Genomic DNA, 56,188 nt, shown 5'->3' on the forward strand with positions numbered 1-56,188 from the left:
CGGCGGATGATCGAGATCCGGAAGCAGAACCCCGCCTTCGGCCTCGGGACCTACACCGAACTGCAGTCCTCCAACCCGGCCGTCCTCGCCTTCCTGCGGGAGGCTCCCCTGTCCAAGGACGGAGGGGACGACCTGGTGCTGTGCGTGCACAACTTCTCGCGCTTCGCCCAGCCCACCGAACTGGACCTGAGCCGGTTCAAGGGGCGGTACCCGGTTGAGTTGTTCGGCGGGGTGCGCTTCCCGCCGGTCGGTGAACTGCCGTACCTGCTCACCCTCGCGGGGCACGGCTTCTACTGGTTCCGGCTGCGTCGCGACGCGGCCTAGAAGCCCGCGGCGGGGCGGTTCCTCCGGGTTTCCCCCGCCCCGCCCGGGGCACGCATCAGTAACACCCCGACCCCCCGGGGAAAGGAAATGTGACGCCATGGCGGAAACGGTCACACTCTCCGGCAAGACGACCCCCGGGCTCCTCGCGTCACTGGACCCTCTGCTGCGGGAGTGGCTGCCCCGCCAGCGCTGGTTCGCCGGCAAGGGGCGTCCGGTCACCGGGTTCTCGCTGGTGGCGGCCACCGAGCTGCTTCCGGTCGGCACCCGGCTGGGCCTCTACCACCTACTGGTGCGCGCCGAGCAGGGCGCCGGCCCCGGCGACTGCTACCAGCTGCTCATCGGCGTACGCGAGGCGCTGCCGCCCCGGCTGGCGCCCGCGCTGATCGGACACGTGACGCAGGGGCCGCTGGCCGGACGGACCGTGTTCGACGCCCTGTACGACACCCGGCCCGCCGAGGTGCTCCTGGAGGCCTTGCGCACCCGGGCGCGGATCGGTGCGCTGCGCTGCGAGCGGGAAGCCGGGCAGGAGATCCGGTCGGGGCTGGTCCCGCGCCGATTGACGGGCGAGCAGTCGAATTCGTCGATCGTCTATGGAGATACGTTCATCCTGAAGCTTTTGCGCCGGGTGGTGCCGGGCGTCAACCCGGACCTGGAACTGCCGCTGGCGCTGGCCCGCGAGGGCTGCCCCCGAGTGCCCGCGCCGACGGCCTGGATGGAGGCGCACCTCGACGACGAGCCCTATGTGCTGGCCGTGCTCCAGCCGTATGTGCAGGGCGCGGCGGACGGCTGGGAGCTGGCGCTGCGGGAGCTGGCCAAGGGCGAGGACTTCGCCGCGGAGGCGCGGGCGCTGGGGCGGGCCACCGCCGAGGTGCACGGGGCGCTGGCCCGGGCCCTGCCCACGGCGACGCTCGGCCACGCACAGATACAGCCGATGGCCGACGGCATGGCCGTCCGCCTCGACGCGGCCGCGCAGGCCGTGCCCGCTCTGCGCCCGTACGCGCCCGCGCTGCGCACCGCCTTCACGGCGCTGGCCGGTCTCGCGGCCGAGGGTCACACCTGGACCGCCCAGCGCGTCCACGGCGACCTGCACCTCGGGCAGTGCCTGCGCGCGGGCTCCGGGGAGTGGACGCTGATCGACTTCGAGGGGGAGCCGGCCCGGCCGCTGGCCGAGCGGCGCATGCCGCAGCCGGCGGTGCGGGACGTGGCGGGCATGCTGCGCTCCTTCGACTACGCGGCCCACTCGGCCGACCCGCCCACCCCGGGCTGGGCGCACGCCTGCCGGGCGGCCTACTGCTCCGGATACGCCGAGGTGGCGGACGCCGACCCGCGCACCGACCCCGTGCTGCTGCGGGCCTACGAGACGGACAAGGCCGTCTACGAGGTCGTCTACGAGGCCCGGCACCGGCCCGACTGGCTGCCCGTACCGCTGTCCGCGATACACCGCCTCGCCGCCCCCGACCTGCCTTGAGGAGGCTCCGTACGTGACTCCCCCGAAGAAGAAGTCCGCCGCGCAGAAAGCAGTGACCAAGAAGGCGGTGGCGAAGAAGGCGGCGAACAAGAAGGCCCAGGGGAAGGACAAGGGGAAGGAGAAGGCGGCGCCGGCGGTGAAAGCCGCCGCGACGACGCCGAAGACGCCGAAGACGCCTCCCGTGGCGCCGCCGGTCGCGCCCTTCTCCCCGGCCCTGGACGCCGTCGACCGCGAGCGTCTGCTGCACGGCGCCCATCACGCCCCGCACTCGGTGCTGGGCGCGCATCCGGCGCCCGGCGGGATCGTCTTTCGGGCGCTACGCCCGTACGCGCGGTCCGTCACGGTGCTCGCGGGTGACCTGCGCGCCGAGCTCCACGACGACGGCGACGGCTTCTTCTCCGGGCTGCTGCCCCTCACCGAGGTCCCGGCCTACCGGCTCCTCGTGGCGTACGAGGGCACGACCGTGGAGACCGAGGACGCCTACCGTTTCCAGCCCACGCTGGGCGAGCTGGACCTGCACCTGATCGGCGAGGGTCGGCACGAGCAGCTGTGGACGGTGCTCGGCGCGCACCCGAGGACCCACCAGGGCGTGCGCGGCACGAGCTTCTCGGTGTGGGCGCCGAACGCGCGCGGCGTGCGGCTGGCCGGCACCTTCAACTTCTGGGACGGCACCGGGTACCCGATGCGTTCGCTCGGTGGAACCGGGGTCTGGGAGTTGTTCGTGCCCGGGATCGGCGAGGGCGAGCTGTACAAGTTCGACATCACCCGCCCGGACGGCTCGCACACCCTGCGCGCCGACCCGCTGGCCCGGCGCACCGAGGTCCCGCCTGCGACGTCGTCGATCGTGCACGCCTCGGCGTACGAGTGGGGCGACGAGGAGTGGCTGGCGCGCCGGGCCGAGATACCCGTGCACAAGGCGCCCTTCTCCGTCTACGAGATCCATCTCCCGTCCTGGCGACCGGGTCTGACGTACCGTCAACTCGCCGACCAGCTCCCCGCCTACGTCAAGGACCTCGGTTTCACGCATGTCGAGCTGATGCCGGTCGCCGAGCATCCCTTCGGCGGCTCCTGGGGCTACCAGGTCACCGGTTTCTACGCGCCCACGGCCCGGCTCGGCACGCCGGACGACTTCAAGCACCTGGTGGACGCGCTGCACCGGGCCGGCATCGGCGTCCTGATGGACTGGGTCCCGGCGCACTTCCCGCGCGACGACTGGGCGCTGGCCGAGTTCGACGGCCGTCCGCTCTACGAGCACGAGGACCCGCTGCGTGCCGCCCACCCCGACTGGGGGACGCTGGAGTTCGACTTCGGCCGGCGTGAGGTGCGCAACTTCCTGGTGGCCAACGCCAGTTACTGGTGCGAGGAGTTCCACATCGACGGGCTTCGGGTGGACGCCGTCGCCTCGATGCTCTACCTCGACTACTCGCGCGAGCCCGGCCAGTGGACGCCGAACGAGCACGGCGGGCGGGAGAACCTGGACGCGGTGGCGTTCCTGCAGGAGATGAACGCGACCGTTTACCGCCGCAGCCCCGGGGTCGTCACGATCGCGGAGGAGTCCACGGCCTGGGACGGCGTCACGCGGGCCACGCACCACCCGGGCCCGAGCGGCTTCGGCGGGCTCGGCTTCGGCCTGAAGTGGAACATGGGCTGGATGCACGACTCGCTGGAGTACATGACCCACGAGCCGGTGCACCGCCGCTACCACCACCACGAGATGACCTTCTCGATGGTGTACGCCTACAGCGAGAACTACGTGCTGCCCATCTCCCACGACGAGGTGGTGCACGGCAAGCGCTCGCTGGTGTCGAAGATGCCCGGCGACTGGTGGCAGCAGCGCGCGAACCTGCGGGCGTACCTGGCGTTCATGTGGGCCCACCCGGGCAAGCAACTCCTCTTCATGGGGCAGGAGTTCGCCCAGGGAGCGGAGTGGTCCGAGGCGCACGGCCCCGACTGGTGGCTGCTGGACCCGGCCTACGGCGCCGAAGCCGACCACCGGGGTGTCCGGGACCTGGTCCGCGACCTGAACGGCGTCTACCGGACGACCCCGGCCCTGTGGCAGCAGGACACCGACCCCGCCGGTTTCCAGTGGATCGTCGGGGACGCCGCCGAGGACAACGTCTTCGCCTTCCTGCGCTACGACGCCGACGGCTCCCCGCTCCTGTCCGTCTCCAACCTCTCCCCCGTCGTCCGCCACGACTACCGCCTCGGCGTCCCCGACGACATCCCGGCCTGGCACGAGACCCTCAACACCGACGCGGCGGCCTACGGCGGCAGCGGCGTCGCCCACCCCCACCCGATCAAACCGGAACCCCACGCCCGCCACGGCCGCCCGGCCGCCGTCCGCCTGACGCTGCCACCCCTGTCGACGGTGTGGCTGCGACCGGCGTGACCGGACGGCCATAGAGGTTACGAGATGGCCCGGAGCCGGCCGTGCGACCGGCTCCGGAGTTCCTCGACGGCCCCAGCCGTGCTCTCGTCCGCGGGCAGGAAAACGACCAACTGCTGGGCATCGGCAGGGAGTTCGAGCGTCTCGCGGAGCAGGTTGAGCTCGTTCCCGCAGGGGTGGGCAAGCCGCAGGACTCCGCGAGGCGGGACCAGGGGGCTATTCAGCCGACGGGTGAACTCGGAGCCCGCCACGGGCGCGAGCTCGGCGGAGAACCACTCCGAGTTCTCCACGGACGGTCCGAGCCACAGGTCGAAGGCCTGCTCGTCCGCGACCTCGTCCCAGTCGGCGAAGAACGTCCGGGCGCGTGGATCGGTGAAGACGTAGCGCGTGAGGTTCGGGGCGTCGGTGTCGAGCAGCCCGGTCCCGCTCGTCACCGAGGCGAACGCGTCGGTGTGGGCGAGGACGTCGCCGAGCCGGTTGGTCACCAGGGCGATGCCCGGTTCGAGCAGGCGGAGCGTCCGCAGGACGGACGGGCGCACATGCCGGGTCGGTGCGGTGGGCCGGGGGTGTGTGACGCACTCGCCGCCGGTGATCTTCGCAAGGTAGCGCAGGTGACCGCGCTCGGCGGAGTCGAGGCTGAGCCCGTCCGCGAGGGCGTTGACCACGGCCACCGAGGGGTTGCGGTCGCGGCCCTGCTCGATGCGGGTCAGGTACTCGACGCTGATGCCGGCCCGCGTCGCGAGATCCGAGCGCCGCAGCCCCGGTGACCGGCGCCGGCCGCGCTCCGGCAGCCCCAGCGCCTGAGGCTGGATGCTGTCGCGCTTGGCCCGGATGAAATCCCCCAGCGGCGTCCCCATGTGCCCAGCGTAGGACGCCGGTCGCCGAATGCGGAGGGCTCAGCATGGCCCTGCGGGGGCCAGCCTGAGCCCGGCCTGGCTATCACCGCGCCGCGATCCGATGGTGGTGGGCATGGACATCAACAACAAGCCCAAGCTCGTGGTCGTCGTAGGAAGCGTGCGGCAGGGGCGGTTCGGCCCGGTCGTGGCCTCGTGGGTCGCCGAACAGGCCGAAGCCCACGGTGGTTTCGACGTGGAGGTCGTCGATCTGGCCGAGTTCGACGTGCCGTTGGCGCTGCCCGCGAGTTCACCGAAGTACGCCGGCGACGACTACCCCCGTCCGGCCGGGATGGCGGCCCTGACATCCGTGCTGGAGAGCGCGGACGCGTTCGTCATCGTCACCCCGGAGTACAACCACAGCTACCCGGCCTCCCTCAAGGCGGCCATCGACTGGCACTTCACCCAGTGGACGGCCAAGCCCGTCGCCTTCGTCAGCTACGGCGGCGCGGCGGGCGGCCGGCAGGCGGTGCTGCACCTGGAGAACGTGCTCACCGAGCTGCACTCGGTGACCATCCGAGACGGTCTCGCCTTCCCCAACTACTTCACCGCCTGGCAGGACGGCCGCCCGAACGACCCCCAGGCCCCTGGTTACGCCAAGACCCTGCTGGAGCAGCTGTCCTGGTGGGCGAGGGCGCTGCGCTCGGCCCGCGAGACGGTCCCCTACCCAGCCTGACCGGCGTTCCTCCCGCCGAACATCAGCCTGCGCAGCGCCGACAGCAGACCCCGCGCCTGAGGATCGGCGCCGCGGTCGGCGTCCGACGGGGCCAGGTCGGTGCGCGGTGCCGGTACGGGCCTGCGAGGGCCGTTCCCGCTCAGTTCGTACCGCACCGGCAGCAGCCGCAACCCCCGCACCACGGGCCCGGACCGCCACGGCAACTGGTCGGGCGGGAGGGTCAGTGCGGCCTGGGCGAAGTGGTCGAAGACGCGGCCCACCGCCGTCGTCACGATCAGCCCGCCCAGCTCGCGCGCGGCGCTCGGGCACTGGTGGGGGCCCGCGCCCCAGCCGAGGTGGGCGCGGGTGGAGACGGTGGGGCCGACCATGTGGGAGGAGCCGATGGCCAGGAGGTCCTGGTGGGCGGCGGCCGAGGACGGGGAGACGATGTCGCCCGCGCGGATCCAGAACCGCCCGAGCCGTACGTCCCGCGCGGCGAACCGGAAGCACATGTTGGCGACGGGCGGGTTGGCGAGGGCGGCGCGGTTGACGGTCTCGCCGAGCTGCCCCGCCGACAGGCTGCGGCGCACCGTCGCGTTGCCGCGCAGCACCTCCAGCAGGGTGTTGAGGACCATGTTGCCCGTGATGTCGTTGAGGTAGACGGCGTTCATGAACAGCTCCCGGCCGAGCTGTTCGTCGGTGAGGTCGGGGTCGGCGAGCATCAGGTACGAGGTGAGGTCGTCGCCGGGTCTGGCTCTGCGGTGGGCGGCGAGGCGGGTGAAGGCGGACAGTGCGCGGCCGGTGGCGGGGCCCGCGTCGGGGCCGCCGTCGAGCATCCGCCACAGGTCCATGACCAGTTCGTCGCCCAGCTCGACCGGGCAGCCGAACAGCTTGGCGGTGACCATCAGCAGCAGCGGCCGGGTGTACTGCGCGCCCAGGTCGGCGAAGCCGGTCCGGCCCGACTCGGCGGCCAGCAGCGCGACCAGCTCGTCGGCGTAACGGGCGACGGCCGCCCGCAGTTCCCAGCCCTCGGGGCTCCTGGCGTCCTGGAAGGGGCGCAGGGCGGCGTGGTGGGTGCGGCGGGCGGCCCGGTGCTCCTCGTCGTCCATGAACATCATCTGCCGCACCTCGTAGCCCGCGAGCAGCGGCCAGCCGGGAGGCAGTTCGCCCTGGGCGCGGGCCCGCCAGTGCCGTACGTCGCGCCGCCACCGGTTCTCGTTCCTGAGGACCTCCAGGACCTCCAGGTAGTCCAGTACGAGCCACACCGGCACGCCCATGAGGCCGACGGGCGCCACGGGACCGTACGTGCTGCGCAGTCGTCGGTACACCACGCCGGGGTCGGCGTCGAACTCCGACGTGAGCAGCGGCTCGACGGGCAGCGACCCGAGTGCGGGGCTGTCGGCCGGTGCGAGGGCGTGGGGCTGGGCTTCCATACCGCCACGCTTACCGCACCGGCCGTGCACACGCAGTGATCACTGCACGAACTGTTACGTCTTGGTGATCCCGCGTTACGTCAAGGCGTCGGCCAGCGCCTTCGGCAGCGGCCGGCTGTGCAGCACCCCCAGCCGCTGCGTCGCCCGCGTCAGGGCCACGTACAGGTCGCTGGTGCCGTACCGCCCGGGTTCCACCACCAGGACGGAGTCGAACTCCAGCCCCTTCGACTGGCGCGGGTCGAGCAGGACGACGGACCGCGTCAGGTCGGGCTCCGCGCCCGCCGTCACGCCGTCGAGCCGTGCCGCCAGTGTTCGGTGCAGCTCCCGCGGGGCGATCACCGCGAGTCGGCCCTCGGCGGGGGTCAGCTCGTCCACCGCCTTGGCCACCGCGCCCGGCAGGTCGTCGGTGGTGCGCACCCAGGGCCGCGCACCCGTCGACCGGACCGAGCTCGGCGGTTCGAAGCCGGGGTTCTCCGCGCGGACGACGGCCGCCGCGACCTCCATGATCTCGGCCGGGGTGCGGTAGTTGACGCCGAGGCGGGCGTGCTCCCAGCGGTCCTGGACATACGGATCCAGGATCCCCGCCCAGGAGCCGACGCCGGCCGGCTCCGCGGTCTGCGCCGGGTCGCCGACGAGGGTCATCGAGCGGGTCGGACTGCGCCGCATCAGCAGCCGCCACGCCATCGGCGACAGCTCCTGCGCCTCGTCGACGATGATGTGCCCGAACGCCCAGGTCCGGTCGGCCGCCGCGCGCTCGGCGGCGCTGCGGTGGTCGTCCTCCTCGTGCCGCTCGGCGAACCGCTCGGCGTCGATGATGTCGTGCGCGGAGAGGACTTCGGCGTCCTCCTCGTCCTTGTCCTCGAACTCGTAGGTGCGCGAGGCGTAGGAGACGTCGAGGACGCCCTGCGCGTAGGCGACCTGCGTCTCGCGCTCCCGCTCGGCCAGCGCCCGCCGCACCCGGTCGTCCTCGCCGAGCAGTTCGGCCGCCTCGTCGAGCAGCGGGACGTCCGCCACCGTCCACGCCCGCGTCACCGGGCGGCGGATGACGGCCGCGTCGTCGTCGGAGACGTACCCGACGGGGTCGGCGAGGAAGTCCGCGACCAGGCGCTGCGGGGTCAGGCGCGGCCACAACTGGTCGATGGCGGCCCAGACTTCGGGGTTCTCGGCGAGCTCGTCGCGGATCTGCGTGATGTCGCTCGGGTCCAGCAGATTCGAGCCGTCGAACGGGTCCGTGCCGATGCGTTCGGCGACCATGTCGGTGAGCGTGTTGAGGATGTGGCCCTCGAAGTGCTCGCGCGCCGCGTTGTGCGGGAGGCCCGCGGCGCGGGTGCGCTCGCGGGCCATCTTCACCAGGCCGTCGTCGAGCATCAGGATCTCGCGGTCGTGCTCGATCGCGATCACCGGATCGGGCAGCGCCTGCCAGTCGCGTACGACTTCGGCGAGGACGTCCGCCATGCCCGCGCGGCCCTTCACCGCGGCCGCCTCCCGGGTGTCGCTCGCCGTGCCCTTCACGCCCGGGAACAGCTCGCCGACCGTCGCCAGCAGTACGCCGGTCTCGCCGAGCGAGGGCAGCACCTCGCCGATGTAGCCGAGGAAGGCAGGGTTGGGGCCGACGATCAGGACGGCCCGCTTGGCGAGCAGTTCGCGGTGCTCGTAGAGGAGGTAGGCGGCGCGGTGCAGGGCGACGGCCGTCTTGCCGGTGCCGGGGCCACCCTCGACGACCAGGACCCCTCGGTGGGGAGCCCGGATGATCTCGTCCTGCTCGGCCTGGATGGTCTGCACGATGTCGTTCATGCGGCCGGTGCGGGCGGAGCTCAGCGCGGCGAGCAGCACGGCGTCGCCGGTCGGGTCCTCGTGGCCGGTCCGCTCCTGGTCCCCCAGGTCGAGGATCTCGTCGTGCAGGGCGGTGACCCGGCGGCCCTCGGAGGTGAGGTGCCGGCGCCTGCGCAGACCCAGCGGGGTGTGGCCGGTGGCCAGGTAGAAGGGGCGGGCGACGTCGGCCCGCCAGTCGATGAGGATCGGCGTGCGCTCGGCGTCGCCGGTGCGCAGGCCGATGCGGCCGATGTGGTGGCTGGTGCCGGAGGTGAGGTCGATGCGGCCGAAGCAGAGGGAGCCGTCCACCGCGTTCAGGGCGGCCAGCAGACCCGAGCGCTCGGCGACGAGGATGTCCCGCTCCAGCCGGGCCTGCATGGGCGTGTTGCCCTGGGCGAGCGCGTCGGTGACGGAGGACTCGGTGTCGTCACGCAGGGCGTCCACCCGTGCGTACACCCCGTCGATGAATTCCTGCTCGCGCCGCAATTCACTATCCGGAAAGTCGGTGTTTGACAATTCCACTCCCGCCCGCATATACTGTGCTCACTGAGCTTCTTTGCGACCAAATTCTATTGAAGTCGCGAACCATTGAATATACGCAAAGAAATCCCCCGGGCGCAATTGCCCGGGGGATTTCTTCGTATCCGGCGAGGTGTCCGGTGGGGTGTCAGAGCACCTCGGACAGCTCCTCCAGCAGCCGCCGCTTGGGCCGGGCCCCCACCATCGCCTTCACGGGCTCACCGTCGCGGAACACCATGAACGTCGGCATCGACAGCACCTTGTAGGCGTTGGTCGTCTCGGGGTTCAGGTCCACGTTCAACTGCACCACCTTCAGCCGCTCGCCCTCGTCCGCGGCGATCGCGCTCAGCACCGGCCCCATCTGCCGGCACGGCGGGCACCAGTCGGCGGTGAACTCCACCAGCACCGGCAACTCCGACCCGAGCACCTCCCACCCGAAATCCCCGTCCGTCACTTCCGCCACACCATCGGCTTTGATCACCGTGACTGCCCTCCCAGTTCGCACCCGGGTTCCGGACCCCCCGGAACCAGCGCCTCGGCGGCCAGTTCGTCGCGGGCCTGCTCGGCCCTGACCAATTGCCCCGCGACCGTCTCCCGCACCGCCCGCAGCTCCCCGATGAGCTCGTCCAGCTCCGCCAGCTTGCGGCGGTAGACCGCGAGCGACGCCGGGCAGGAGTCGCCCTCCGGGTGCCCGGCCCGCAGACACTCCACGAAGGGCCGTGTCTCCTCCAGGTCGAACCCGAAGTCCTGGAGCGTCCTGATCTGCCGCAGCAGCTTCAGGTCGTCCTCGTCGTACGTGCGGTATCCGTTGTCGTTCCGCCGGGCGGGCAGCAGCCCCCGGGACTCGTAGTACCGCAGCGTCCGGGTCGTGGTCCCGGCCCGCGCGGCCAGCTCGCCGATGCGCATGCCTACGAACGTACGGCTTGACGCCGACGTCAAGGCAAGAGCGGTTTACGTTCCACGGGCGAGGTCAGCACGATCGACGTCGTCGTACGGCCCAGGGCGGAGACGGCGTCGAGGACCTCCTCCAGGTGGACGGTGTCCCGGACAGCGACCTTCAGGATCCAGCAGTCCTCGCCGACCACGTGATGGACCTCGGTGATCTCGGGGCGCTCGATCAGCTCCAGGGTCCTCGGGTGCCGCAGGTTGTAGCCGCCGTGCGGGTCGACCCGGATGAACGCCTGGATGCCGTAGCCGAGCCGGGCGGGGCTGACGTGCGCGCCGTAGCCGGTGACGACGCCCGCGCCCTCCAGCCGCCGCACCCGCTCGGTGACGGCCGCCGGGCTCAGCCGGACCCGGCGCCCCAGCTCGCTGAGCCTGATCCGCCCGTCGGTCTGCAGCAGCTCCAGGATCTGCCGGTCCACCGCGTCGAATGCCACCGAGGTTTCGTCGGCGGCGGCGCGCAGATGCCGTGGTTCTTTCGGTGCACCGACCGGAACTCCCATGGTTCCCCCTTCAGGACAGGCGAATCCGTCGGGAGAATTATGGTCATGGAAAAGGAACGAGGGGTATCTCCGGCAGGCGTACGTCCACGCGAGGTCCTGGTCATCGGCGGGAACCGCTACTTCGGCAAGCGGCTGATCGCACGGCTGCTGGCCGCCGGAGACCGGGTGACGGTGCTGAACCGCGGATCGTCGGCCCCGCCCGCGGGCGCAACGCACCTGATCGCCGACCGCGACGACGAGAACTCCCTCGACTCCGCGCTCGGCTCACGCACCTTCGACGTCGTCGTCGACCAGGTCTGCTACACCCCGCGCCAGGCGGCCACCGCCCGCCGCGTGTTCGCCGACCGCACCCGCCGGTACGTGATGACGTCGACGGTCGAGGTGTACGAGTACGAGGACACGATCGCGCGGGTGCGGGAGACCGACGTCGATCCACTGAGCGTGCCGGTGGACCTCGAACTCCCCTGGAACGAGCCGGAGTTCCTCGACGCCCACTACGGCGAGGGCAAGCGGCAGGCGGAGGCCGTGTTCGCGGCGGAGCCGGCGTTTTTCTGGACGACCGTCCGGGTCGCCCATGTCCTGGGCGGGGACGACGACTTCACGGGACGGCTCACCCACTACGCCGACCGCATCCGCACCGGCGAGCCGATCACCGTCCCCACGGTGAACCACCCGGCGACGTACATCCACGTGGAGGAGATCGCCGCCTTCCTCTTCTGGGCGGTGGGCCAGGACTTCACCGGCCCGGTCAACGCGGCCTCGCACGGCACGCTGACGACATGGGAGCTGTGCGAGGCGGTGGCGGCGCACGCCCCCGGCGGCACGACGGTGTTCCAGGAGGCCGAGGTCGGCACGGTCTCCCCGTTCTCCTTCCGCCGCTTCCACGGCATGGACAACTCCCGTGCCACGCGGCTCGGGTTCACGTTCACCGCCGCGCGGGACTGGCTGGGGCGGGCGGTCGCCGAGACCCTGGGGACGGTGACCTGACATGCGCCGACGCAGCCTTGGGATGATGCGCGTGAGCGCGATCGGACTGGGCGCGATGCCGCTGTCCATCGAGGGCCGCCCCGACGAGGCCCGCGCCCTGGCGACGGTCCACGCGGCACTGGACGCCGGCGTGACCCTGCTGGACACGGCCGACTCCTACCATCTGCCGGGCGGCGACCCCGGCCACAACGAACGCCTCCTGGCCCGCGCCCTGGCCGCCTACGGCAGCATCCCGGACGACGTGCTGGTGGCGACGAAGGGCGGCCGGGGCAGACCGGGCGGAGCAACGGACTGGACGGTCGACGGCGACCCTCGTCACCTGAAGTCGGCCGCCAAGGCCTCCCTGCGCCGACTGGGCGTCGAGGCGATCGGCCTGTACCAGCTCCACAAGCCCGACCCGAGGGTCCCCTTCGAGGAGTCGGTGGGAGCGCTGCGGGACCTCCTCGACGCGGGCGTCATCCGGCTGGCAGGCGTGTCCAACACGGACGCGGACCAGATCTGCCGCGCCCACGCGATCCTCGGCGACCGGCTCGTGTCGGTCCAGAACCGCTACTCGCCCGCCGTCGGAGACAGCGAGCCCGAGCTGCGCCTGGCGGCCGAACTGGGCCTGGCGTTCCTCCCCTGGAGCCCTCTGGGCGGCATCTCCCGCAGCTCCCTGGAGCGGCCGGCCGGGGCGAGGGGCGGCGAACCTCGATTCGGCGCGTTCCACGACATCGCCCGCGAGCGGGACGTGAGCCCGCAGCGGATCTGCCTCGCCTGGCTGCTGTCCCGCTCCCCCACGGTTGTCCCCATCCCGGGCGCGACCCGCCCGGAGACCGTACGGGACTCGGCGGCGGCAGCCGATCTGTTCCTGGAGCCGGAGGAGGTGGCGCGCCTGGAGGCGACGGTGGAACAGGGCCGGGCACCCGAGCGGTGAGACGGACAGACGAAAAAAACCGGGCGACCGAGCCACGGGGGAGTGCTCGGCCGCCCGGAGACGGTGGGGTGGAGACGGTGGGGACGGGGGTGGTGCGGGTGGAGAAGGTGGGGACGGGGATGGGGGTGGGGTGGTGCCCGGGTGTCCGGCCCCGGTTCAGGCGGGGCCGGGCACCCGGAGTCGGGGGCCCGTGAAGCGGATCAGGCCTTGGCGAGTTCCTTCTCGCCGCCCTCGCGCTGCTCGGGCAGGTCCGCGGAGTCGTCCTCGGCCTCGTCCTCGTGGTCGAGCAGGGTCTTCTCGTCGAAGGGCAGACCCCCGGCGAGCACCAGCTGGACGCGCTCCTTGTCGATCTCCTTGGTCCAGGTGCCGACCAGGACGGTGGCGACGGCGTTGCCCGCGAAGTTGGTGAGGGCGCGGGCCTCGCTCATGAAGCGGTCGATACCGACGATGAGACCCATGCCGTCCACCAGGGCGGGCTTGTGCGACTGCAGACCGCCGGCCAGGGTCGCCATGCCGGCGCCGGTGACACCGGCCGCGCCCTTGGAGGCGACGAACAGGAAGAGCAGCAGCGGGATCTGCTCGCCGATCGACATCGGCGTGCCCATGGCGTCGGCGATGAAGAGGGACGCCATGGTCATGTAGATCATGGTGCCGTCGAGGTTGAAGGAGTAGCCGGTCGGGACGGTGATGCCGACGACGGGCTTGCTGACGCCCAGGTGCTCCATCTTCGCGATGAGCCGCGGCAGCGCCGACTCGGAGGAGGAGGTGGACAGGATCAGCAGGAACTCACGGGCGAGGTACTTGAAGAACGTCAGGATGTTCAGGCCCGCGACGATCCGCAGCAGCGCGCCGAGCACGATGAAGACGAACAGGAAGCACGTGGTGTAGAAGCCGAGCATCAGAACGGCGAGGCTCTTGAGCGCGTCCACGCCCGCCGAGCCGACGACCGCGGCCATCGCGCCGAACGCGCCGATCGGGGCGGCCCACATGACCATCGACAGGACACGGAAGACGAGCCGCTGGATGTGCTCGACGCCGCGCAGCACCGGCTGGCCGGACTTGCCCATGGCCTGCAGGGCGAAACCGCACAGCAGCGCGATGAGCAGGGTCTGCAGGACGTCCGGCTGGGTGAACGCGGAGACCATCGTGGTGGGGATGATGCCGAGCAGGAACTCGGTGGTGTCCTTGGCCTCCGCGGAGACCTGGGCCTGACCGGTCTCCTTCACCGCGTTGGTGATGTGGAGCCCGGTGCCCGGCTCCAGGATGTTGCCGACGACCAGACCGATGCTGAGCGCCACGAGCGACATGACCACGAAGTAGCCGAGCGCGATACCGCCGACCTTGCCGACCTTGGCGGCCTTGCGCACGGATCCGATGCCGAGAACGATCGTGCAGAAGATGATCGGCGGGATCATCATCTTGATCAGGTTCACGAAACCGGTGCCGATGGGCTTCAGCTCGACGGCGAAGTCGGGGGCGATCAGACCCACGGCGATGCCGATGGCGACCGCGACGATCACCGCGATGTAGAGATAGTGGGTGCGGTCCCGCTTGATCGCGGGTGCGGCAGGTGCCGTATCGGGGGTGCTGCTGGCGGCCACGGCTGCCCTCCTTGACGTCTTCGTCGGCATCACCGGCGTGCGGCTCACGTCCGGGGAGTTATGGGGGAATGCGGCGACTATCCCCCGCCCCTGTGAGGGCGGTCACCCTTCCGTTCATTTAGTTCACACTTAACCTCGGAGGCACACTGACGACATGCGCATCCCCGACCTCCCGAGACCACGCAGTCTCGCCGGCCAGCTCTTCGCCATGCAGGCCGTGCTGATAGCGGTGCTCGTCGCGGGATACGCGCTGTTCACGTACGTCAGCGATCGCAGCCAGGCCGAGGACGCGGCGGGCCGCCAGGCCAAGGCCGTGGCCCGGTCGGTCGCCGACTCCCCCTCGGTACGGTCGGCCATCAGCACCCCGAACCCCACCGCCGAGCTCCAGCCCTACGCCGTGCGCGTCATGAAGGACGCGGAGGTCGACTTCGTCACGATCATGAATCCGCAGGGCATCCGCTGGACCCACCCGGACGTGAGTCAGATCGGCCAGCGCTTCCGCGGCAACACCGCCAAGGCGCTGAAGGGCGAGACGTTCACCGAGACCTACACCGGCACCCTCGGCACGTCCGTCCGCGCCGTCACCCCGATCAAGGACGGCAACGAGCGGATCATCGGACTGGTCAGCGCGGGCATCAAGGTCGAGTCGATCAGCAAGCGGGTGCAGGACCAGGTGACGGCCCTGTTCGGGGTGGCCGTCGGTGCGCTCGCCCTCGGCGCGATCGGCACGTACGTCATCAACGCGTCCCTGCGCCGGCACACCCATGGCATGAACGCGGCGGAGCTGAGCCGGATGCACGACTACCACCAGGCCGCGTTGCACGCGGTGCGCGAGGGGTTGCTGATGCTGGACGGGCAGTACAGGGTGGCGCTGATCAACGACGGCGGCCAGGAGCTGCTGGGCGTCTCCGGAGAGGTGGTGGGCACGTCGGTGGCGGACCTCGGCCTGCCGGCCCCGCTGACGGGCGCGCTGCTCGCCTCGGAACCCCGGGTGGACGAGGTCCATCTGGCGGCGGACCGGGTGCTGGTGGTGAACACCTCCCCGGTGTCGGGCGGCGAGCGCAGGGGCACCGTCGTCACCCTGCGCGATGTGACCGAACTCCAGTCCCTGATGGGTGAGTTGGACTCCGAGCGGGGCTTCACTCAGGCGCTGCGCTCACAGGCGCACGAGGCGGCGAACCGCCTGCACACGGTGGTCTCGCTGATCGAGCTGGGCCGCGCGGAGGAGGCCGTGGACTTCGCGACGGCGGAACTGGAACTGGCCCAGGCGCTGACCGACCAGGTGGTCGCGGCGGTCAGCGAGCCGGTCCTGGCGGCCCTGCTGCTGGGCAAGACGGCCCAGGCCAACGAGCGGGGCGTGGAGCTGGTGGTCTCACCGGACAGCGACCTGGACGACGGGCTGCTCCCCGAGTCGCTGCCGGCCCGGGACCTGGTGACGATCCTGGGCAACCTCATCGACAACGCCGTCGACGCGGCGCAGGGCAGCGTGCCGGCGCGGGTGACCGTGACCGCGTACACGCAGGGCGACGAGCTGCTGCTCCGGGTGACGGACACCGGAACGGGCGTGGACCCCGCGCACGCCTCCCTGGTCTTCGAACGCGGCTTCTCCACGAAACCGGCCGGGCCGGGCGGCCGGGGCCTCGGACTGGCCCTGGTCCGGCAGGCCGTGCACCGGCACGACGGGACGCTGTCGGTGGCGGAGGCGGAGGGCGGCGGAGCCGAGTTCACGGTCAGTCTGCCGTTGCGGGCGAGCTCCGCGTCCGGTACATCCGGTTCCGCGTCGGCGTCCGGGTCGGCGCCTACGTCTGGAGGCAGGGGATGACGGCCGAGGAGCCGATCAGAGTACTGGTCGTCGAGGACGATCCGGTCGCCGCGGACGCCCATGTCATGTACGTCGGGAGGGTGCCGGGCTTCGTCGCGGTCGGGAAGGCTCACACGGGTGCGGAAGCCCGCCGCCTGCTCGACCGCACACCGGTGGACCTGCTCCTGCTCGACCTCCACCTCCCCGACGCGCACGGGCTGCAACTGGCCCGCTCGCTCCGCGCGGCCGGCTACCACGCCGACGTGATCGCGGTGACGTCGGCGCGGGACCTGACGGTGGTGCGCGAGGGCGTCTCCCTGGGGGTCGTCCAGTACGTACTGAAACCGTTCACGTTCGCAACCCTGCGGGACCGGCTGGTCCGGTACGCCGAGTTCCGGGGTGCCGCGGGCGAGGCGAGCGGCCAGGACGAGGTCGACCGCGCCCTGGCCGCCCTGCGCGCACCCGGGCCCGCCGCGCTCCCGAAGGGCCTGAGTGCACCGACCCTGGAGCGGGTGACGGAGACGGTACGGGAGGCTCAGGAGGGGCTCACCGCGGCGGGCGTCGCCGAGGCGGTGGGAATCTCCCGGATCACCGCCCGGCGGTACCTGGAACACCTGGTCGAGGCCGGACGAGCGGAACGCAAGCCGCTGTACGGGCAGGTCGGGAGGCCGGAACTGGTGTACCGATGGGTACGGGGTGCCGGAAAGGGACGGTGAGACGGGGTCACCCCCCGGCTCCGTCACCACTGCCGACTCCTCCACCACCCCCGGCTCCGTCACCACTGCCGACTCCGTCACCGCCCCCGACGCCGTCACCACTGCCGACTCCGCCACCACCCCCGACGCCGTCACCACTGCCCGTTCCGCCCCCGCCGCCGGCTCCGCCCCCGCTCCCGAACGGCATCGCGTACAGCACCACGAACACCCCCAGCCCGACCACGCCCGCCGCCTCAGCCAGGGACAGCACCAGCAGCCCCGCCGAGACCTGTCCCCCGCTCCAGTACACGACCAGCGCGGCCAACGGCACGACGCAGAACGCCAGCAGGTCGACGGCGCACTGCACGACTTTCCGGGACACCCGCCGGGCATCGCCCCGGTGATAGGTCTCCCACCGGAAAGCCGCCTCGGCACCGGTCAGTCGCGCCAGCCGTGGCCCCAACTCCCCCCGCACATACCGTCCGATGGCCGAGATCTTCTCGTCGTTGACCAGGTAGGTCCATCCCAGCACCACACACACCGGCGGCAGCGCCAGCAGCATGGACGTCTGTTTGGCCTGGGCGGCCGCGGCGACGACGGCGGCCACCACGGCCAGGGTCACGTACAGCAGGTTGTCCCGGAACCCGATCCGGGCCTTCTGCTCGTCCTTGACGCTCTGGTACTCGGCCAGCAGCAACTGCCCCGCCCCGACGTCCTGTTCGGCCACTGCAACCACCCTCTCCCCCGATGAACCTGGCAGTACCTTAAAGGTGTGTCAGAGACAAAACCCACTGTCGTGGTCCTTACCGCACTCGCGCTCGAATACGCGGCCATGCGTGCCCACATCGCCGACCGGCGGGAGGACGTCCATCCCGACGGCACCCGCGTCGAGATCGGCCGCCTGGACGGCACGTCCTGGCAGGTGGCGCTCGCCGAGCTGGGCGAGGGCGTGAGCAACGCCTCCGCGATGACCACCCAGCTCATCAACTGGCTCCGCCCGCAGGCCGTGCTGTTCGTCGGCATCGCGGGCAGCCTGAAGGAGGACATCGGCATCGGGGACGTCCTCGTCGGCACCAAGGTCTACGGCATCCAGGGCGGCAAGTGGACCCCCCAGGGCTTCCACTCCCGCCCCGAGGCCTGGCACGCGTCCAACGCCCTGGTCCAGGCGGCCCGTTCGGCCGTGCGGGACATGACGGACGTACGGCCGCACTTCAAGCCGATCGCCTCGGGGGACGTCGTCCTGGCCGACGCCGAGTCCGAAATCGTCACGTTCCTTCGCGAGCACTACAACGACGCCGCCGCGATCGAGATGGAGGGCTCGGGCGCAGCCCATGCGGCCCATCTGAACGGCCAGGTGAGCGCGCTGGTCATCCGCGGGATCAGCGACCGCGCCGACGCGAGGAAGGGCAGGGCCGACGCCACCGGGTCACAACGACTGGCCGCCGCACAGGCGGCGGAGGTGGCGGTGGCGGTCCTGCGCAAGCACGAACCACAGGACACGTCCGACACCCCCGGCACCACGGAAGGACCCCGACGCGACTCCGGCTCCGGCTCCGGGGGCGACCACATCACCTTCCAGGGCGGGACCTACTACGGACCGGTCATCGGGAAGATCGCGGGGAACACGGGACACCCGGGACACACGGGTCACACGGGTCACACGGGACGCGCAGGACGCCCGTAGCGCTTTCTACGATCCGTCACTCCGACCCAACCCCCTGTAGCCACCCCGCCTCCCACCCCCTACGTTGTCCCCCGTGCCCAGACCCCCGTCCCACACCCGCCAGGCAGGTCCCCCCTTCAACGCCCCCGCCGCCCGCAGGCTCCGCGTCGCCCTCGGGATGACCCCGGCCCACGTCGCCCACGGGCTCCGCGCGTCCTACGCCCTCGCGCATGCCACGCCCGACCTCGTCCACGCCTGGGAACGGGGGACACTCACCCCCGCCTACCCCGAACTCACCGCCCTGGCAGGGGTGTTGTGGTGTTCGCCCGCCGAGCTGATCGGACGGCCCCGCACCCTGCGCGAGCACCGCATCGCCCGAGGTCTCGCTCCGGAGGACGTCGCGCGGGCCGTCGGGCACGAGTTCCCGGCGTACACGCGGATGGAGGAGAGCGGGCAGTGGCACGGCACGGACCGGCAGTCCGCCGCGCTGGCCGAGCTGCTCGACCTCTCACTGCCCGACCTGATCACCGTCACCGGCCACGAGCCCAGGCTCGCCGAGCTGCTGCGCACCGCCGTCAGCACCCGCTGGCAGGCGTACGTGAAACCGGTGGGAAGGATCGTGCCCCTGGACCGGCGGCTCCTGGAGGACGCCCTCCAGGGGCTGCACCGGGACTACCAGGGGCAGCCGACCGCCACGCCGGACTGGAGCGACGGCGGCGCGGCAGGCGAGGCGGGCGACGCCGGCCGGGCTTTCCTCGACCGGATCGTCGACGCCTTCTGGACGAGCCTGGAAGGCCGGACCGCCCAGTAACGTCCACAACGCCGCGAAACGCCCAGAAACGTATAGAAGCGTATAGAAACGTCTAGAAACTTCTAGAAAACGGACTCCGCCTCGACGATCCGGTCCCTCGGTACCGTCTTCAGCTCGGTCACCGCCTCCGCCAGCGGCACCATCACCACGTCCGTCCCGCGCAGCGCCGTCATCCGTCCGAACTGGCCGCGGTGCGCGGCCTCCACCGCGTGCCAGCCGAAGCGGGTCGCGAGAACGCGGTCGTAGGCCGTCGGCACGCCGCCGCGCTGGACATGGCCGAGGATGACCGGGCGGGCCTCCTTGCCGAGCCGCTTCTCCAGCTCGTACGCCAGTGCCGTGCCGATGCCCTGGAAGCGCTCGTGGCCGAACTGGTCGATCGCGCCCTTGCTGTAGTCCATGGTGCCGTCGGCCGGGTGCGCGCCCTCCGCGACGCAGATCACCGCGAACTTCTTGCCGCGCGCGAACCGCTCCTCGACCATCTTCACCAGGTCGGCGGGGTCGAAGGGGCGCTCCGGCAGACAGATGCCGTGCGCGCCCGCCGCCATGCCGGACTCCAGCGCGATCCAGCCCGCGTGGCGGCCCATCACCTCGACGACCATCACCCGCTGGTGCGACTCGGCCGTCGTCTTCAGGCGGTCCATCGCCTCGGTGGCGACGCCGACCGCCGTGTCGAAGCCGAACGTGCGGTCCGTGGAGGAGATGTCGTTGTCGATCGTCTTGGGGACGCCGACCACCGGCAGCCCGGCGTCCGACAGCATCCGCGCCGCCGTCAGCGTGCCCTCGCCGCCGATCGGGATCAGCGCGTCGATGCCGAAGTCGTGGATCATGTCGGAGGCGCTCTCGCAGGCCTCGCGCAGCCGGTCGCGCTCCAGGCGGGAGGAGCCGAGGATGGTGCCGCCGCGAGCCAGGATGCCGCTCACCGCGTTGAGGTCGAGGGCGCGGTAGCGGCCGTCCAGGAGACCCGCGTAGCCGTCCTCGAAGCCGATGACCTCGTCGCCGTAGTTGTCGACGGCACGGTGCACGACCGACCGGATCACTGCGTTCAGGCCGGGGCAGTCGCCGCCTGCGGTGAGAACTCCGATGCGCATCGTGCTGTGTCTCCTGCTCGCTGTGGGTACCGGGGAGCCAGGTCCGATTGTTTCACGCCCGCCGAGCGGACTGTCGCTTGACGGGCGTCTTATCTACGCCCAGGGGTATTGTCAAGAGGGATCTGCTCACCTAGGTGGGCGATTTTTGTGTCCCTGAAACTGCAAGGAAACGGAGAGCTCGCGTGACCCGCAGCGTGTACGTCACCGGTATCGACCGCGGCGACGGCCGCCAGGTCGTCGAGCTGGGGGTCATGGAACTCCTGACCCGGCAGGTCGACCGGGTGGGCGTGTTCCGGCCTCTCGTCCACGACGGACCCGACCGACTGTTCGAGTTGCTGCGCGCCCGCTACCGGCTGACGCAGGACCCGACGAGCGTCTACGGCATGGACTATCACGAGGCGTCCGCGCTGCAGGCCGAGCAGGGGGCCGACGAGCTGGTCTCGACCCTCGTCGACCGGTTCCACCGGGTCGCCCGCGACTACGACGTCGTCCTCGTCCTGGGCACCGACTACGCCGACACCCAGTTCCCCGACGAACTCGCCCTCAACGCCCGCCTCGCCAACGAGTTCGGCGCGTCCGTGCTGCCGGTCGTCGGCGGCCGGGGGCAGACCACGGAGTCCGTGCTCGCCGAGACCCGCAACGCCTACCGGGCGTACGAGGGCCTCGGGTGCGACATCCTCGCCATGGTCGCCAACCGGGTCGACCGCGAGGACCGCGACGAGATCGCCTCCCACCTCACCAATCGGCTGCCTGTCCCCTGCTATGTGCTGCCCGACGAGCCGGCCCTGTCCGCGCCGACCGTCGCGCAGATCAGTCACGCCCTGGGCGCGAGGGTGCTGCTGGGCGACGACTCGGGGCTGGCCCGCGACGCCCTCGGCTTCGTCTTCGGCGGGGCCATGCTGCCGAAGTTCCTGGCCGCTCTCACGCCGGGCGCGCTGGTCGTCACCCCCGGCGACCGGGCCGACCTGGTGATCGGCTCGCTCGCCGCGCACAGCGCCGGCACCCCGCCGATAGCCGGGGTGGTGCTCACCCTGGGCGAGGTCCCGACGGACGAGATCCTGACCCTGGCCGCCCGTCTGGCCCCCGGCACCCCCGTCGTCTCGGTGCCCGGCAACAGCTTCCCCACGGCCGAGCAGCTGTTCTCGATGGAGGGCAAGCTGAACGCGGCCACCCCGCGCAAGGCCGAGACCGCGCTCGGTCTCTTCGAGCGGCACGTCGACACCGGTGAGCTGCTCAAGCGGGTCTCCGCGCCCAGCACCGACCGGCTCACCCCGATGATGTTCGAGCACAAGCTCCTCGAGCAGGCCCGCTCCGACAAACGCCGGGTCGTGCTGCCGGAGGGCACGGAGGAGCGGGTGCTGCACGCCGCCGAGGTGCTGCTGCGTCGCGGCGTCTGCGATCTCACGCTCCTCGGGCCCGTGGACCAGATCCGCAAGAAGGCCGCCGACCTGGGCATCGACCTCGGCGACTGCCAGCTGATCGACCCGGCCACCAGCGAGCTGCGCGACTCCTTCGCCGAGCTGTACGCCGGTTTCCGCGCCCACAAGGGCGCCACGGTGGAGCTGGCGTACGACGTCGTCTCGGACGTGAACTACTTCGGCACGCTGATGGTGCAGGAGGGCCTCGCCGACGGCATGGTCTCGGGCTCGGTGCACTCCACGGCCGCGACCATCCGCCCGGCCTTCGAGATCATCAAGACCAAGCCGGACGCCGACATCGTCTCGTCGGTCTTCTTCATGTGCCTGGCCGACAAGGTCCTCGTCTACGGCGACTGCGCCGTGAACCCCGACCCGAACGCCGAGCAGCTCGCCGACATCGCCATCCAGTCGGCGGCGACCGCCGCGCAGTTCGGTGTGGAGCCGCGGATCGCGATGCTGTCGTACTCGACGGGTACGTCGGGTTCGGGCGCCGACGTCGACAAGGTGCGGGAGGCGACGGAGCAGGTCCGCGCCCGGCGCTCCGACCTGAAGATCGAGGGACCGATCCAGTACGACGCGGCCGTGGAGCCGACCGTCGCGGCGACCAAGCTGCCGGGGTCCGAAGTCGCCGGGCAGGCCAGCGTGTTGATCTTCCCGGACCTCAACACCGGCAACAACACCTACAAGGCCGTGCAGCGTTCGGCCGGCGCGATCGCGGTCGGGCCGGTGCTGCAGGGGCTGCGCAAGCCCGTCAACGACCTGTCGCGGGGCGCCCTCGTACAGGACATCGTCAACACCGTCGCCATCACGGCGATCCAGGCCCAGACATCGAGCGAGAAGGCAACCTCCCAGTGAGCTCCACGCGCGTCCTCGTCCTCAACTCCGGCTCCTCGTCGGTGAAGTACCAGCTGCTCGACATGCGCGACAGCAGCCGGCTGGCGAGCGGGCTCGTCGAGCGCATCGGCGAGCAGTCCTCCCGGCTGAAGCACACGCCGCTGGCGGCCGGCGGCGAGAGCCGTGAGTGGAGTGGGCCGATCGCCGACCACGACGCCGCCCTGAAGGCCGTCGCGGAGGAGCTGGCCAAGGACGGGCTGGGGCTGGACTCCCCCGAGCTCGCCGCCATCGGCCACCGCGTGGTGCACGGCGGCAAGCACTTCACCGAGCCGACGGTGATCGACGACGCCGTCCTCGCCGAGATCGAGCGGCTGATCCCCGTCGCGCCGCTGCACAACCCGGCCAACCTCACCGGCATCCGCACCGCGAAGGCCCTGCGGCCCGACCTGCCCCAGGTCGCCGTCTTCGACACCGCCTTCCACACGACGATGCCGGAGGCCGCGGCCCGCTACGCGATCGACGTCGAGACCGCCGACGCGCACCGCGTGCGCCGCTACGGCTTCCATGGGACGTCGCACGCGTACGTCTCCCGGGCGACGGCGAAGCTGCTGGGGAAGACCCCCGAAGAGGTGAACGTCATCGTGCTGCACCTGGGCAACGGGGCGTCAGCGTCGGCGGTCGAGCGGGGCCGGTGCGTGGACACCTCGATGGGGCTCACCCCGCTCGAGGGCCTCGTCATGGGGACCCGCTCCGGGGACGTCGATCCGGCCGTCATCTTCCATTTGGCGCGAGTTGGGGGAATGTCCATCGACGATATCGACACTCTTCTCAACAAGAAGAGCGGTCTGATCGGGCTGTGCGGCGACAACGACATGCGGGAGATCCGGCGTCGGGTCGACGAGGGCGACGAGCGGGCGAAGCTCGCCTTCGACATCTACATTCACCGCTTGAAGAAGTACATCGGCGCCTATTACGCCGTACTCGGCACCGTGGACGCCGTCGCGTTCACCGCCGGGGTCGGGGAGAACGCGGCGCCGGTGCGGGAGGCGGCCGTCGCGGGCCTTCAGTCGCTGGGGCTGGCGGTGGACGGCGAGAAGAACGCCGTACGCGGCGACGAGCCGCGGCTGATCTCGCCCGCCGGCGCGCGGGTGGCGGTCGCCGTGGTGCCGACGGACGAGGAACTGGAGATCGCCACACAGACCTACGCACTGGTGGAACGGTATTGATATGCGGCTCCGCCGCGTGGCGACCGAGCAGCCGCGTTGAAATGCGGCTCCACCGCGTGGCAACTGAGCACATCCCTTCTCATTTGTATCTTCCGCCAGACGGAATATTCCATTGCGAAACAAACCGATAGGATCGCCCCATGCGCCGTTCGAAAATCGTCTGTACTCTCGGCCCCGCGGTCGACTCCCATGAAATGCTCGTGTCGCTGATCGAGGCCGGCATGAACGTGGCCCGCTTCAACTTCAGCCACGGCACGCACGCCGAGCACCAGAGCCGTTACGAACGGGTCCGGGCCGCCGCCAAGGAGACCGGCCGGGCCATCGGGGTCCTCGCCGACCTGCAGGGCCCGAAGATCCGTCTCGAGACCTTCGCCGAAGGTCCCGTCGAGCTGGTGCGCGGTGACGAGTTCACCATCACCACCGAGGACGTCCCCGGCGACAGGACGATCTGCGGCACGACCTACAAGGGCCTGACCGGTGACGTCTCGCGCGGCGACCAGATCCTGATCAACGACGGCAACGTCGAGCTGAAGGTTCTCGACGTCGAGGGCGCGCGGGTGAAGACGATCGTCATCGAGGGCGGTGTCATCTCCGACCACAAGGGCATCAACCTGCCCGGCGCGGCCGTCAACGTGCCCGCGCTGAGCGAGAAGGACATCGAAGACCTGCGGTTCGCGCTGCGGATGGGCGCCGACCTGGTCGCGCTGTCCTTCGTCCGGGACGCCAAGGACGTCAACGACGTCCACCGCGTCATGGACGAGGAGGGCCGCCGGGTCCCCGTCATCGCCAAGGTGGAGAAGCCGCAGGCGGTGGAGAACATGGAGGACGTCGTGATGGCGTTCGACGGTGTGATGGTCGCGCGTGGCGACCTCGCCGTCGAGTACCCGCTGGAGCTGGTCCCCATGGTGCAGAAGCGCCTCATCGAGCTGTGCCGGCGCAACGCCAAGCCGGTGATCGTGGCGACCCAGATGATGGAGTCGATGATCACCAACTCCCGTCCGACCCGCGCCGAGGCCTCCGACGTGGCCAACGCGATCCTGGACGGCGCGGACGCGGTGATGCTGTCCGCCGAGTCGAGCGTGGGCGCGTACCCGATCGAGACCGTGAAGACGATGTCGAAGATCGTCACCGCGGCCGAGCAGGAGCTGCTCAGCAAGGGTCTGCAGCCGCTCGTGCCGGGCAAGAAGCCGCGGACGCAGGGTGGTTCGATCGCCCGTGCCGCCTGCGAGATCTCCGACTTCCTCGGCGGCCGCGGTCTGGTGGCCTTCACGCAGTCCGGCGACACCGCCCGCCGGCTGTCCCGCTACCGGGCGTCCCAGCCGATCATCGCCTTCACCACCGACGAGAACACCCGCAACCAGCTGGCGCTGAGCTGGGGCGTCGAGTCGCATGTCGTGCCGTTCGTGAACACCACGGACGAGATGGTCGACATGGTCGACATGGAGATCGCCAAGATCAACCGCTTCAATCCGGGCGAGATCGTCATCATCACGGCCGGTTCGCCCCCCGGCGTCCCCGGCACCACCAACATGCTGCGCGTCCACCACCTCGGCGGCGGCTCCCGCGACTGATCCCGGCAGCCCCGTGAAGGGGCGTGAACGACTCCCCCAGTGCCTTAAGGGCCTGGGAGGGACCCCCAGAGGGCGCCCCCTGCAACAAGGGGCGCCCTCAGCGCTTGTGCGGCTCCCGGACGGGTCTGGGGGGCGCTCAGCCGGTGGTGCTCGTCTCGTCCGTCAGCCGGCGGTCGTGTACTGGTGCAGTCCCGGCACGGTCAGCGTGCCGCCGAACTGGCCGGCCTGCTGCACCTTCACGTTGGTGAAGTAGATCAGCGGGATGTTCAGGGGCGGCGGACTCTTCGGGCTGAACGTGATCGGGATCAGGCCGAACAGGTTCCCGGAGATGCTCTCCGTGTACATGATCGTGTCGCCGTCGCGGATGGTCGACGTGGTGCCCTTGCCGGCCTGCACGTGGTAGGTCCGGCCGGACTGCTTGTCGTTCACCGTCTGGTGCAGGTCGCCGATGTCCGTCCCGTCAGAGATGACGTACTTCAGCACCTCCTTGACGGTGCCGTTGGCGGTCTTCACCTTGACGACGCCCTGGTAGTCGGCGCCCTTGAGGAGCAGCGAACTCGCGTTCAGATACCAGGGGTCGTCGGGCAGCCTGATCTTGTTGTCGATGCCGCCCTCGTCGTCGGTGGCGACGGGGCAGTCGTCGACGTTCGTGGTGGCGCTCTCCGAGGGGCTCGGCGAGGCCGTGGCGTCGCCGGTGGCCTTCCCGGCGTCCTTCGCCGTCTCCTCGGCCGTTTCGGCGGTGTCCTTGACGGTGTCCTTCACCTTGTCGGTGACGGCGTCCTTGGTGCCCTTGGACGTGCCGGAGGAGTTCTTGCCCGATGTACCGGAACCCGAGGAGCCGGACGTGCCCGAGGAGCCGGAGCCCGAACCCGACGACGAGTCGCCGGACGAGGCCGGTCCGGAGGCCGACGGGGACGGGCTCGCCGTGGGCGTCGAGCCGGCGTCCTTGCCGTCGAAGAGGTCCGTGATGGCGTCGCCGACGGTCTCCAGGACGCCCTTGCTCGTCTCGGTGGCCGAGGGGCTCGCCGTCGCGGTGTCACCGGACGTCGCCGACTTCGCGGGCGAGGAGGACGCCGAAGGGGAGGGCTCCGTCGCATCGCCGGAACCTGAATCCGACGAGGAGGAGCCGCCCTTGTCGCCCGAGTCGCCCGACGTGTCCTTAGAGCCGTCCTTGGAACCGTCAGTGGAGTCGTTCTTGGAGTCGCCCTTCGAGCCGCCTGTGTCCTCGCTCGCGCTGTCCGAGGCGGACGGCGACGGCGAGGCCGAAGCGGACGCGTCCGCGCCCTCCAGGGCCGCCACACAGTCCTTGTACTCGTCGATCGTGAGGCTCTTGGACACCGGCTGGTCCTCGGCGTTGGCGAGGGTCGGCGTGAAGCCCATCCCCATGAGAACCGCCGTCGGCATGGCCGCCAGGGCTATCGCCTTGCCCGCCGGCATGTGGAATCTCGTGAACAGCGGCTTCTTGGGTGCCGCATGGCGCGGCCCGGTGGTTCTCACGCGGGCAGCGTCCACATCGCTCCCGGTGGAAACCTGGTCAGCCGGCACTGTGCCTCCCGTTCGCCCCGTTCGCCGGGCTCGTTCGTGACAGTTCGTGCAGATCGTGCGGCTCGCCCGTCGCCTCGTCGTCCTTGGTGAAGGACGGCCCCGCGGTGGGGGCCGGGCCCGTGCTGTACGGGTTCACGGTGAGATCGCCCGCCGGGGCCGAACTCTCGGGAAACGCGCCCTCGGGGGCGTCTCCGGCGTTCGCGACGGCTTCCGGCGACTGGGCCGGGGCGGGCGGCGCACCCGGCGCCCAGGACACGGCCATCGCCCCGCCGATCAGCGCGAACAGGAAGCCGATGAGGAACCCGCCGAGGTTGGACACCGGGATGGAGACCAGGCCGAGCAGGATCGCCGCGACGCCCGCGAAGACCTGTACGTGCTTCTGAAACCACAGACTGATGCCCAGGACGCCCAGCAGCACACCGATGATCAGCGACCCGGCGCCCGCGGTGGTCGCCATCGCCAGCGTCAGATGGCCCACCTGAAGGTGCGCGTAAGGAAAGTAGGCGATGGGGAAGCCGGCGAGAAGGACGAACAGGCCCGCCCAGAAAGGCCTGGTGCCCCGCCAGGCGCGGAACTGCTGCCTCCGGCGGGTGAACTGACCGGGGTCGGCAGGGGTCTCGGCGCTCATGGAAAACAGCTCCCTGGTGCGGCGGTTCTGTGGTGGTGAGTTGTACAGCGCGTGAAGACCCGGCCTTCACGATGGACGGGCGGGGGCGCCACCGGCTCCCCCGCCCGTCACAGAGTGCTTAGTAGCACTCCTTGACACCCGTCGACAGCGACATCTTCAGTCCGCTGAGCTTGAAGGTTCCGGCGGTGGTGGCCCACGCCGTCTGCTTCACGTCGGTCAGCGTGACGGAGTCGGCCTGCTGGGCGAACCCGAACGGGTTCGCCGTGTCACCGCTCTTGAGACCAGGACCCTTGCTCGCGTCCTTGGCCGCGACGCCGATGTCGAGACCCCGGAACACGGCGTCGGCCGAAAGGTCCTCGACGTCGATGTACAGGTTCTCGGCCTCGACCGGCTTACCGCCGCCGCCCGCCTTCAGCGTGAGGCTGACGGAACCGATCAGCGGGATGTTCGGGGTGACCACGGACTGGCACATGTTCGTGATCGTGGCGCTCTTGAACCCGGAGACGGCGACGGGGTGAGCCGTCTTCTTGCCGTCGAGGGTGTAACCCGAGTCGATCGCGCCGTACTGCGCGAAGCCCGTGCCGTCGAGCTGGTCGGCCGTGACCTTGAACGACTGGCCGGACACGCTGAACGACGCGGCCAGTGCACCCTGCGCGAGGGCGACACCTATACATGCCGTGGCGGCGACGCTGGGCACCATGACCACAGCGAACCGCTTCCATCTGGTCCCGCCACGCACCTGGGACTCCATATTTCCTCCTTCTCGGACGTACATCTCCTGGCCCTGACTAGCCTCCTGAAACGGCGGCTCAGCCGGGCAGGGATGGGAGAAGTGCTACGTCCTCGGGAAGGGGAGCGCCCGCAACTCGGAGGCGCGAACCGCGCACCGATCACCGGCGATCACCCCCGAGCGACAACCACTGGTCGCGCCTGACACGCATCACGCACAACCTTGCTGGGCAGGCTTCGCGCAGCGAAGACCCCCCTGCCCAAGGACCGGCGCCACTGCCGCCTGCCCTGCTCGGTGGGGACCCAGGAAAACCCGTTGACCCAACCGGCTGTCGGGGTACGGGATTGGACCGAGCGTGGCCGATCGTGGTGCATTCTCGCCGCCCGCACAAGGGGGTTCGTTACTGGCTAGTAACGGCCGGATAACCGAACAACGACCCACAGGTCTCGACCGGCAACGCAGGGTGCCATCCATGCCCAGGACAAAGCTGTTGATCGATGGACAGAATCCGACAGATCAACGCCATTGTCTTACTGGCAGTAACAGCGGCCGCGATTACCAAGATTTGGTAAAACGCGGCCGCGGAAGAACCATCTCGGCAGAACTTTCACTCCGGCGACACGGGCTCTGACGTTTAGCGACTGGTCAGAACCCGCGCTCCGCCCGGATCAGAACAGCGCACGCGCCAGCGCCCGCCGGGCCGCCGCCACCCGGGGGTCGTCCGGCCCGACCACCTCGAACAGTTCGAGCAGTCGCATCCGTGCGGCGTCCCGGTCGTCGCCCGCCGTGCGCTGCACGGTGTCGATGAGCCGCCCGAAGGCGTCCTCGACATGACCGCCCACCAGATCCAGGTCGGCCACAGCGATCTGCGCCTCGACGTCCATGGGCCGGTCGGCCGCCTCCTTGCGCACCTGCTGCGGATCCATACCGCCCACCCGCTGGAGCAACTCGGCCTGCGCGAGCCCGAGTTTGGCCTCGCTGTTGCCCGGGTCGTCGGCGAGCACGTTCGTGTACGCCTGCACCGCGCCGCCGAAGTCACCGGCGTCCAGCGCCTGCACGGCGGCTTCGAGCAGTCCGTCGTACGGCCCGACCGGCTCGGCCGCGGCGGCCTCCGGACGGCCGCCCGGCTCGGCGTCGGGATCGACGCTCAGACCGGTGAGCCCGAACCGCTGCTCGGCGACCTGCACCAACTGATCGAGGGTCTGCCGGATCTGGGCCTCGCCGGCCGCCCCCTGGAAGAGCGGCAGCGCCTGCCCGGCGACGACCGCGAACACCGCCGGGATGCCCTGCACCCCGAACTGCTGCATCAGCATCTGGTTGGCGTCGACGTCGATCTTGGCGAGCAGGAAGCGGCCGTTGTACTCGACGGCGAGCCGCTCCAGGACCGGGCTCAGCTGCTTGCAGGGCTGACACCACTCGGCCCAGAAATCGATGACGACCGGCACCTCGGCGGACCGCTGCAGGACCTCCCGCTCGAACCCCGCCTCATCGACGTCGATGACGAGATCGGCCGGGGAGACGGCCCCCGCGCCGCCCTGCCGCGCCGTTTCGGCGCGCGTCTGCTCCGCCTTCGCCTTGGCCTCCTGGGCCGCCTTCACCGCGGCGAGGTCGACGACTCCGCTCATGGACATGTTCCGTGGCTGCATGCGTCCTATCCTCCCCCGTCAGCGCGCCTGCGTGAAAAGCGTTCCGTGTACGTCCCCGACGACACAAGCTTACGCTACGAGTCGTAGCGTAAAGGCACTGAGTGCCTACACAACACCGCCCTCCCCCTGGATCGCCCTCCGGTGATCTGCCTCACCGAAGCCCGGAACAAACCGCCGGTTATGGTCGGGGGATGCAGAGCCGCACCCCCGTATGCCGTACCGGCCGTCCGCGCAGCGCCGCCGCGGACACCGCGATCCTGGCTGCGACACGGGAGGCGCTGGTCGAACTGGGCTGGTCGAAGCTGACCCTGGGCGATGTGGCCGCGCGCGCGGGCGTGGCGAAGACGACCCTTTACCGCCGCTGGTCCGGCAAGAGCGAACTGGTCGTCGACGCGGTCGCGGAACTCTTCGGCGAACTCGAACTCCCCGACCGCGGCAGCCTGGCCGCCGACATCGAGGGCGTGGTCCTGCAGTTCGCGGCGATCCTGGCCCGCCCGGAGGCCAAGAGCGGTCTGATGGCGGCCGTCGCCGAGTCCACCCGCGACGACGCTCTGCGCGAGCGCATCCGCGCCTCCATCGTCGACCCTCAGAAGGACCTCGTCCTGGAGGGCCGGGCCCGCGCCCGCGCCCGCGGCGAACTCCCCCCGGAGTCCGACCCCGAGGAGGCGGCCCGCACCGTCGACCTCATCTTCGACGTCGTCGCCGGCGCGGTCGTCCACCGCACCCTGGTCAGCGCGGAACCGGCGGACGAGGAGTGGGTTCGCCGCTTCACCACAGTCCTGCTGGGCGGCCTCACGGGCCTGCCCGGTTCGTAGCCGCCGGGTTTCCGCCCTGGATCACCGCTCCCTGGGCCGTTCAGAAACCCGCCGGTTCAGAAACCCGCCGGCTCCGTGTACACCCCCCACTCGTCCCGCAGCACGTCACAGATCTCGCCCAGCGTCGCCTCGGCGCGTACCGCGTCCAGCATCGGCCCGATCATGTTGGAGCCGTCGCGCGCGGCGGTCAGCATGGCGTCGAGGGCGGTGCGTACGGCCCGCTCGTCCCGCGCCGCCTTCCGCGCCGCCAGCGCCCGGACCTGCTCCCGCTCCACCTCGTGGCTGACCCGCAGTATCTCCAGCTCCCCGGTCACCGACCCGGTGTGCGCGTTGACGCCGACGACCTTCTTCTCCCCCTTCTCCAGGGCCTGCTGGTAGCGGAAGGCGGACTCGGCGATCTCGCCGGTGAACCAGCCGTCCTCGATGCCGCGCAGGATGCCGGAGGTGATGGGCCCGATGGGGTGCCGCCCGTCGGGGTGGGCCCGGGTGCCGCGCTCCTTTATCTGCTCGAAGATCTTCTCGGCGTCCGCCTCGATCCGGTCCGTCAGCTGTTCGACGAACCACGAACCGCCCAGCGGGTCGGCCACGCTCGCGACGCCGGTCTCCTCCATCAGCACCTGCTGTGTGCGCAGCGCGATCTCCGCCGCCTGCTCGCTCGGCAGCGCGAGGGTCTCGTCGAGGGCGTTGGTGTGCAGCGAGTTGGTCCCGCCGAGCACGGCCGCGAGCGCCTCCACGGCCGTACGCACCACGTTGTTGTACGGCTGCTGGGCGGTCAGCGAGACGCCGGCGGTCTGGGTGTGGAAGCGCAGCCACTGTGCCTTCTCGGAGCGCGCCCCGTAGACGTCGCGCATCCACCGCGCCCAGATCCGGCGCGCCGCACGGAACTTGGCGATCTCCTCGAAGAAGTCGAGGTGCGCGTCGAAGAAGAAGGACAGGCCGGGCGCGAACACGTCCACGTCCAGGCCGCGGCTGAGCCCCAGTTCGACGTACCCGAAGCCGTCCGCCAGCGTGTACGCCAGCTCCTGCGCGGCCGTCGAGCCCGCCTCCCGGATGTGGTAGCCGGAGACGGACAGCGGCTTGTAGGCGGGGATGCCGGCCGCGCAGTACTCCATCAGGTCGCCGACCAGGCGCAGATGCGGCTCGGGCTGGAAGAGCCACTCCTTCTGGGCGATGTACTCCTTGAAGATGTCCGTCTGGAGCGTGCCGTTGAGGACGCCCGGGTCCACGCCCTGCCGTTCGGCGGCCACGAGGTACATGCAGAAGACGGGGACGGCCGGACCGCTGATGGTCATGGAGGTCGTGACGTCACCGAGGGGGATGTCCTTGAAGAGGACCTCCATGTCGGCGGCCGAGTCAATGGCGACCCCGCAGTGCCCGACCTCGCCCAGCGAGCGCGCGTCGTCGGAGTCGCGCCCCATCAGGGTCGGCATGTCGAAGGCGACGGACAGGCCCCCGCCGCCGTTGGCGAGGATCATCTTGTAGCGCTCGTTGGTCTGCTCGGCGTTGCCGAACCCCGCGAACTGCCGGATCGTCCAGGTGCGCCCTCGGTAACCGGTCGGGTACAGCCCGCGCGTGAAGGGGTACTCGCCGGGCCAGCCGATCCGCTCGAAGCCGTCGTAGGCATCACCGGGCCGCGGCCCGTAGACCGGCTCCACGGGGTCCCCGGAGAGCGTGGTGAAGTCCGCTTCACGCTTGCGCGAAGCGTCGTACCGGGCCTGCCAGCGGCGGCGGCCCTCCTCGATGGCGTCAGCGTCCATGCCCCAAATTTACTAGGACGTCCGAATAAATGTCGATGGAGTCGATGAATTTTAGTAGGACGTCCTAGTAAAACTTCGCGAACAACCGCCGCACGCGCGTGTGGCGTACGGCGGCGGGGTCAGGCCTTGACGGGCGTCGGAGCCGCGTCCGCGAACTTGCCCTCCAGCTCGTGGCTGATCTTCCGCTCCACGATGAACGCGGCCGTCGGGATCGTGCCCGCCAGCAGCACCCACAGCTGCTTGCCGACCGGCCACTTCGCCTTCGAGCCCAGGTCGAAGGCGAAGACCAGGTAGACGACGTAGAGCCAGCCGTGCGCGATGGCCACCACGCGGGTGAAGTCCGCGGCGCCGTCGACGTCCAGGCCGTACTTGGCGATCATGCTCAGGCACAGCAGGACCAGCAGGACACCGGTGACGTAGGCCAGGACGCGGTAGCGGGTCAGCACGCTCTTTTTCATGAGGACGAGCGTAACCGTCGGTTATCGGGCGATCTTGCGCGGGGTTACTGGTCCTCGAAGTCGTTCGCCGCCACCCGCAGCGGGCGCAGCATCGCGAAGATCTCGCCGCACTCCTCCGCGTCGTACACCCCGAGCCCGAAGTCCATCGCCATCAGGTCCCGGGTGGCCGCCTCGACGACCTCGCGGCCCTTGTCGGTGATGACGGCGAGGGTCCCGCGCCCGTCGTTGGGGTTGGGGCGCTTGTCCACCAGTCCCGACCTGACCAGACGGTCGACGGTGTTCGTCACCGAGGTGGGATGCACCTGGAGCCGTTCGCCGATCTTCGACATGGTCAGCTCGCCCTCCTTGGAGAAGGTGAGCAGTACCAGCGCCTCGTAGCGTGCGAACGTCAGGCCGTACGGTTTGACCACGGCGTCCACCTCGGCGAGCAGGATCTGGTGCGCGCGCATGATCGAGGTGATCGCGGCCATGGACGGCGCGTTTCCCCAGCGCTGCTTCCAGAGCTCGTCGGCGCGGGCGATGGGGTCGAAGGGGAGACTGAGCGGTTTCGGCACGTCTCCAGACCTTACCGGCCGGTCATATCGCGGTCAGCCCCGTCTCGGCCTTCGGTCCGCCGGATCTCCCCGGCCACCACCACACAGCACACGGTCCCCAACACCCCGGCCCCCGTGACCGCGCCCGCCACGCCCACGAGCTCCGCGGCCACCCCCGCCAGCGCCATGCCGACGCCCTGGAACGTCATGAGCCCCGCGGTGAGCAGCGTCATGGCCCGTCCGCGCAGCTCCTCGGGCACGTCCCGGACGATCCACTGGTCGAGGCCAAGGGTGTACGCCGAGCCGGCCCCCGACACCAGCAGCAGGACGAGGGAGGCGGCGAGACCGGGGTGGAGGACGTAGCCGAGGTAGGGCAGCAGCGTCACACAGACGAGCGGGAGGGCGATGCGCTCGCGGGTGACGGGACGCAGCCGGGCCCCCGCGTACAGCTCGCCGGCGATGGCGCCGACCGGCAGCGCGCACATCAGCAGGCCGAGGCCGACGGAGCCTGCGCCGAGGTCGTCGGCGTACGGCGCGGCCAGCGCCTCCGGGGCGACCGCGAACGTCGGCGCCACCCAGAAGAGCAGCAGCAGCGCCCTGGTACGGCGGTCGGCGAGGACCTGCCGGGCGCCCTTGAGGGAGTCCGTGACCAGCGCGCCGCCGGTGCGAGCCCGGGCGGGTCGGCTGCGGGTGCCCAGGCGCAGCAGGGCGGCGGAGGCGAGGAAGGTGGCGACGGTGACGAGGAGGGCCCGGCGCGGGGAGACGACGGCGAGCAGCAGTCCGCCGAACCCGAAGCCGACGAGCAGTGCGCTCTGCGAGGTGATGCGCAGCAGGGAGCGGCCGAGGACGAACAGGTCGCCGTCGCCGAGGATGTCCGCGAGGGTGGCCATCCGGGTGCCCGCGAAGATCGGCGAGACGACGGCGAGGCAGCAGCGCAAGACCAGCAGGACGGCGAGGGGAGCGCCCAGCGCCGTCATCGGCGCCACACACACCGCGCACACCAGGTCGCAGCCCACGAGCACGCGCCGGGCCGGGAAGCGGTCGGCGACCCCGGCGAGCAGCGTGCCGCCGACGACGTACGGCAGGAAGCCGAGCGCCCAGGCCAGGGCGCTCATCAGGGGCGAGCCGGTCAGGTCGTAGACGAGGACGGACAGCGCGACCTCGGCGACGATCACGCCGAGCATGGACAGCAGATGGGCGGCGAAGACGGCCCGGAACTCACGGACGGCGAGGACACGGAGGTAGCCGGCCGGCGGTGTCTTCCCCGCGGTTACCGGGTTCGTGGTGGCCGTGGTGGCCGTCGTGGCCCTCGTGACTTCTGACATGGGCAGCAGCGTGCTCGGGCGGGGGTGCGGGGCCTAGAGTTTCGGGCACAGCCGAATGTTCGAGGGGCCGGGGGCCCAGGGGGGGTGGAAGCGTGCCGTCGCATCTGCACTTCGGGGAGGACGACTTCCTGCGCTGCCGGTTCGCCGTGTCCCCGCTGTGGGAGACGCAGGAGGTCGCGCGCACGCTCAAGCGGCCCGACCGGCACGGCTATCACGCGCCCTGGCTGCGCCGGATCCGTACGGCGGCCGAGGCGCTGGACCTGACCGGGCTGTGGCTGCTGATGCCGCGCCGGGGCCACTCCCCCGACTGGCTGTGCCCGCCGCCGGTGGGGCCCGTGGCCGGGTTCGAGGAGGAGCTCGCCGCCGTGCGGGCCGCCGATCCGCGGGCCGCCCGCGCGGACACCGCGCGCTCGCTCGCGAACAGCCCGGGCGCGCTGGACTCGCCGCAAGGACGGGCGTGGCTCGCGGATCCGCAGCGGATGATCCGGGAACTGGCCGAGGTGCTGGAGGAGATCTGGCACACCCTCCTCGCGCCGGACTGGCCACGGCTGCGCGCCCTGCTGGAGGCCGACGTCGCCTTTCACTCGCGGCGGCTCGCCGAGGTGGGCCTGGGCGGGCTGCTGCCGGAGATCGACCGGCGGTGCGGCTGGCGGGCGGGGACCCTGACCGTCGCCTCGAAGGGCGAGCACGAGCGCCATCTGGGCGGACAGGGGCTGGTGCTGATGCCGAGCGTGTTCTCGTGGCCCGACGTCGTCAGCGCGTTCGATCCGCCCTGGCAGCCGACCCTCGTCTACCCGGCGCGGGGCATAGGCGGTCTGTGGTCGGACCCTGCCGACCGCTCCCCCGAGGCGTTGGTCCGGCTGCTCGGCCGGGGCCGGGCCGCCGTGCTCACCGCGCTCGACGAGCCGGCGTCCACCTCCGCCCTCGCCCACCGCCTGGGCCTCGCGCCGTCCTCGGTCTCCGGGCATCTGGGCGTGCTGCGCGACTCCGGGCTGCTGGTATCCCGGCGCTACGGCCATCAGGTGCTGTACGAGCGGACGCCGCTGGGAATGGCGCTGGTGTCGGGCGGCGCCTGAACACGCTCTCCCCGCGCGGCCGTTCAGCTGTTCAGCTGTTCAGCTGTTCAGCCGTTCAGCCGTTCAGCCGTTCAGTCATCGAGTCGTTCAGTACAGACTGCGCAGGCCGAGGACGTCGCCCTTGCCGAGGCTGCGGGCTCCGGTGGAGCAGGCGAAGGAGTTCGCGTACATGGTGAGGTTCTCGTGTCCGGCGCCGGAGTGGCCGAGGCCGAAGACATGGCCGGCCTCGTGCGTGGCGACGCTGCGGATGTCGTACGCGCGCGTGCAGCCGCCGGACGGCTTGTCGGTGAACGTGTAGTCGCGGGTGTTGAAGCGGACGTCGGCCTCGAGGAGTTCGTCCGGGCCGCCGGGGACCGGACGGCTCCATGAGCAGGTCGTGGCGACGGCGTCGGTGCCGAGGTCGCCCCCGTCCCAGACGCTCAGGCCGTCCCGGCGGACGCAGCGGGCCGCGCGGTCGATGCCGGCCGCGTGGCCGGTGGTCGACAGGTAGCGGGCCTTCGCCGTGACGGCGTCGTCGTACCCGCAGTCGTTGCGGCTGGTGGTGATGGTGGCGATGGCGTCCTCGAAGGCCCGCCGGGCCTCGGCGCGGGACAGCCCGCCGGGCAGGGGGCTGTCGCCGACGAACCACTTGTACGTGCCGTACTCCTTGCGGCCGGCCGTAGAGTAGGCGCCGTCGGCGCAAGGGGCGGGCGCGTCGGCGCGACTGCCCGCGGCGGCCTCGGTGCGGGCCTCCTCGTGAGGGTAGGAGACCGTGCCGTCGGCGGCGACGGCCAGGGTGAAGTCGCCTGCCGAGCCGTTCGTGGTGAGCGCGTCGACGCTGACCGTCGTGCCGGGTTCGGGCACCGTCACGGCGGCCCCGCCGTGGGTGACCACCCGGCCGACGGCCAGGCAGTCGAGCACGGACGAGCCGGCGGGCAGGTCGTCGACGGTCAGCTCGCCCAGGGCGCGGGCGCACGCGGGCGTCGCGCGGTGCGCCTCCCCCACGCAGACCACCGCCAGCGATGCCGTCAGTACGAACGCCGTGATCGCCCTGCCGAATCGCCCCGGCCCGCGCCGCCCTGCCACCGCACACTCCCCTTCAATGCCACCCCACTGGGCGCAACTTGATCGACCCCGGGAGACATTAGCCACGCGGCACACGCCAAAACCCCGCCCACCCTCACCCGTTCGAGCGACCGCCCAAACGGGTGTACCCAGCCACTGGCGGGGCGGGCTTCACTGGCCGAGGTGGCGCTCCACGGTCTCCACCTTCGAGGTGAGGCCGTCCGTCACGCCGGGGCGGATGTCCGCCTTGAGGACCAGGGAGACCCGGGGGGCGCGTGCCTCGACGGCGGCCACGGCGCGCTTGACGACGTCCATGACCTCGTCCCACTCGCCCTCGATGGACGTGAACATGGCGTCGGTGCGGTTCGGGAGGCCGGACTCGCGGACGACCCGGACGGCGTCGGCGACGTATTCGCCGACGTCCTCTCCGACGCCCAGCGGGGTGACCGAGAAGGCGACGATCATGCGTTCACGATGCCTTCCTGGCGGGCGCGGGAGGCGATGACCGCATCCTCGGCCTCACGGCGCAGCTTGCGCTCGGCGAAGAAACCGCCGGTCGGCAGGACCGAGAGGACGAAGTAGAGGGCGGCGGTCTTCGGGGACCACTTGGTGCGGTTCCAGGCGTCCGCCCAGAACAGCAGGTACAGGATGAACAGCACGCCGTGGACCATGCCCATCACCGGCACCGCGTTGAAGTCCGTGGTCCGCTTCAGCACCGAGCAGACCAGCAGCAGGAGGAAGGACACGGCCTCCGGCGCGGAGACCAGGCGCAGGCGGCGGATGGCGGAAGCTGTCTTCAGGTCCACGAGTCACCTTCGGGGGGAGGTACGACGATGGGCGGGCGGTTTGCGCGAGCTTGCGAGAGTCAGGTTTGTGAACGCGCGCACAAGCGTTCGTCCATTGTGGCAAACGATCCCCCTAAGGGTGCGTTCAGGGTCGCTCTCCACCCCCGGGTGCTGTTCGGCGCACCCGCGCGGCGGCTACCTTCGCTGCGTGGCGATGTTTCGACTTCAAGGCAGCAAGGTGCTTGCCGTAGACATGACCGGGGACGCCGTGAAGGCGAAGAACGGCTCGATGGTCGCGTACGACGGGCAGATGGCCTTCAAGAAGCTCAGCGGGGGCGGCGAGGGGATCCGGGGGATGGTGACCCGGCGGCTCACCGGCGAGCAGATGACCGTGATGGAGGTGAGGGGGCAGGGCACGTGCTGGTTCGCCGACCGGGCCTGCGAGATCAACCTCGTCCAACTCCAGGGGGACAAGCTGTACGTCGAGTCGAGCAACCTGCTCGCGACCGACGCGGGCCTCAGGACGGGGACGAGTTTCACCGGGCTGCGCGGCGCGACCCAGGGCAACGGGCTGTTCACGACGACCGTCGAGGGGCACGGCCAGGCCGCGATCACCTCGGACGGGCCGGCGGTGGTGCTGCGCGTCAGCCCGCAGTATCCGCTGACCGTGGACCCCGGCGCGTATGTCGCGCACCAGGGCAACGTCCGGCAGTCCTTCCAGTCGGGTGTGACGTTCCGCACGTTCATGGGCGAGGGCGGCGGCGAGGCCTTCCAGATCCGGTTCGAGGGGGACGGCCTGGTGTACGTCCAGCCGAGCGAGCGCAACACGATCGCGGGGGACGTGTGAGATGACCTTCCGTGAGATCAACTCCAAGATGATCGAGGCGACCGTCGTCCCCGGGCAACGGCTCTTCAGCCAGCGCGGCGCGATGCTGGCCTACCGCGGCGAGGTGGCGTTCACGCCCAACGTCCAGGGCGGGCAGGGCGGCGTGATGTCCATGATCGGGCGGCGGCTCGCCAACGAGGACACGCCCCTGATGACCGTCGAGGGCAGCGGCACGGTCCTGTTCGGGCACGGTGGCCACCACGTCCAGGTCATCCGGCTCACCGGCGACACGCTGTACGTGGAGGCGGACCGGCTGCTCGCCTTCGAGGGCACGCTCCAGCAGGGCACGATGTTCCTCGGCTCGCAGGGCGGGGTCATGGGCATGGTGCGCGGCCAGGTCAGCGGCCAGGGGCTGTTCACCACCACCCTGAAGGGACACGGAGCCGTCGCCGTGATGGCCCACGGCGGAGTCTTCGAGGTCCCGATCACCCCGCAGCGTCCGGTCCATGTCGACCCCCAGGCGTACGTCGCGCACCACGGCGACGTACGCAACAAGCTGTCGACCGCGCTGGGCTGGCGGGACATGGTGGGCCGCGGCTCGGGCGAGGCGTTCCAGCTGGAACTCAGCGGCAGCGGTGCGGTGTTCGTCCAGGCGTCGGAGGAGAAGCTGTGAGCATGTACGGGGCTCCGGGCGGCGGCCCGACGGTGTACGACCCCATGACCCTGCCGGTCGACGACAACGTGAACAACTACACCTTCTGCGTGGAACTCAAGGGGAGCCAGTGGTTCCTGCAGAAGGGGAAGATGATCTCCTACTACGGCTCGATCGACTTCAACGGCGTCGGACACGGCCGGCTGGACCGTCTCGTGCGCACCTCGTTCCATTCGCCTCTGCACGCGAGCGACTGGGTCGTGGCGGAGGGCTCGGGCAAGATGCTCCTCGCCGACCGGGCCTTCGATGTGAATTCGTACGACCTGGACGACGGCAATCTGACCATTCGCTCGGGCAATCTGCTCGCATTTCAGCCAAGTCTGTCGCTGAAGCAGTCGATCGTCCCCGGATTTCTGACGCTGATCGGAACCGGAAAGTTCGTCGCCGCGTCCAACGGTCCGGTGGTGTTCATGGAGCCGCCGATCCGGGTGGACCCGCAAGCGCTTGTCGGCTGGGCCGACTGCCCGTCCCCGTGCCATCACTACGACCACGGGTACATGACCGGCGTAATGGGCGGTCTACGTGCGCTGACAGGCCTCGGAGGGGCCTCCGGGGAGGAGCATCAGTTCGAGTTCGTGGGCGCCGGCACGGTGCTTCTGCAGTCGACCGAGACCCTTATGGCCGAGCAGGCCACGGGGGCCGTCCCGCACGAGCCGGGAGTGCCCGGCGGCGGCGCGGGAGCAGGCGGTCACGGCGGCCACGGAGCGCAATCCGGCGCACCGCGCCTTCCCGGACAGCTGGGAGACCTCCAGCGTCGCTTCGGGCTGTGAGCGGTAGTCTGCGGAGTGTGACATCGAACGCGTGCGCACCGTCACGCCACCCTCACTAGTTCGCCTTTCAACATTTTAGGTAGACTTCATTTATGGAGACCGAAACGGCCACGCGCTGGCTGACCGATGCGGAGCAGTGCGCCTGGCGCACCCACCTGGAGGTCAACAGGCTGTTGACGTATCAGCTCGAAAAGGACCTGCAGCCGTTCGGACTGACCATGAACGACTACGAGATCCTGGTGAACCTCTCCGAGTCGGAGGGCGTCCGGATGCGGATGAGCGACCTCGCGTCCGCCACCCTCCAGTCCAAGAGCCGCCTCTCGCACCAGATCACCCGCATGGAGAACGCCAACCTGGTGCGCCGTGAGAACTGCGAGTCCGACCGCCGCGGTCTGTACGCCGTCCTCACCGACCACGGCCTGGAGACGATGCAGAAGGTCGCGCCCCACCATGTGGACTCCGTACGGCGCCACTTCATCGACCTCCTCTCCCCCGAGGCCACGACGGAGCTCTCCAAGGCCCTGAAGCCCGTCGCGGAACACCTCCGCACCCACCGGGGACGCCCGTAGGAGTCACGGGGCGCCCCTTGGGCGCCCGTCAGGCGAGGGGTGCGGGTTCGCTCGTGCCCCTCCCCCTGGAGGTGCTGGTGAGCGCTGCCGTCAGCAGCACCGCCGCCCCCGTCACCGCGAAGCACACCCCCACCGGCAGCCGCCCGGCCAGCGCGCCCGCGACCGCTGTGCCGGCGGTGCTCCCCGCGTTGACGGCCGTGTTGATCCACGCCCCGGCCCGCACCCGGGCTTCGGGTGCGGCGCACTCGTCGGCGATGAGATAGGCGGTGGTGAGCGCCGGCGACACGAAGAACCCGGCGACCGCGACGGCCACGGCGAGCGTGCCGAGCCCCGGCGCCAGTCCCGCGCCGCACAGGGTCACGCCGAGCCCCGCCGTGAGCAGCGGCAGCCGCGTCCCGGGCGCGGTCCGCCAGGCGACGGCCCCGTTGAGCAGCCCGCCGACGGCGCTGCCTGCGGACAACGCGGCCAGCACCCACGCCACGCCCGCCCCGCCGGTCCCGTGCCCGTGCCGCTCGGCGAACGCCACGACCAGCAGGTCGACCACGCCGAGCGCGAGCCCGACGCCCGCGACGGCGACGACGGGCCGCCCGAGCCCGCGCAGGCCGCCTCCGCCCCGTCGCACGGCGGCCTTCCCCGGCCGCACGTCCCGCACCGCGGGCGACGACACGAACCCCGCCGTGCCGCCGGCCATCAGGGCCGCCCCGAAGAGGATCCCGGCGGCCGGCGGCGCGAAGCCGACGAGGACGCCGACCAGTAACGGGCCCGCGACGAAGAGCAGTTCCTCGGCGACCCCGTCGAGGCTGTAGGCACGCTGCAACAGCGCGCGGTCCGGGGCGAGCATGCCCCACACGGCCCGCATGGTCGGCCCCAGCGGCGGCACACAGGCGCCGGCCGCGGTGGCGAGCGCGCCCAGCACGGGGGCGGGGGCGGCGTCGGGGCGCGAGACGGCCGTGGTCAGCAGTCCGAGCAGCGCGAGGTACGCGGCGGTCATCGGCACGAGCGCCCGGCGCGGCCCGTACCGGTCGACGAGGGCCGCCCGGGCGGGCGACAGGAAGACGACGGTGGCCCCGAACAGGGCCATCACGGTGCCCGCCACCGTGTACGAGCCCGAGGACCGGGTCACGGCGAGCATCACGGACAGCGGGACGATCCCGTACGACAAGCGGCCGGTCAGAGCGGCGACGAAGGTACGGCGGGCGTGCGGAACGCGCAGCACGACGGCATACGAAGGCCGCACGGCGGGTGAAGCGGACATGAGGAGTTCCTCGACTCATGGCAGGGCGGGAAAGGGGTCGCCGAAACGCCGCGACCGGCGCGGCCGACTGCCGCTCGCCGGTCACGGGCCGAGGCGGGCCCTATGCCAAGAGGAGAAACACGCGGGTGAACGTATCAGCGCGCCCCCGCGCCGCACAGCGCCTTTTCCGGGCACCGGGGCCGGACTCACAAGGGCGGGCCGACACCAACTCACCACCGGTACAACGTAGTTGGACGCCACCTGACCAACTCCCCGACCACGGCGTGCGGCGCAGTGGCCGCCGGCGTCCGGGTCGCCCCGCCGCACACGGCCGGCGACCCTGCGGCAAGGCACCGCCGGCCAGAGCTGAGGGCGACCTCGATGGCAACGGGGCCGGTGAACGACACGGCCCCACCGACGTCGTAGCCGAGACGGTGCATACCGCACCCCGACGGCCGGCGCCCCCGGGGAGCACGGAACCGGCAGGACGCCAGCCCCGGCCGAGCCCGGCGCACACGTCGGCGCCGCGGTTCACGGTGGGCTACGAGCAGCACCGCTGCCGGGACCCGCACCGGCGAGGCTCCGCCCCTGGCGAGCCCCGCTACCGGTTCCACCCCCGGCAGCCGGCGCCCCCGAGGGGCGCGGAACCGGTGGGACGCCAGAGTCGGCCGAGCACGGCGCGCACGTCGGTGTCGCCGTTCTCGGGGGGCTATGGGCAGGACCGGTGGCGGGGCTCAGCGCTCGGTCAGTCCCGCCACCAGTTCGTCGGCCGCGCGGTAGGGGTCGAGGTCGCCGGCGACGATGCGTTCGGCGAGGGTGCTCAGGCGGCGGTCGCCGTGCAGGTCGCCGATGCGTTCGCGCAGGGCGGTGACGGCGATCGTCTCGACCTCGCGGGCGGCGCGGACGCGGCGCCGCTCGGTGAGGACGCCGTGCTCCTCCATCCACGCGCGGTGCTTCTCCAGCGCCTCGACGACCTCGTCGATGCCCTCGGCGCGGGCGGCGACCGTCTTCACGATCGGCGGACGCCAGTCGCCGGGGCCGCGGGCCTCGCCGAGGCCGAGCATGTGGTTCAGTTCGCGGGCGGTGGCGTCGGCGCCGTCCCGGTCGGCCTTGTTGACGACGTAGACATCGCCGATCTCCAGGATGCCCGCCTTCGCGGCCTGGATGCCGTCGCCCATGCCCGGGGCCAGCAGCACCACGCTGGTGTCGGCCTGGGAGGCGATCTCGACCTCCGACTGGCCGACGCCGACCGTCTCCACCAGGATCACGTCGCAGCCCGCCGCGTCCAGCACCCGGATCGCCTGCGGGGCCGCCCAGGCGAGCCCGCCCAGGTGGCCGCGGGTGGCCATGGAGCGGATGTAGACGCCGGGGTCGGAGGCGTGCTCCGACATGCGCACGCGGTCGCCGAGCAGGGCGCCGCCGGAGAACGGCGACGACGGGTCGACCGCCAGGACGCCGACCCGCCTGCCCTGCCTGCGGTAGGCGGTGACGAGCGCCGACGTGGACGTCGACTTGCCGACGCCCGGCGAGCCGGTCAGACCGACCACGTACGCGTTGCCCGTGAGCGGGGCCAGGGCCGCCATGACCTCCCTGAGCTGCGGGGACGCCCCCTCCACCAGGGAGATCAGCCGGGCCACCGCCCGGGGCCGGCCTTCCCTGGCCTGGGCGACCAGCGAGGAGACGTCCTGCATCACAGCTCCGTTCAGATCCATTCAGAGAGACCAGGCAGGTCAGGGAGATCAGGCAGGTCAGACAGAATCAGAGAGACGTACGGCGGCTCTCAGGCCTTCGGTACCCGCACGATCAGCGCGTCACCCTGACCGCCGCCGCCGCACAGCGCCGCCGCGCCGACGCCGCCGCCCCGCCGCTTGAGCTCCAGGGCCAGGTGCAGCACCAGGCGCGCGCCGGACATGCCGATCGGGTGGCCCAGGGCGATGGCCCCACCGTTCACGTTCACCTTTTCCGTGGACACGCCGAGGTCCTTCATTGACTGCACGGTGACCGCGGCGAAGGCCTCGTTGATCTCGATCAGATCCAGGTCGGAGACCTCCAGGCCGTCCTTCTTCAGGGCGTGCACGATGGCGTTGGAGGGCTGCGACTGCAGCGAGTTGTCCGGCCCGGCCACGTTGCCGTGGGCGCCGATCTCGGCGATCCAGGCAAGGCCCAGCTCCTCGGCCTTGGCCTTGCTCATCACGACCACGGCGGCCGCGCCGTCGGAGATCTGCGAGGACGAGCCCGCGGTGATCGTGCCGTCCTTGGTGAACGCCGGGCGCAGCTTGCCAAGGGACTCCGCCGTGGTGTCGGCGCGGATGCCCTCGTCCTTGCTGAAGACGACCGGCTCGCCCTTGCGCTGCGGGATCTCCACCGGGGTGATCTCGGCCTCGAAGACGCCGTTCTTCTGGGCGGCGGCCGCGCGCTGGTGGGAGAGGGCGGCGATCTCGTCCTGCTCCGGACGGGCGATGCCCAGACGGGTGTTGTGCTTCTCCGTGGACTCGCCCATGGCGATGTTCTCGAAGGCGTCGGTCAGACCGTCGTACGCCATCGCGTCGAGCATCTCGATCGCGCCGTACTTGAAGCCCTCGCGGGACTTCGGCAGCAGGTGCGGGGCGTTGGTCATGGACTCCTGGCCGCCGGCCACCACGATGTCGAACTCACCCGCGCGGATCAACTGGTCCGCGAGCGCGATCGCGTCGAGGCCCGACAGACACACCTTGTTGATGGTGAGCGCCGGGACGTTCATCGGAACGCCGGCCTTGACCGCGGCCTGCCGGGCCGGGATCTGGCCCGCGCCGGCCTGCAGCACCTGGCCCATGATCACGTACTGCACCTGGTCGCCGCCGATCCCCGCACGGTCGAGGGCGGCCTTGATCGCGAAGCCGCCGAGGTCGGCTCCGGAGAAGGACTTCAGGGAGCCCAGCAGCCGTCCCATGGGCGTACGTGCGCCCGCGACGATCACCGAGGTCGTGCCGTTGGAACCAGTCGATCCAGTCATGAGCTGCGATTCCCCTTACCGGCCTGCACAGGCCGAGGAGTGAACGAGGGTTTACTTCGAATGTACTGAGCGGTAGTCCGCCCCGTCACCGTGCCTTCAGTGTGATCGCGCGCACGTTGCGTAACCACCTCCCAAGCGGTGCACTGACTCCATGCTGACGCGAATCGACCACATCGGTATCGCCTGCCACGACCTCGACGCGACCGTCGAGTTCTATCGGGCCACCTACGGCTTCGAGGTGTTCCACTCCGAGGTCAACGAGGAGCAGGGCGTCCGCGAGGCCATGCTCAAGATCAACGATACGTCCGACGGCGGCGCCTCCTACCTGCAGCTTCTGGAGCCGACACGGCCCGACTCGACCGTCGCCAAGTGGCTCGACAAGAACGGCGAAGGGGTCCACCACATCGCTTTCGGCACGGCGGATGTGGACGGCGAGGCCGCGGACATCCGCTCCAAGGGCGTACGCGTTCTGTACGAAGAGCCGCGGCGCGGCTCCATGGGGTCACGAATCACTTTCCTGCACCCAAAGGATTGCCACGGAGTACTGACAGAACTGGTCACATCGGCCCCTGTTGAGTCACCTGAGCACTGACCCCCGTACATATGGGCCGGTAGGGTTGGGGGCGGTCGCCGCTCACACCGGGGCGACCCGGTCCTGCCGTAGGGCGGCAGGGCGCAGCCGGGGTCCGGGTTTCGGGGGACGAGCGTCGGGGCAGCAGCCCATGCTCCGCCGTTGATCTGACACCATTCCCCGGGAGCCCCGTTCGGCGGATGGACGGAGCTCGTTCGGGAAGCTTGCGACCAGGGACGGATGGGACCGCGCAGTGCGGGGCTACGAGAGCCAGGAGCGGGAGCCGGCGGCTGACGTCGACCACCTGACTCGGTTCGAAGCCGAGATGAAGCGGCTGAAGACCGAGCGGGAAAAGGCGATCCAGCACGCCGAGGACCTCGGCTACCAGGTCGAGGTGCTGCGCGCCAAGTTGCACGAGGCGCGTCGCACCATCATGTCCCGGCCCGCCTTCGACGGCGGCGACATCGGGTACCAGGCCGAGCAGATGCTGCGCAATGCGCAGATGCAGGCCGACCAGTTGCGGCAGGACGCCGAGCGGGAGCTGAGCCAGGCCCGGGCGCAGACGCAGCGGATCCTCCAGGAGCATGCCGAGCAGGCGGCCCGGCTGCAGGCGGAGCTGCACCAGGAGGCGGTCACCCGTCGTCAGCAGCTCGACCAGGAGCTGGCGGAGCGCCGACAGAACGTCGAGTCGCACGTCAACGAGAACGTGGCGTGGGCCGAGCAGTTGCGGGCCCGCACCGAGGCGCAGGCCCGTCGGCTGCTCGACGAGTCGCGCGCCGAGGCCGAGCAGTCCCTGGCGGCAGCGCGCGCCGAGGCCGAGCGGGTCGCCGCGGAGGCCCGCCAGCGGCTCCAGGCCGACGCCGAGGCGACCCGCGCGGAGGCCGAGCAGCTCCTGCTGCGCGCCCGCACCGACGCCGAGCGGATGCTGAACGCCGCCTCCACGCAGGCGCAGGAGGCCAGCGACCACGCCGAGCAGCTGCGCACCTCCACCGTCACGGAGTCCGACGCGGCCCGCCGCCAGGCCGGTGAGCTCAGCCGGGCCGCCGAGCAGCGCATGTCCGAGGCCGAGGAGGCGCTGCGCAAGGCGCAGGCCGAGGCCGAGAAGGTGCTCGCCGAGGCCAAGGAGGCCGCGTCGAAGGCCCTCTCCAGCGCGGAGTCGGCCAACGAGCAGCGCACCCGCACGGCGAAGGAGCAGGTCGCCCGGCTGGTCAGCGAGGCCACCAAGGAGGCCGAGACCACCAAGGCGGACGCCGAGCAGGTCGTCGCCGACGCCCGCGCCGAGGCCGAGAAGATCGTCGCGGAGGCCTCCGAGAAGGCCCGCACGCTCACCGCCGAGGAGAGCGCCACCCAGCTGTCGAAGGCGGCGAAGACCGCCGAGGACGTCCTCAACAAGGCGCAGGAGGACGCGCAGAACACCACCAAGGCCGCCGCCGAGGAGGCCGAGCGGATCCGCCGCGAGGCGGAGACCGAGGCGGACCGGCTGCGCGCCGAGGCGCACGACATCGCCGAACAGCTCAAGGGCTCGGCGAAGGACGACACCAAGGAGTACCGCGCCAAGACGGTCGAGCTGCAGGAGGAGGCCCGCCGGCTGCGCGGCGAGGCCGAGCAGTTGCGCGCCGACGCGGTCGCCGAGGGTGAGAAGATCCGCGCGGAGGCCCGCAGGGAGGCCGTCCAGCAGATCGAGGAGGCGGCCAGGACCGCCGAGGAGCTGCTGTCCAAGGCGAAGGCCGACGCGGACGAGCTGCGCCAGAAGGCCACCTCGGACAGCGAGAAGGTGCGCACCGAGGCCATCGAGCGCGCCACCACGCTGCGCCGGCAGGCCGAGGAGACCCTGGAGCGCACCCGCGCCGAGGCCGAGCGCTCCCGTGAGGAGGCGGTGGAGCTCGCCGAGACCATCACCTCGGGCGCCGAGCGGGCCGCGCAGGAGCTGCGCGAGGAGGCCGAGCGCGCGGTCGAGGCCCGGCAGGCGGAGGCCGCCGAGGAGCTGACCCGGCTGCAGACGGAGGTCGAGTCCCGGCTCGCCTCCGCCGAGCAGGCGCTCACCGACGCCCGGGAGGAGGCCGCGCGGATCCGCCGCGAGGCCGGCGAGGAGACCGACCGGCTGCGCTCGGAGGCCGCGGAGCGGATCCGTACGCTCCAGCAGCAGGCCGCCGACGAAGCCGACCGGCTGCGCAACGAGGCCGCCGCCGACGCGTCCGCCTCGCGCGCCGAGGGCGAGGCCGTCGCCGTCCGGCTGCGCTCGGAGGCCGCCGCCGAGGCCGAGCGGCTCAAGACCGAGGCGCAGGACACCGCCAACCGGGTGCGCGCCGAGGCGCAGGCCGCGGCCGAGCGGCTGTCCGCCGAGGCGTCCGAGACGCTGGCCGCCGCCCAGGAGGAGGCGCTCCGGCGCCGGCGCGAGGCCGAGGAACTCCTCGGTTCCGCCCGTCAGGAGGCAGGCCAGGAGCGCGAGCGGGCCCGCGAGCAGAGCGAGGAGCTGCTGGCGTCGGCGCGCAGGCGCGTGGAGGAGGCGCAGAGCGAGGCCGTCCGGCTGGTCGAGGAGGCCGACCGGCGCGCCACCGAGATGGTGTCGGCGGCCGAGCAGCACGCGCAGCAGGTACGGGACTCCGTGGCCGGGCTGCACGAGCAGGCGCAGGACGAGATCACCGGGCTGCGCTCGGCCGCCGAGCACGCGGCGGACCGTACCCGGCGCGAGGCCGAGGAGGAGGCGGACCGGGTCCGTTCCGACGCCTATGCCGTGCAGGAGCGGGCCTCCGAGGACGCGAACCGGGTCCGGCGCGAGGCGAACGAGGCGGCTCAGGCCGCGCAGGAGCTGGCCGAGCGGACCGTCGGCGAGGCGATCGCGGAGGCGGAGCGGCTGCGCTCGGAGGCGTCCGCGCACGCCCAGCGGGTGCGCACCGAGGCCTCGGACACCATCGCGCAGGCCGAGCAGGACGCCTCGCGCACCCGGGCGGACGCCCGCGACGACGCCAACCGCATCCGCTCGGACGCGGCGACGCAGGCCGACACCCTCATCACCGAGGCGCGCAGCGAGGCGGAGCGGCTCCAGACGGAGACCATCGCCGAGGCCGAGCGGTTGCACTCGGAGACGGTCGCGGAGGCCGACCGGCTGCGCGCCGAGTCGGTCGCCAAGGCGGAGAAGCTCATCTCGGACGCCGCCGGGGACGCGGAGCGGCTGCGCGCCGAGGCCGCCGAGACGGTGGGTTCCGCGCAGGCGCACGCCGAGCGGGTCCGCGCCGAGGCCGAGCGCGTCAGGACGGAGGCGGCCGCGGAGGCCGACCGGCTGATGAGCGTGGCCCGCGAGGAGGCCGACTCGACGCTGGACGAGGCGCGCAAGGAGGCCAACAAGCGGCGCTCCGAGGCGGCCGAGCAGGTCGACACCCTCATCACGGAGACGGCGGCCGAGGCCGACAAGCTGCTCACCGAGGCGCAGGCGCAGGCGCAGAAGACCACCGCGGACGCGGAGGCGCAGGCCGACTCGATGGTCGGCGCGGCCCGCAACGAGGCCGAACGGGTCGTCTCCGAGGCGACGGTGGAGGGCAACTCCCGGGTGGAGAAGGCCCGTACGGACGCGGACGAGCTGCTGGTCGGGGCGCGCCGGGACGCGACCGCGATAAGGGAGCGGGCCGAGGAGCTGCGCGACCGCATCACTTCCGAGATCGAGTCGCTGCACGAGCGGGCCCGCCGTGAGGCCGCCGAGACGATGAAGTCGACGGGCGACCGCTGTGACGCGCTCATCAAGGCGGCCGAGGAGCAGCTCGCCAAGGCGCAGGCGAAGGCGAAGGAGCTGGTGTCGGACGCCAACTCGGAGGCCGGCAAGGTCCGCATCGCCGCCGTGAAGAAGGCCGAGGGGCTGCTCAAGGAGGCCGAGCAGAAGAAGTCGACGCTGGTGCGGGAGGCCGAGGAGCTCAAGGCCGAGGCGATCCGCGAGGCGCGGCGCACGGTCGAGGAGGGCAAGCGCGAGCTGGAGGTCCTGGTGCGCCGGCGTGAGGACATCAACGCCGAGATCTCCCGTGTCCAGGACGTGCTGGAGGCGTTGGAGTCCTTCGAGGCGCCGGGCGGCGGCAAGGACGGAGGGGTCAAGGCGGGCGCCGCCATCGGGGCGCCCCGATCGGGTGGGAAGTCCTCGGAGGGCTAGCGGAATGTGTGGATTGCGTTAAAGTCTGGGCTCTTTGAGCGAACCTTTGGCAAGCGGTCTGCCGTCCAGCCACCCAAAAGGGGTGTCATTCTGCAGATCAAACACGCATACGCTCGATGACACACCGCTCCGGCCCCTAGGATTCCACCTATCACCTCACCGGTCTCATTCGACAGGAACCCCATGAGCGACACTTCCCCCTACGGCTTCGAGCTTGTGCGGCGTGGGTACGACCGCGCTCAGGTGGACGAACGCATCTCGAAGCTCGTCTCCGACCGTGACAGCGCTCTGGCCCGTATCACTGCTCTGGAAAAGCGCATCGAGGAGCTCCACCTCGAAACGCAGAACGCCCAGGCCCAGGTAAGCGACGCCGAGCCGTCGTACGCCGGTCTCGGCGCGCGTGTCGAGAAGATCCTCCGCCTCGCCGAGGAAGAGGCCAAGGACCTGCGCGAGGAGGCCCGTCGGGCGGCCGAGCAGCACCGTGAGCTCGCCGAGTCGGCGGCCCAGCAGGTTCGCAACGACGCAGAATCGTTCGCTGCGGAGCGCAAGGCCAAGGCCGAGGACGAAGGCGTCCGGATCGTCGAGAAGGCCAAGAGCGACGCGTCGCAGCTGCGTTCCGAGGCGCAGAAGGACGCGCAGTCGAAGCGTGAGGAGGCCGACGCCCTCTTCGAGGAGACCCGCGCGAAGGCCGCGCAGGCCGCTGCCGACTTCGAGACCAACCTCGCCAAGCGCCGTGAGCAGTCGGAGCGCGACCTCGCGTCCCGTCAGCAGAAGGCGGAGAAGCGCCTCGCGGAGATCGAGCACCGCGCGGAGCAGCTGCGTCTGGAGGCCGAGAAGCTGCGCACCGACGCCGAGCGTCGCGCCCGGCAGACCGTCGAGACGGCGCAGCGTCAGGCCGAGGACATCGTGGCCGACGCCAACGCCAAGGCGGACCGCATCCGTTCGGAATCCGAGCGCGAGCTGGCGGCTCTCACCAACCGCCGCGACTCGATCAACGCTCAGCTGACGAACGTCCGCGAGATGCTCGCCACGCTGACCGGCGCCGCGGTGGCCGCGGCCGGCACGCCGTCCACGGACGACGAGCCGATCTCCCGCGGGGTTCCGGCGCAGCAGTCCCGGTAAGAGTTCTGCGTGAGAGTTCTGCGTAAGAGTTTTGAGTAAGGGTTCTGAGGTCGAGGCCCGCACTCCCGGCAGGGGGTGTGGGCCTCAGCCCTGTCACAGCCGTTGCCGTCGGAGTCGCCCTCTGTTTGCCCATACGGGTGGCAGCCGTCCCACTCGGGTCATAGCGTGTCGGCATGATCGAGCTCGAGGGCCTGACGAAGCGGTACGGCGAGAAAGTGGCGGTGAACAACCTCACCTTCACCGTCAGACCCGGCATCGTCACGGGCTTCCTCGGTCCCAACGGCGCCGGGAAGTCCACCACCATGCGGATGATGCTCGGCCTCGACCGGCCGACCGCCGGGGACGTGCGGATCGACGGGCAGCACTACGACCGGCTCAAGGATCCCATCAGGTACATCGGCGCGCTGCTGGACGCCAAGGCCATGCACGGCGGGCGCAGCGCGTTCAACCATCTGCTGTGCCTGGCGCAGAGCAACGGCATCCCCAAGAGCCGGGTGCACGAGGTGCTGGACACCGTCGGGCTCACCGCCGTGGCGAAGAAGAAGGCCAAGGGGTTCTCGCTGGGCATGGGGCAGCGGCTCGGCATAGCGGGCGCGCTCCTCGGCGATCCACGGATCCTGATGTTCGACGAGCCGGTCAACGGGCTCGACCCCGAGGGCATCCACTGGATCCGCAACCTGATGAAGTCCCTCGCGGCGCAGGGCCGGACGGTGTTCGTCTCCTCGCACCTGATGAGCGAGATGGCGCTGACCGCCGACCACCTCGTCGTCATCGGCCAGGGCCGGCTGCTCGCCGACACCTCCATGGCCGACTTCATCGCGCAGAACTCACGGTCGTACGTGCGGATCCGCAGCCCTCAGCGGGAGCGGCTGCTCGATGTGCTGCACGGCGCGGGGATCACGGTCGTGGAGACGGGCAGCGGGGTGCTGGAGGTGGACGGCGGCAAGTCCGAGCGCATCGGGGAGCTGGCCGCGCAGCACCAGATCGTGCTGCACGAGCTGAGCCCCCAGCAGGCCTCCCTGGAGGAGGCGTTCATGCAGCTGACGGCGGAGTCGGTGGAGTACCACGCGCACACGGACGCGCCCGCACCGCAACAGCAGCGGTGGGGCGACGACTGGACGAGGAGCTGATGATGGCGGCGACCCAGGTCATCCGGTCCGAATGGACCAAGATCCGGTCGGTGGCCTCCACCGTGTGGACGCTCTCCCTCGCCGTGGTCGTCACCATCGCCCTCGGCATGCTGATCTCGGCGCTGTCGAAGAACGACTTCGACCACATGAGCCGGGGCGACCAGCTCTCCTTCGACCCCACGTTCATCAGTTTCGCCGGGATGAGCCTCGGCCAGCTCGCGATGATCGTGTTCGGGGTGCTGGTCGTGTCGAACGAGTACAGCACCGGCATGATCCGCACCTCGCTGGCCGCGGTGCCGCAGCGCGCCACGTTCCTGTTCAGCAAGATCGCGGTGGCCGCCGGGCTGTGTCTCGCCGTCGGGCTCGTCACCAGCTTCGTCACGTTCTTCCTCGGGCAGGCCATGCTCGGCACCCACAAGGCGTCGATCGGGGACACCGGAGTCCTGCGGGCGGTCATCGGCGGGGGCCTGTACATGACCCTCATCGCGGTGTTCTCGATGGGCGTGGCCACGATGCTGCGCTCGCCGATGCTGTCGCTGGGCATCCTGATGCCGTTCTTCTTCCTGATCTCCAACATCCTCGGCAACGTCTCGGCGACGAAGAAGATCGGCCGGTATCTGCCCGACCAGGCCGGCAGCAAGATCATGCAGGTGGTCACGCCCCTCGACGACGACACTCCGTACGGGCCCTGGGGCGGGCTCGCGATCATGGCGCTGTGGGTGGTCGCAGCGCTGGCGGGCGGCTACCTCCTGCTGAAGAAACGCGACGCGTGACGCTTCAGGCTTTGCTTTCATTTGAGCGGAACCGTCAGCGCCCCGATATCCTCCTAACCCTTACGGGGGCGTGTGCCCTGCTGTCCTGATCCTTTCGATGGGTGCGGAGCATGATCGAGGCTGTCGGCCTGACCAAGCGGTACGGCGACAAGACCGCTGTGTACAACCTTTCCTTCCAGGTACGGCCGGGTGCCGTCACCGGCTTCCTCGGGCCGAACGGCTCGGGCAAGTCGACGACGATGCGGATGATCCTGGGCCTGGACAACCCCACTGCCGGGACGGTGACGATCGGCGGCTACCCGTACCGCAGGCTGCCGAACGCCGCCCGGCAGGTGGGCGCCCTGCTGGACGCCAAGGCCGTGCACGGCGGCCGGCACGCCCGCAACCACCTGCTGAGCTTGGCCCAGCTGTCCGGCATCCCGGCCCGGCGGGTCGACGAGGTGCTCGGCGTGGTCGGCCTCCAGGACGTGGCCAAAAAGCGCTCCAAGGGCTTCTCCCTGGGCATGGGCCAGCGGCTCGGCATCGCCGCCGCGCTGCTCGGCGACCCCCAGGTGCTGCTCTTCGACGAGCCGGTCAACGGCCTCGACCCCGAGGGCATCCTCTGGGTGCGCAACCTGATGAAGTCCCTCGCGGCGGAGGGCCGCACGGTCTTCGTCTCGTCCCACCTCATGAGCGAGATGGCGCTGACCGCCGACCATCTCATCGTCATCGGGCGCGGACAGTTGCTCTCCGACATGAGCGTGACCGACTTCATCTCGGCCAACTCCGCCGACTTCGCGCGCGTGCGCACCCCGCACGCGGAGCCGCAGCTGCGCGAGAAGCTGGCCTCCGCGCTCACCGAGGCGGGCGGCCATGTGCTGCCCGAGCAGGACGGCGCGCTGCGGGTGACGGGACTGCCCCTCCCCCGCATCAGCGACATCGCCCACGACGCCGACGTACGCCTGTGGGAGCTCTCGCCGCACCAGGCCTCGCTGGAGGAGGCGTACATGCGGATGACGCAGGGCGCCGTCGACTACCGGTCGACCATCGACCAGAAGGCCGGCCTCCAGCAGCAGCTGCCGCCCGGCGCGCAGCCGCCCCTGCAGATGCCGGTGCCCGGCCAGGGCCAGCCCGGCTGGTACGCCCCGCCGCCCCCGCAGCAGCAGGGCTACGCACCCCCGCAGCCGGCCCAGACACCCCCGGCGGCCTCCCACGGCGCATACGGCGCCCCGAGCGCCCCCGCCCCCACTCCCGGCCCGGGTGCGGCCAACCCGTACGCCCAGACGCCCGCACAGCCGGCCGACGCGGTCCCGGCCCCGGCCGCCGCTCCCGCCCCGTCGCTGGACAAGGCATCCGCCGCCGCTGCCCCGTCCCCTTCCACCTCGCCCTCCCCCTCCGCCCCCGACGCCCCGAACAAGTCCGAGGACGCCCGATGAGCACCCCGCAGCACCCCTCGCCGCAGGTCGCGCCCGCCTGGCAGGCGGCTCCCGGCCCCTCGTACGGCGCGCCCGGCGTCGCCTACACCTCGCCGATCCCGATCGTGCCCACCCACCTCGGGCACGCCGTCGCCTCGGAGTGGACGAAGATCCGGTCGGTGCGCTCCACGATGTGGACGCTGGGCGTGTTCGTGCTGCTCGTCATCGGCATCGGGCTGCTGGCCGGAGCGGTGGTGGCCGCGAACGCCTCCGAGAGCGACCTCGAGGGCGGCACCGCGCTCTCCTTCGGTTTCTTCGGCATCCTGCTGGGCAGCATGTGCGTCATCACGCTCGGCGTGCTGACCACCGCCTCGGAGTACGGCACCGGCATGATCCGCACCACGATGGTGGCCTGCCCGTCGCGCGGCCGGGTCCTCGCCGCCAAGTCGGTCGTGTTCTTCGCCGTCGCGTTCGTCGTGACGTTCCTGTCGTCCGGCTTCGTCGCGATGGTGCACGTGGCGATGCTGACCGAGGCACGGCAGCCGACCGGCGGGGAGTGGCTGAAGGCCACTCTCGGCGTGTCCCTCTACGTGGCGCTGCTCGGGCTGCTCTCGCTCGCCGTCGGCTCGATCATCCGTCACTCGGCCGGCGCCATCACCATCATGATCGGCGTTCTGCTGGCTCCGCTGGTCATCGCGATCTTCATGTTCTCGTCGTCGCTGGAGCGCCTGCAGCGGATCCTGTTCGAGTACTCGATCCCGAACCAGCTGGGCGTCTTCTACTCGAGCTCGCTCAGTGACAGCGGCCCCTCCGGCTGGGACCCGCTGTGGATCGCGCTGGGCACGACGGCCGTCGTCCTGGGCGGCGCCTTCGCCCTGCTGGAGAAGCGGGACGTCTGACCGTCCACCGGGGCCCTGGAGCACTGGAGCACCAGAACCCCTGAACTGCCCTAGAACCTGGGTGCGTTACGAGACCGCTGCATCCCCGGGGTGCGGCGGTCTCGTGCGTTCCAGCACGCCTTGTGCCAGTGGCGGCGGTCGTCGACCCCCGCGTGCTCGGGCCAGGCGACGACGTGCGGGACGCCGTCGGGGATCATCTGGTCGCAGCCTGGGCAGCGGTACGCCTTGCCCTGGGCACTCGCGCCCGCCACGTGCCGTACGCTCCACCGCTCGCCCTGCCAGCTCTCCGCGGACTGCCAGCCGCCGTAACGGCTCTCGCGGTCGTCCTCGGCGCTGCGGCCGGACGAGCCCTCACCCTTGGGTCGGTTGCGACGCGGGGACACAGGACACCTCACGGGGCTATACAGGAAGCAGGTTTGGCGTCCAGCCTACGCGGCAAGCACGCGGGTACCCGTAGGACGGCGAGCCCTACGAGTCCCCCTCCCGGACGCTGGATGACGAGGCACGACGACACACCACGACGCATTCTGCAGACAATCCGCAAATCTCTTCGCCAGGCCGTGTCCTCGTCACGTGTCAGACGGTTATGCCGGGTGGGGGAGCTCCGTGTCGGAGCCAAGGAAGCAGGAAAGTCCATGCGCGTTGGAAGTTTCGTGTTGGGGGCCCAGTTCCCGGGCCAGGGTCAGGGGGAGGCGCTGCACCGCGCGGTCCGCTCGGCCGAGGTGGCCGAGGAGGCGGGTCTCGATTCGGTCTGGCTGGGCGAGCACCACTTCGTGCCGTACGGCACGTGCCCGTCGGCGGTCACGCTCGCCGCTCTGCTGCTGGGCCGCACCCGCCGCATCCGGGTCGGCACGGCGGTCAGCGTACTGCCCACCGTCCACCCCGTCGCCCTCGGCGAACAGGCCGCGCTGCTGCATCTGACGAGCGGCGGCCGCTTCTCCCTGGGCGTGGGCCGCGGCGGCCCGTGGGTCGACCTGGAGGTGTTCGGCTCGGGCCTCGACGCGTACGAGCAGGGGTTCCCGGAATCACTCGATCTGCTGGTCCGCTGGCTGCGCGAACCCTCGGTGGCGGCGGACGGCGAGCGCTTCCACTTCCGCGAAGTGGCCGTCGTACCGCGGCCCTCGGAGGCGCTGACGGAGGCGTCGGGCCCGGAGGTCGTCGTCGCGTGCACCT

General features: G+C 70.9%; 50 protein-coding genes and 1 pseudogene (1 of these 51 cut by a window edge). 27 read left to right on the forward strand and 24 right to left on the reverse strand.

Annotated features, from left to right (window positions below; all coding sequences use genetic code 11):
• The 3 genes from ACIBTS_RS32845 to glgB form a co-directional block, all read left to right on the forward strand.
• Positions 1-324, forward strand: a 324-nt coding sequence (locus ACIBTS_RS32845) for an alpha-glucosidase C-terminal domain-containing protein (protein ID WP_399324270.1), incomplete at its 5' end; no start/stop codon positions are given.
• A gap of 97 nt (positions 325-421) precedes the next feature.
• Positions 422-1,792, forward strand: coding sequence for a maltokinase (locus ACIBTS_RS32850; RefSeq protein ID WP_399324271.1), 1,371 nt, complete (start codon positions 422-424; stop codon positions 1,790-1,792).
• A gap of 13 nt (positions 1,793-1,805) precedes the next feature.
• Positions 1,806-4,181, forward strand: a complete 2,376-nt coding sequence (gene glgB, locus ACIBTS_RS32855; protein WP_399324273.1) for a 1,4-alpha-glucan branching enzyme — start codon at positions 1,806-1,808, stop codon at positions 4,179-4,181.
• A 17-nt stretch (positions 4,182-4,198) separates the two neighbouring features.
• On the opposite strand, the gene ACIBTS_RS32860 is transcribed toward glgB, so the two are convergent.
• On the reverse strand, positions 4,199-5,035 hold the full coding sequence (locus ACIBTS_RS32860; protein WP_399324275.1) for a helix-turn-helix domain-containing protein: 837 nt from the start codon (positions 5,033-5,035) through the stop codon (positions 4,199-4,201).
• A gap of 112 nt (positions 5,036-5,147) precedes the next feature.
• On the opposite strand from ACIBTS_RS32860, the gene ACIBTS_RS32865 reads away from it, so the two are divergent.
• Positions 5,148-5,747, forward strand: a complete 600-nt coding sequence (locus ACIBTS_RS32865; protein ID WP_399324277.1) for an NADPH-dependent FMN reductase — start codon at positions 5,148-5,150, stop codon at positions 5,745-5,747.
• Here ACIBTS_RS32865 and ACIBTS_RS32870 read toward each other — a convergent pair.
• The 5 genes from ACIBTS_RS32870 to ACIBTS_RS32890 form a co-directional block, all read right to left on the reverse strand.
• Positions 5,735-7,159, reverse strand: coding sequence for a cytochrome (locus tag ACIBTS_RS32870; protein WP_399324279.1), 1,425 nt, complete (start codon positions 7,157-7,159; stop codon positions 5,735-5,737). The genes ACIBTS_RS32865 and ACIBTS_RS32870 overlap by 13 nt on opposite strands.
• A gap of 75 nt (positions 7,160-7,234) precedes the next feature.
• Positions 7,235-9,505 carry a HelD family protein gene (locus ACIBTS_RS32875; protein ID WP_399324281.1) on the reverse strand — a complete coding sequence of 757 codons (2,271 nt, stop codon included), beginning with the start codon at positions 9,503-9,505 and terminating at the stop codon, positions 7,235-7,237.
• A 133-nt stretch (positions 9,506-9,638) separates the two neighbouring features.
• Positions 9,639-9,971 (reverse strand): thioredoxin family protein, encoded by a 333-nt coding sequence (locus tag ACIBTS_RS32880; protein WP_399324283.1) that lies wholly within the window; start codon positions 9,969-9,971, stop codon positions 9,639-9,641.
• On the reverse strand, positions 9,968-10,396 hold the full coding sequence (locus ACIBTS_RS32885; RefSeq protein ID WP_319346342.1) for a MerR family transcriptional regulator: 429 nt from the start codon (positions 10,394-10,396) through the stop codon (positions 9,968-9,970). Before ACIBTS_RS32885 ends, ACIBTS_RS32880 begins: the two co-directional genes overlap by 4 nt.
• A gap of 29 nt (positions 10,397-10,425) precedes the next feature.
• A complete protein-coding gene (locus tag ACIBTS_RS32890) occupies positions 10,426-10,935 on the reverse strand; it encodes an Lrp/AsnC family transcriptional regulator (protein ID WP_399324285.1) in 510 nt (169 codons plus the stop codon).
• Between the two features lie 39 nt (positions 10,936-10,974).
• Between ACIBTS_RS32890 and ACIBTS_RS32895 the strand changes: the two genes are divergently transcribed.
• Positions 10,975-11,922 (forward strand): NAD-dependent epimerase/dehydratase family protein, encoded by a 948-nt coding sequence (locus ACIBTS_RS32895; RefSeq protein ID WP_399324287.1) that lies wholly within the window; start codon positions 10,975-10,977, stop codon positions 11,920-11,922.
• 1 nt (position 11,923) lies between these two features.
• A complete protein-coding gene (locus tag ACIBTS_RS32900) occupies positions 11,924-12,838 on the forward strand; it encodes an aldo/keto reductase (RefSeq protein WP_399324289.1) in 915 nt (304 codons plus the stop codon).
• Between the two features lie 200 nt (positions 12,839-13,038).
• On the opposite strand, the gene ACIBTS_RS32905 is transcribed toward ACIBTS_RS32900, so the two are convergent.
• Positions 13,039-14,469: a cation:dicarboxylate symporter family transporter gene (locus tag ACIBTS_RS32905; protein WP_399324424.1), complete on the reverse strand. Its 1,431-nt coding sequence runs from the start codon at positions 14,467-14,469 to the stop codon at positions 13,039-13,041.
• A 124-nt stretch (positions 14,470-14,593) separates the two neighbouring features.
• Here ACIBTS_RS32905 and ACIBTS_RS32910 point away from each other — a divergent pair, with 124 nt between their 5' ends.
• Both ACIBTS_RS32910 and ACIBTS_RS32915 read left to right on the forward strand, forming a co-directional pair.
• The gene (locus ACIBTS_RS32910; RefSeq protein WP_399324291.1) at positions 14,594-16,261 is read left to right on the forward strand and encodes an ATP-binding protein; all 1,668 of its coding nucleotides are present in this window, start codon (positions 14,594-14,596) and stop codon (positions 16,259-16,261) included.
• Positions 16,258-16,956: a response regulator gene (locus ACIBTS_RS32915; protein ID WP_319677453.1), complete on the forward strand. Its 699-nt coding sequence runs from the start codon at positions 16,258-16,260 to the stop codon at positions 16,954-16,956. The genes ACIBTS_RS32910 and ACIBTS_RS32915 overlap by 4 nt, the downstream gene beginning before the upstream one ends.
• Positions 16,957-17,122: 166 nt before the next feature.
• Here ACIBTS_RS32915 and ACIBTS_RS32920 read toward each other — a convergent pair.
• Positions 17,123-17,662, reverse strand: a pseudogene (locus tag ACIBTS_RS32920) (hypothetical protein); the annotation flags it as partial.
• A 45-nt stretch (positions 17,663-17,707) separates the two neighbouring features.
• Between ACIBTS_RS32920 and ACIBTS_RS32925 the strand changes: the two are divergent.
• Together ACIBTS_RS32925 and ACIBTS_RS32930 are read left to right on the forward strand one after the other, a co-directional pair.
• Complete coding sequence (locus ACIBTS_RS32925; protein WP_399324293.1) at positions 17,708-18,619, forward strand: 5'-methylthioadenosine/S-adenosylhomocysteine nucleosidase; 912 nt, start codon at positions 17,708-17,710, stop codon at positions 18,617-18,619.
• Between the two features lie 157 nt (positions 18,620-18,776).
• Positions 18,777-19,409, forward strand: a complete 633-nt coding sequence (locus ACIBTS_RS32930; protein ID WP_399324425.1) for an XRE family transcriptional regulator — start codon at positions 18,777-18,779, stop codon at positions 19,407-19,409.
• 62 nt (positions 19,410-19,471) lie between these two features.
• On the opposite strand, the gene ACIBTS_RS32935 is transcribed toward ACIBTS_RS32930, so the two are convergent.
• A complete protein-coding gene (locus ACIBTS_RS32935; protein ID WP_399324295.1) occupies positions 19,472-20,497 on the reverse strand; it encodes an ATP-dependent 6-phosphofructokinase in 1,026 nt (341 codons plus the stop codon).
• Between the two features lie 182 nt (positions 20,498-20,679).
• Here ACIBTS_RS32935 and pta point away from each other — a divergent pair, with 182 nt between their 5' ends.
• The 3 genes from pta (at position 20,680) to pyk (ending at position 25,546) form a co-directional block, all read left to right on the forward strand.
• A complete protein-coding gene (gene pta / locus ACIBTS_RS32940; RefSeq protein WP_399324297.1) occupies positions 20,680-22,770 on the forward strand; it encodes a phosphate acetyltransferase in 2,091 nt (696 codons plus the stop codon).
• Positions 22,767-23,975 carry an acetate kinase gene (locus ACIBTS_RS32945; RefSeq protein ID WP_319675624.1) on the forward strand — a complete coding sequence of 403 codons (1,209 nt, stop codon included), beginning with the start codon at positions 22,767-22,769 and terminating at the stop codon, positions 23,973-23,975. Before pta ends, ACIBTS_RS32945 begins: the two co-directional genes overlap by 4 nt.
• A gap of 140 nt (positions 23,976-24,115) precedes the next feature.
• Positions 24,116-25,546 (forward strand): pyruvate kinase, encoded by a 1,431-nt coding sequence (gene pyk / locus ACIBTS_RS32950; protein WP_399324300.1) that lies wholly within the window; start codon positions 24,116-24,118, stop codon positions 25,544-25,546.
• A gap of 162 nt (positions 25,547-25,708) precedes the next feature.
• Here pyk and ACIBTS_RS32955 read toward each other — a convergent pair whose 3' ends face one another.
• The 4 genes from ACIBTS_RS32955 to ACIBTS_RS32970 all read right to left on the reverse strand — a co-directional run bounded on the left by ACIBTS_RS32955 (position 25,709) and on the right by ACIBTS_RS32970 (position 30,095).
• Positions 25,709-27,091: a hypothetical protein gene (locus ACIBTS_RS32955; RefSeq protein WP_399324303.1), complete on the reverse strand. Its 1,383-nt coding sequence runs from the start codon at positions 27,089-27,091 to the stop codon at positions 25,709-25,711.
• Complete coding sequence (locus tag ACIBTS_RS32960) at positions 27,081-27,719, reverse strand: DUF6114 domain-containing protein (protein WP_319675627.1); 639 nt, start codon at positions 27,717-27,719, stop codon at positions 27,081-27,083. Before ACIBTS_RS32960 ends, ACIBTS_RS32955 begins: the two co-directional genes overlap by 11 nt.
• A gap of 118 nt (positions 27,720-27,837) precedes the next feature.
• Positions 27,838-28,470, reverse strand: a complete 633-nt coding sequence (locus ACIBTS_RS32965) for a DUF6230 family protein (protein WP_399324305.1) — start codon at positions 28,468-28,470, stop codon at positions 27,838-27,840.
• 647 nt (positions 28,471-29,117) lie between these two features.
• Positions 29,118-30,095, reverse strand: coding sequence for a tetratricopeptide repeat protein (locus ACIBTS_RS32970; protein WP_399324307.1), 978 nt, complete (start codon positions 30,093-30,095; stop codon positions 29,118-29,120).
• Between the two features lie 191 nt (positions 30,096-30,286).
• On the opposite strand from ACIBTS_RS32970, the gene ACIBTS_RS32975 reads away from it, so the two are divergent.
• Positions 30,287-30,910 (forward strand): TetR/AcrR family transcriptional regulator, encoded by a 624-nt coding sequence (locus tag ACIBTS_RS32975; RefSeq protein ID WP_319675630.1) that lies wholly within the window; start codon positions 30,287-30,289, stop codon positions 30,908-30,910.
• Positions 30,911-30,966: 56 nt separating this feature from the next.
• Here ACIBTS_RS32975 and ACIBTS_RS32980 read toward each other — a convergent pair whose 3' ends face one another.
• The 4 genes from ACIBTS_RS32980 to ACIBTS_RS32995 form a co-directional block, all read right to left on the reverse strand.
• Entirely contained in the window at positions 30,967-32,667 is a 1,701-nt protein-coding gene (locus tag ACIBTS_RS32980; protein ID WP_399324309.1) for a methylmalonyl-CoA mutase, read from the reverse strand.
• A 119-nt stretch (positions 32,668-32,786) separates the two neighbouring features.
• Complete coding sequence (locus ACIBTS_RS32985) at positions 32,787-33,125, reverse strand: DUF3817 domain-containing protein (RefSeq protein ID WP_399324311.1); 339 nt, start codon at positions 33,123-33,125, stop codon at positions 32,787-32,789.
• A gap of 44 nt (positions 33,126-33,169) precedes the next feature.
• A complete protein-coding gene (locus ACIBTS_RS32990) occupies positions 33,170-33,679 on the reverse strand; it encodes a MarR family transcriptional regulator (RefSeq protein WP_319675632.1) in 510 nt (169 codons plus the stop codon).
• Positions 33,680-33,690: 11 nt separating this feature from the next.
• Entirely contained in the window at positions 33,691-34,983 is a 1,293-nt protein-coding gene (locus ACIBTS_RS32995; protein WP_399324313.1) for an MFS transporter, read from the reverse strand.
• A 92-nt stretch (positions 34,984-35,075) separates the two neighbouring features.
• Here ACIBTS_RS32995 and ACIBTS_RS33000 point away from each other — a divergent pair, with 92 nt between their 5' ends.
• Entirely contained in the window at positions 35,076-36,059 is a 984-nt protein-coding gene (locus ACIBTS_RS33000) for a DUF5937 family protein (protein ID WP_399324315.1), read from the forward strand.
• An 87-nt stretch (positions 36,060-36,146) separates the two neighbouring features.
• Here the strand turns inward: ACIBTS_RS33000 and ACIBTS_RS33005 are convergent, their stop codons facing one another.
• The 3 genes from ACIBTS_RS33005 to ACIBTS_RS33015 all read right to left on the reverse strand — a co-directional run bounded on the left by ACIBTS_RS33005 (position 36,147) and on the right by ACIBTS_RS33015 (position 37,909).
• The gene (locus ACIBTS_RS33005; RefSeq protein WP_399324319.1) at positions 36,147-37,124 is read right to left on the reverse strand and encodes a matrixin family metalloprotease; all 978 of its coding nucleotides are present in this window, start codon (positions 37,122-37,124) and stop codon (positions 36,147-36,149) included.
• 150 nt (positions 37,125-37,274) lie between these two features.
• Positions 37,275-37,568 (reverse strand): MTH1187 family thiamine-binding protein, encoded by a 294-nt coding sequence (locus tag ACIBTS_RS33010; RefSeq protein ID WP_079659483.1) that lies wholly within the window; start codon positions 37,566-37,568, stop codon positions 37,275-37,277.
• Positions 37,565-37,909 (reverse strand): DUF3817 domain-containing protein, encoded by a 345-nt coding sequence (locus ACIBTS_RS33015; protein ID WP_399324321.1) that lies wholly within the window; start codon positions 37,907-37,909, stop codon positions 37,565-37,567. Before ACIBTS_RS33015 ends, ACIBTS_RS33010 begins: the two co-directional genes overlap by 4 nt.
• Positions 37,910-38,102: 193 nt before the next feature.
• Between ACIBTS_RS33015 and ACIBTS_RS33020 the strand changes: the two genes are divergently transcribed.
• The 4 genes from ACIBTS_RS33020 to ACIBTS_RS33035 all read left to right on the forward strand — a co-directional run bounded on the left by ACIBTS_RS33020 (position 38,103) and on the right by ACIBTS_RS33035 (position 40,765).
• Positions 38,103-38,735 carry an AIM24 family protein gene (locus tag ACIBTS_RS33020; protein WP_319677158.1) on the forward strand — a complete coding sequence of 211 codons (633 nt, stop codon included), beginning with the start codon at positions 38,103-38,105 and terminating at the stop codon, positions 38,733-38,735.
• Position 38,736: 1 nt separating this feature from the next.
• Positions 38,737-39,387 (forward strand): AIM24 family protein, encoded by a 651-nt coding sequence (locus tag ACIBTS_RS33025; RefSeq protein ID WP_399324323.1) that lies wholly within the window; start codon positions 38,737-38,739, stop codon positions 39,385-39,387.
• Between the two features lie 2 nt (positions 39,388-39,389).
• On the forward strand, positions 39,390-40,196 hold the full coding sequence (locus ACIBTS_RS33030; RefSeq protein ID WP_319677157.1) for an AIM24 family protein: 807 nt from the start codon (positions 39,390-39,392) through the stop codon (positions 40,194-40,196).
• Between the two features lie 92 nt (positions 40,197-40,288).
• Positions 40,289-40,765: a MarR family transcriptional regulator gene (locus ACIBTS_RS33035; RefSeq protein WP_319677154.1), complete on the forward strand. Its 477-nt coding sequence runs from the start codon at positions 40,289-40,291 to the stop codon at positions 40,763-40,765.
• Between the two features lie 28 nt (positions 40,766-40,793).
• Here the strand turns inward: ACIBTS_RS33035 and ACIBTS_RS33040 are convergent, their stop codons facing one another.
• The 3 genes from ACIBTS_RS33040 to ACIBTS_RS33050 all read right to left on the reverse strand — a co-directional run bounded on the left by ACIBTS_RS33040 (position 40,794) and on the right by ACIBTS_RS33050 (position 44,991).
• Positions 40,794-42,020 (reverse strand): MFS transporter, encoded by a 1,227-nt coding sequence (locus ACIBTS_RS33040; RefSeq protein WP_399324326.1) that lies wholly within the window; start codon positions 42,018-42,020, stop codon positions 40,794-40,796.
• Positions 42,021-42,733: 713 nt separating this feature from the next.
• Positions 42,734-43,690 (reverse strand): methylmalonyl Co-A mutase-associated GTPase MeaB, encoded by a 957-nt coding sequence (gene meaB / locus ACIBTS_RS33045; RefSeq protein WP_399324328.1) that lies wholly within the window; start codon positions 43,688-43,690, stop codon positions 42,734-42,736.
• A gap of 89 nt (positions 43,691-43,779) precedes the next feature.
• Positions 43,780-44,991, reverse strand: coding sequence for an acetyl-CoA C-acetyltransferase (locus ACIBTS_RS33050; RefSeq protein WP_399324330.1), 1,212 nt, complete (start codon positions 44,989-44,991; stop codon positions 43,780-43,782).
• A gap of 151 nt (positions 44,992-45,142) precedes the next feature.
• On the opposite strand from ACIBTS_RS33050, the gene mce reads away from it, so the two are divergent.
• The 7 genes from mce (at position 45,143) to ACIBTS_RS33085 (ending at position 55,015) form a co-directional block, all read left to right on the forward strand.
• Positions 45,143-45,583 (forward strand): methylmalonyl-CoA epimerase, encoded by a 441-nt coding sequence (gene mce / locus ACIBTS_RS33055; protein WP_319675716.1) that lies wholly within the window; start codon positions 45,143-45,145, stop codon positions 45,581-45,583.
• Positions 45,584-45,815: 232 nt separating this feature from the next.
• Entirely contained in the window at positions 45,816-49,697 is a 3,882-nt protein-coding gene (gene scy, locus ACIBTS_RS33060) for a polarized growth protein Scy (RefSeq protein ID WP_399324332.1), read from the forward strand.
• Between the two features lie 183 nt (positions 49,698-49,880).
• Positions 49,881-50,819, forward strand: a complete 939-nt coding sequence (locus ACIBTS_RS33065; protein ID WP_079659495.1) for a cellulose-binding protein — start codon at positions 49,881-49,883, stop codon at positions 50,817-50,819.
• 173 nt (positions 50,820-50,992) lie between these two features.
• Entirely contained in the window at positions 50,993-51,949 is a 957-nt protein-coding gene (locus ACIBTS_RS33070; RefSeq protein ID WP_319675718.1) for an ABC transporter ATP-binding protein, read from the forward strand.
• A 2-nt stretch (positions 51,950-51,951) separates the two neighbouring features.
• Positions 51,952-52,722, forward strand: coding sequence for an ABC transporter permease (locus ACIBTS_RS33075; protein ID WP_079659497.1), 771 nt, complete (start codon positions 51,952-51,954; stop codon positions 52,720-52,722).
• 110 nt (positions 52,723-52,832) lie between these two features.
• On the forward strand, positions 52,833-54,137 hold the full coding sequence (locus ACIBTS_RS33080) for an ABC transporter ATP-binding protein (RefSeq protein WP_399324335.1): 1,305 nt from the start codon (positions 52,833-52,835) through the stop codon (positions 54,135-54,137).
• The gene (locus ACIBTS_RS33085; protein ID WP_399324336.1) at positions 54,134-55,015 is read left to right on the forward strand and encodes an ABC transporter permease; all 882 of its coding nucleotides are present in this window, start codon (positions 54,134-54,136) and stop codon (positions 55,013-55,015) included. The genes ACIBTS_RS33080 and ACIBTS_RS33085 overlap by 4 nt, the downstream gene beginning before the upstream one ends.
• A 50-nt stretch (positions 55,016-55,065) precedes the next feature.
• On the opposite strand, the gene ACIBTS_RS33090 is transcribed toward ACIBTS_RS33085, so the two are convergent.
• A complete protein-coding gene (locus tag ACIBTS_RS33090; RefSeq protein ID WP_079659500.1) occupies positions 55,066-55,398 on the reverse strand; it encodes an ATP/GTP-binding protein in 333 nt (110 codons plus the stop codon).
• 252 nt (positions 55,399-55,650) lie between these two features.
• Between ACIBTS_RS33090 and ACIBTS_RS33095 the strand changes: the two genes are divergently transcribed.
• Positions 55,651-56,188, forward strand: partial view of an LLM class flavin-dependent oxidoreductase gene (locus ACIBTS_RS33095; RefSeq protein ID WP_399324338.1) — the 5' portion only. 491 nt of this gene lie beyond the right edge of the window; 538 of the gene's 1,029 nt are visible here — the first part of the coding sequence; its start codon is at positions 55,651-55,653; its stop codon lies off the right edge, out of view.

It is taken from the genome of Streptomyces sp. NPDC050121, from assembly GCF_044460385.1.
Taxonomy (GTDB): domain Bacteria; phylum Actinomycetota; class Actinomycetes; order Streptomycetales; family Streptomycetaceae; genus Streptomyces; species Streptomyces soliscabiei.

Bases quoted from the DNA above. Each gene is read 5' to 3' on its own strand.
- ACIBTS_RS32850 (WP_399324271.1), top strand. From the start codon at position 422: ATGGCGGAAACGGTCACACTCTCCGGCAAGACGACCCCCGGGCTCCTC.
- ACIBTS_RS32860 (WP_399324275.1), bottom strand. From the start codon at position 5,035: ATGGGGACGCCGCTGGGGGATTTCATCCGGGCCAAGCGCGACAGCATC.
- ACIBTS_RS32865 (WP_399324277.1), top strand. From the start codon at position 5,148: ATGGACATCAACAACAAGCCCAAGCTCGTGGTCGTCGTAGGAAGCGTG.
- ACIBTS_RS32870 (WP_399324279.1), bottom strand. From the start codon at position 7,159: ATGGAAGCCCAGCCCCACGCCCTCGCACCGGCCGACAGCCCCGCACTC.
- ACIBTS_RS32875 (WP_399324281.1), bottom strand. From the start codon at position 9,505: ATGCGGGCGGGAGTGGAATTGTCAAACACCGACTTTCCGGATAGTGAA.
- ACIBTS_RS32885 (WP_319346342.1), bottom strand. From the start codon at position 10,396: ATGCGCATCGGCGAGCTGGCCGCGCGGGCCGGGACCACGACCCGGACG.
- ACIBTS_RS32890 (WP_399324285.1), bottom strand. From the start codon at position 10,935: ATGGGAGTTCCGGTCGGTGCACCGAAAGAACCACGGCATCTGCGCGCC.
- ACIBTS_RS32895 (WP_399324287.1), top strand. From the start codon at position 10,975: ATGGTCATGGAAAAGGAACGAGGGGTATCTCCGGCAGGCGTACGTCCA.
- ACIBTS_RS32900 (WP_399324289.1), top strand. From the start codon at position 11,924: ATGCGCCGACGCAGCCTTGGGATGATGCGCGTGAGCGCGATCGGACTG.
- ACIBTS_RS32905 (WP_399324424.1), bottom strand. From the start codon at position 14,469: ATGCCGACGAAGACGTCAAGGAGGGCAGCCGTGGCCGCCAGCAGCACC.
- ACIBTS_RS32910 (WP_399324291.1), top strand. From the start codon at position 14,594: ATGCGCATCCCCGACCTCCCGAGACCACGCAGTCTCGCCGGCCAGCTC.
- ACIBTS_RS32915 (WP_319677453.1), top strand. From the start codon at position 16,258: ATGACGGCCGAGGAGCCGATCAGAGTACTGGTCGTCGAGGACGATCCG.
- ACIBTS_RS32930 (WP_399324425.1), top strand. From the start codon at position 18,777: ATGACCCCGGCCCACGTCGCCCACGGGCTCCGCGCGTCCTACGCCCTC.
- ACIBTS_RS32935 (WP_399324295.1), bottom strand. From the start codon at position 20,497: ATGCGCATCGGAGTTCTCACCGCAGGCGGCGACTGCCCCGGCCTGAAC.
- pyk (WP_399324300.1), top strand. From the start codon at position 24,116: ATGCGCCGTTCGAAAATCGTCTGTACTCTCGGCCCCGCGGTCGACTCC.
- ACIBTS_RS32960 (WP_319675627.1), bottom strand. From the start codon at position 27,719: ATGAGCGCCGAGACCCCTGCCGACCCCGGTCAGTTCACCCGCCGGAGG.
- ACIBTS_RS32965 (WP_399324305.1), bottom strand. From the start codon at position 28,470: ATGGAGTCCCAGGTGCGTGGCGGGACCAGATGGAAGCGGTTCGCTGTG.
- ACIBTS_RS32970 (WP_399324307.1), bottom strand. From the start codon at position 30,095: ATGCAGCCACGGAACATGTCCATGAGCGGAGTCGTCGACCTCGCCGCG.
- ACIBTS_RS32975 (WP_319675630.1), top strand. From the start codon at position 30,287: ATGCAGAGCCGCACCCCCGTATGCCGTACCGGCCGTCCGCGCAGCGCC.
- ACIBTS_RS32980 (WP_399324309.1), bottom strand. From the start codon at position 32,667: ATGGACGCTGACGCCATCGAGGAGGGCCGCCGCCGCTGGCAGGCCCGG.
- ACIBTS_RS32985 (WP_399324311.1), bottom strand. From the start codon at position 33,125: ATGAAAAAGAGCGTGCTGACCCGCTACCGCGTCCTGGCCTACGTCACC.
- ACIBTS_RS32995 (WP_399324313.1), bottom strand. From the start codon at position 34,983: ATGTCAGAAGTCACGAGGGCCACGACGGCCACCACGGCCACCACGAAC.
- ACIBTS_RS33010 (WP_079659483.1), bottom strand. From the start codon at position 37,568: ATGATCGTCGCCTTCTCGGTCACCCCGCTGGGCGTCGGAGAGGACGTC.
- ACIBTS_RS33020 (WP_319677158.1), top strand. From the start codon at position 38,103: ATGTTTCGACTTCAAGGCAGCAAGGTGCTTGCCGTAGACATGACCGGG.
- ACIBTS_RS33025 (WP_399324323.1), top strand. From the start codon at position 38,737: ATGACCTTCCGTGAGATCAACTCCAAGATGATCGAGGCGACCGTCGTC.
- ACIBTS_RS33030 (WP_319677157.1), top strand. From the start codon at position 39,390: ATGTACGGGGCTCCGGGCGGCGGCCCGACGGTGTACGACCCCATGACC.
- ACIBTS_RS33035 (WP_319677154.1), top strand. From the start codon at position 40,289: ATGGAGACCGAAACGGCCACGCGCTGGCTGACCGATGCGGAGCAGTGC.
- ACIBTS_RS33040 (WP_399324326.1), bottom strand. From the start codon at position 42,020: ATGTCCGCTTCACCCGCCGTGCGGCCTTCGTATGCCGTCGTGCTGCGC.
- meaB (WP_399324328.1), bottom strand. From the start codon at position 43,690: ATGCAGGACGTCTCCTCGCTGGTCGCCCAGGCCAGGGAAGGCCGGCCC.
- ACIBTS_RS33050 (WP_399324330.1), bottom strand. From the start codon at position 44,991: ATGACTGGATCGACTGGTTCCAACGGCACGACCTCGGTGATCGTCGCG.
- mce (WP_319675716.1), top strand. From the start codon at position 45,143: ATGCTGACGCGAATCGACCACATCGGTATCGCCTGCCACGACCTCGAC.
- ACIBTS_RS33065 (WP_079659495.1), top strand. From the start codon at position 49,881: ATGAGCGACACTTCCCCCTACGGCTTCGAGCTTGTGCGGCGTGGGTAC.
- ACIBTS_RS33070 (WP_319675718.1), top strand. From the start codon at position 50,993: ATGATCGAGCTCGAGGGCCTGACGAAGCGGTACGGCGAGAAAGTGGCG.
- ACIBTS_RS33075 (WP_079659497.1), top strand. From the start codon at position 51,952: ATGGCGGCGACCCAGGTCATCCGGTCCGAATGGACCAAGATCCGGTCG.
- ACIBTS_RS33080 (WP_399324335.1), top strand. From the start codon at position 52,833: ATGATCGAGGCTGTCGGCCTGACCAAGCGGTACGGCGACAAGACCGCT.
- ACIBTS_RS33085 (WP_399324336.1), top strand. From the start codon at position 54,134: ATGAGCACCCCGCAGCACCCCTCGCCGCAGGTCGCGCCCGCCTGGCAG.